This window comes from Aquibacillus kalidii (assembly GCF_014280935.1).
GTDB lineage: Bacteria > Bacillota > Bacilli > Bacillales > Amphibacillaceae > Aquibacillus_D > Aquibacillus_D kalidii.
Genome location: NZ_JACLZI010000015.1, coordinates 1 through 57,671, shown reverse-complemented (window position 1 = coordinate 57,671; position 57,671 = coordinate 1). Strand labels below are relative to the sequence as shown.

Below are 57,671 nucleotides of genomic sequence, written 5' to 3'. Positions count from 1 at the left end.
CATTAACACCTCAAGAAAGAGATATTTTTAGAGCTTCCCTAATTAGAGAACGTTTAATACTAGAAAAATAGATAGGAGGAATGCCTAATGATGTTTGGGCGATTTACAGAAAGAGCACAGAAGGTACTAGCACTTTCTCAAGAGGAGGCTGTTAGGTTAGGTCATAATAATATTGGTACAGAACACATTCTTTTAGGTTTAGTTAGCGAAGGGGAAGGAATCGCTGCTAAAGCTTTAAATACACTTGGTTTAGAAACAGAAAGAATACAAGAAGAAGTTGAGCAATTAATAGGAAAAGGACAAAAGGTTTCACAAACAATTCATTACACGCCACGTGCTAAAAAGGTAATTGAACTATCCATGGATGAAGCACGTAAATTGGGTCATTCCTATGTTGGGACCGAGCATATCCTTTTAGGGTTGATTAGAGAAGGGGAAGGTGTTGCTGCTCGCGTCCTTAACAACTTAGGTGTAAGTTTAAATAAAGCACGTCAACAGGTTCTACAGTTATTAGGAAGTAATGAATCTTCTGCTGGTCAGCATGGACGTGGAGGACAATCTGCTACTGCGAATACACCTACTTTGGATTCTTTAGCACGTGATTTAACAGCAATTGCTAAAGAGGGCAATATTGACCCAGTAATAGGTAGAGAAAAAGAAATTGAACGTGTTATCCAAGTGTTAAGTAGACGGACTAAGAATAACCCAGTATTAATTGGTGAACCTGGTGTAGGTAAAACTGCCGTTGCAGAAGGTTTGGCGCAACAGATTGTTAATAATGAAATCCCTGAGATTCTAAGAGACAAACGTGTTATGACTTTAGACATGGGAACAGTTGTTGCGGGCACTAAATATCGTGGTGAATTTGAGGATCGTTTGAAAAAAGTGATGGAAGAAATCCGCCAAGCTGGTAATATTATTTTATTCATTGATGAACTTCATACATTGATTGGTGCTGGTGGTGCTGAAGGTGCCATTGATGCATCTAATATACTTAAACCATCGTTAGCGCGTGGGGAATTACAATGTATTGGTGCTACAACGCTAGATGAGTACCGTAAATATATTGAAAAGGATGCTGCTCTAGAGCGTAGATTTCAACCTATACAGGTAGATGAGCCAACATTGGAACAATCTATTCAAATTCTAAAAGGGTTAAGAGATCGTTACGAGGCGCATCACCGCGTATCTATTACTGATGAGGCAATCGATGCGGCAGCAAAATTATCTGATCGATATATTACAGATCGCTTTCTACCAGATAAAGCAATTGATTTAATTGATGAGGCTGCTTCTAGGGTACGTTTACGTTCCTACACTGCTCCACCTAACTTAAAAGAACTGGAGCAAAACCTAGAAGAGGTTAAAAAGGAAAAGGATGCTGCTGTTCAAAGTCAAGAGTTTGAAAAAGCTGCATCATTAAGAGATAGTGAACAAAGGTTAAGAGAAGAATTAGAACAAACCAAGGAAAAGTGGAAAGAAAAGCAAGGACAAGAAAGTTCCGAGGTAGTAGTAGAAGACATTGCGAATGTAGTTTCTACGTGGACGGGTGTTCCAGTTAAATCGATAACTAAAGATGAAAGTGAACGGTTATTAAATATGGAGGGTATTCTCCATGATCGCTTAATTGGGCAAGAAGAAGCAGTAAAGGCGGTTTCTAAAGCGATAAGACGTGCTCGTGCAGGGCTAAAAGATCCGAAACGACCAATTGGTTCATTTATTTTCCTTGGCCCTACAGGTGTCGGTAAAACAGAATTAGCCAGAGCACTTGCAGAATCAATGTTTGGTGAAGAGGATGCTATGATCCGCATTGATATGTCTGAATATATGGAGAAACATTCTACTTCAAGATTAGTAGGTTCCCCTCCAGGATATGTTGGGTATGAAGAGGGTGGCCAATTAACTGAGAAGGTAAGAAGAAAACCTTATTCTGTTGTCCTATTAGATGAAGTGGAAAAAGCACATCCAGAAGTGTTTAACATTTTGCTTCAAGTACTAGAGGATGGTCGTTTAACTGATTCTAAAGGTCGTTTAGTAGATTTTAGGAATACAGTATTAATTATGACATCCAATGTTGGTGCCAGTGAATTAAAGCGTAATAAATTTGTTGGATTCAGCATGGGAGACGAAGAAGCAAATTATAAAGATATGAGATCCAAAGTAATGGATGAAATGAAAAAAGCATTCCGTCCAGAATTCTTAAACAGAATTGATGAGATCATTGTATTCCACTCATTAGAGAAGAAACATATGAAAGATATTGTTAAGCTAATGATTGAACAATTACGTAAACGATTAGTGGAGCAAGAGATAGACTTTAGTGTATCAGATAAGGCCCTTGAAAAAATTGCTACTGAAGGGTTTGATCCTGAATACGGGGCTAGACCATTAAGAAGATCGATTCAAAAAAATATAGAAGATCTATTATCTGAGGAACTATTAAAAGAAACAATTAAAAAAGGACAAAAGATAAATATCGATGTTAATAGTGATGATAAATTTGAAGTTTCGGCACAATAACGAATAGTTAAGCATATCGGAAGGCAGCTGCCTTCCGATTTTTTTACCGATCGACACTTACTTGAACTAGACTATAATTAAATAATTACATAGTTTTTACACAAATTGTTAATGAAATTGATAGAACTTTGTAACTTGTATGATACTTCATTCGTATAGAATAGTAGGTAGATTAAGGAGCGATTATTTTGGTCAAAAGAAAAACTAAGTTTGTATGTCAAGAATGTGGATATGAAACTCCTAAATGGATGGGAAAGTGTCCGTCTTGTAATAACTGGAATACATTGGTGGAGGAATTAGTGGCATCTTCACAGACATCGAGACATACAATGGTGAAAAACACCACTTCTGCTGTGAAGCCAGAAAGTATCACTGCTATCCAATCAAAAGAAGAGCCAAGAGTAAAAACCGATATGCAAGAATTTAATCGGGTGCTTGGTGGGGGCATTGTAGCAGGTTCTCTTGTTCTAATCGGAGGGGACCCGGGAATTGGGAAATCGACGCTACTTTTACAAGTCTCTGATCAGCTTGCTAAAAAGAACTTAAATGTTCTTTATATTTCTGGAGAGGAATCAACTAGGCAAACTAAATTAAGAGCAGATAGGTTAGGAGTCGATTCAAATAACTTATATGTCCTATCCGAAACAAATCTTATAGATATAGCAAATCAAATCGATCAACTGCAACCCGCTTTTGTTGTAATAGACTCTATTCAAACGATATTTAGAGAGGAAGTTACAAGTGCGCCTGGAAGTGTATCACAGGTACGAGAATGTACCAGTGAATTAATGCGAATAGCTAAAACAAATAATATTCCTATTTTTATCGTAGGTCATGTAACGAAAGAAGGTTCCATAGCAGGGCCACGCCTGTTAGAGCATATGGTAGATGCCGTACTTTATTTTGAAGGGGAAAGACATCACACTTTTAGAATTTTAAGAGGAGTAAAGAATCGTTTTGGAAGTACAAATGAGATGGGAATATTTGAAATGAAAGAAGAGGGGTTAAGAGAGGTAATGAATCCTTCTGAAATATTCCTTGAGGAACGTTCCCAAGGAGCAGCTGGATCGACTGTTGTTGCCTCTATGGAAGGAAGTAGGCCTGTCCTGGTCGAAATACAGTCCCTCATTTCTCCGACTAGCTTTGGTAATCCGAGAAGAATGGCAACCGGAATTGATCATAATCGTGTCCCTTTGTTAATGGCTGTTCTGGAAAAACGAGTTGGACTAATGTTACAAAATCAAGATGCCTATGTAAAAGTAGCCGGTGGAGTGAAATTAGATGAACCAGCAATTGATCTTGCTATAGCAATTAGTATTGCCTCAAGCTTTAGAGATCAGCCATCAAGGCCTGATGATGTACTAATAGGTGAAGTGGGCTTAACAGGGGAAATCAGACGGGTTTCCAGAATAGATCAACGTGTACAAGAGGCGGCTAAGCTAGGGTTTAAACGAGCGATTATACCTAATAAAAACTTAGATGGTTGGAATCCTCCAAAGGAAATAGAAATTGTGGGTGTAAATTCTGTCCATGAAGCATTAAAGGCAACCTTAGAAATGGATTAGTAGGATGAATAGAAGACTAGTATTACTAGTTTTAAAAAAATATCGACATACAAATATATATAATTACAAAAATTGACTTATCACTTTCGATGTGGTAAAATTTAAACTTTTGGTCAATTGACTGATATTGTCAATTATGTTACCTTTAATAAATAGATTTTAATTAACTAGATTATTTTTAAAAAATATGGAAATACTATCTGTTAGGAGGTGACCGTGGTGCTAAAACGAATTGTGCAGTTATTTATTATTATTGCAGGTGGTACCGCTGGATATTTGTATATACCAGATTTAATAGGTTTATTAAATGTGACGGATGGAAGTTGGTTGGATTCCCCATATGTTGCTCCATATGTGGGTATTGTGATTGGTGCAATTATCTTATTTTTATTGACATTTTGGTTAGTAGATTATCTGGTGAATTTCTTTTTATGGTTTGAAGAAACCTTAGTGAAGGCGCCGGTTGCTGATCTATTATTTGGAAGCTTGGGTGTCATCATAGGGTTGGTTATTGCCTATTTCCTTGCTAGTCCCATCCAAGAGTTAGGAATAAGAGTAGTGTCTCAGGTTGTACCTACATTCCTAACATTGCTATTAGCCTATTTTGGCTTTCAAGTTGGGTTTAAAAGGCGAGATGAATTCTTAAACTTACTAACATTAGCTAAAAAGGAAAAGAAAAAATCTGCTGATAGTGAAGAAGAGACAGGTTTAGAGTTACCTAAAGTGAAGATCTTAGACACAAGTGTTATCATTGATGGTAGAATTGCGGATATATGTCAAACTAGCTTTTTAGAAGGTACTGTAATTATCCCTCAATTTGTATTGGAAGAACTTCAGCATATTGCTGACTCGTCCGATGTGTTAAAGCGAAATAGAGGTCGTCGTGGTCTAGATGTTCTTAACCGAATGCAAAAAGACTTACCAGTAAATGTTGAAATCTATGAAGGTGATTTTGAGGAAATTCAAGAGGTCGATAGTAAACTGGTTAAACTTGCAAAAGTGATTAATGGAATAGTAGTGACAAACGATTTTAATTTAAATAAAGTATGTGAGTTTCAAAATGTGCAAGTACTTAATATTAATGATTTAGCTAACGCAGTTAAACCGATTGTACTACCAGGTGAAGAGTTAGCTGTACAGGTAATCAAAGATGGGAAAGAACAAAACCAAGGTGTTGCTTATTTAGATGATGGCACAATGATCGTTGTCGAAGAAGGTAAAGATTATATTGGTAAAACAATTGAAGTCCTTATAACTAGTGTCCTTCAAACATCAGCAGGGCGTATGATTTTTGCAAAACCAAAATTACTTGAAAAAGCTTTATGAAAAGGGTATAACTTATAGAGGAAAACAAAAGTGATAACATGATGTTATCGCTTTTGTTATTTACTTTGAATTTATATTGTCTAATCATAGTTGGACAAGTACTAGTTACTACATCATACTCATGAGGCGGATAAATTATGATAGAATATTTCGCAATTGTATTAGCTGCTGGTCAAGGCAAAAGAATGAAAGCCGGAGAGAATAAGCAATTTATAACACTTGAAGGGAAACCATTAATTATACATACCCTTACTAACTTTATGGCGGATGATTGGTGTAAAGAGATTATCTTAGTAACCAACCCTAATGAGTTAGAAAGAATGTCCGAATTACTACATCAATACTCTCTAGGTGATAGAGTAAAGCTTATTCAAGGTGGAAAAGAACGTCAGGAAAGTGTGTATAACGGATTATTACATATTAAAAGTCGTGACAACATTGTACTTATACATGATGGTGCTCGTCCATTTGTTAAGAAAGAGCAACTTCATGCACTTGCTGTAGCGGTTAAGGAAAGTCATGCTGCACTTCTTGCTGTCAGAGTAACAGATACGATCAAACAACAAAGAGGAGATGCACTTACTACACTAGACCGATCCTCTTTATGGGCTGCCCAAACTCCACAAGGATTTCAGTTGGGATTAATATTAGATGCCCATGTACGGGCTTTAGAAGAAAGTTTTTTAGGGACTGATGATGCTTCATTGGTAGAAAGGTCGGGAAATCCTGTCCAAATAGTGGAGGGTAGTTATCAAAATATTAAACTTACAACTCCAGAAGATATCGAACGTGCGAAAACATTTCTTAATGATTAATGATAAAGGAGTAATCACTTATGTTTCGAATTGGTCATGGTTTTGATGTACACCAGTTTGCTGAAGGAAGACCCTGTATTATTGGTGGTATTCATATCCCTTATTCTAAAGGGCTGTTAGGTCATTCAGATGCGGATGTATTATTACATACAATAGCAGATGCTTGTTTAGGAGCAATAGGAGAAGGGGATATTGGAAAACACTTTCCGGATACAGATCCTACTTTTAAAGATGCGAATTCGGGCAAGTTGCTAGAGCAGGTGTGGGACATTGTAAAATCAAAAGGATTCGCACTTGGGAACATCGACTGTACGGTGATTGCGCAAGAACCGAAAATGGCGCCATATATAACTGAAATCAGGCAAAATATAGCTCGTATATTGACTGTTGAGGTGGATAGAATTAATGTTAAGGCTACAACAACAGAAAAGCTAGGGTTTACTGGTCGTAAAGAAGGAATTGCTGCAGAAGCAGTCGTCTTGCTGATTCAAAATAATCAGTAAGTAAGTTACAACAAATAGAGCAAAAAAGTGGTAGAATAAACAAAAAGAACGGAACTAAAAAAGGAGAGACTTAATGATGACAAATGATGTACGTGTGCGTTATGCGCCAAGTCCAACAGGACATTTACATATAGGGAATGCTAGAACAGCGCTATTTAATTACTTATACGCGAAACATTTAGGTGGGAAGTTTATTGTTCGTACAGAGGATACGGACGAGAAGCGAAATGTTGAAGGTGGAGAAGAAAGTCAGTTTAATTTTCTAAAGTGGCTGGGTATTGAATGGGATGAAGGGTCTGATATTGGTGGAGATTTCGGTCCCTACCGTCAAACAGAACGTCTGGAAATCTATCAGAAGTATGTAGATGAGCTATTAGAAAGAGGATTAGCGTACAAGTGTTATATGACGGAAGATGAGTTAGAAGCGGAGCGTGAAGAGCAAAAGGCGAATGGCCGAGTACCTAAATATTCTGGGGCGCACCGCGATTTAACAGAGGATCAAATAAAAGGTTTTGAAGCAGAGGGAAGACAACCGAGTATTCGTTTTCGTGTTCCGGAAAACAAGACATACACATTTAATGATATTGTAAGAGGAGATATCACTTTTGAGTCTAGTGACTTTGGTGACTGGGTTATGGTTAAGAAAAATGGTATTCCGACTTATAACTTTGCCGTTGCAATAGATGATTATCATATGAAGATATCTCATGTACTACGTGGGGAAGAGCATATTTCTAATACACCTAAGCAGACAATGGTATTTGATGCATTCGGGTGGGAGCCACCAAAATATGGTCATATGACACTTATTTTAAATGAAAACCGTAAGAAGTTGAGTAAGCGTGATGAACATATCTTACAATTTATTGAGCAATATAAAAATTTAGGATATTTACCAGAAGCGCTGTTTAACTTTATCGCGCTATTGGGTTGGTCTCCTGTTGGGGAAGAAGAGATCTTTACAAAGGAACAGTTTATTGAGATGTTTGATCCAGAACGTCTATCTACTTCACCTGCAATCTTTGACCCTGCCAAATTAAAATGGATGAATAATCAATATATCAAGGCATTAGAATTTGATGAAGTAGTAAAACTATGTTTGCCCCATTTGGTTAAAGCGGGTAAGCTACCAGCAGAAATGGACGAATCTACACGTCAGTGGGCGTTAGAATTAATCGGGTTATATACAGAGCAGTTAAGTTATGGTTCTGAAATAGTAGAGCTTACAGAGTTGTTTTTTAAAGAAGAAATTAATTATTCAGAAGAGGCGATGGAAGTGTTAAAGGAAGAACAAGTTCCTGAAGTGCTTCAAGTATTCCAAGCAAAGCTTTCAGAGCTAGAGGAATTTAGTCCTGAATTAATAAAAGCGCAAATTAAAGCAACTCAAAAAGAAACAAAACAAAAAGGTAAAAAACTGTTTATGCCTATCCGAGTAGCTACTACTGGTCAAGTCCATGGTCCGGAACTTCCAAATGCGATTCATTTATTAGGAGCTAATGTTGTTCAAGCAAGGCTAAGTTCCATATTGGAAAAGATTAAGTAGATAGTAAATAGTTCACATTTAATTGAAAATGTAATATAGTATTACTACAAATAAGAACGAGTGTATTCAGTAGCTAAATAATTATCGTAGAAGAGGAGAAGTAAAAAGGAGGATGGCTTAGTCAGAGAAAACTACCTAGGCTGGAAGTAGTTTAAGTCATCCCTTTTGAAATGCACCTCAGAGTCCCTTGTTGAATTTCAGTAAATAAGGGCGGTTGATTTCCCGTTATAGAATCCTGAAGTTGGGGGATATTTTTCCCTAAACAGAGTGGAACCGCGCGAAAAGCGTCTCTGTGTTTGTGATGAACATAGAGACGCTTTTTCGTTTTTTATCTTTTTGTAACTAAAATAAGTGCCGCTACGCTACGGAAATAAACGTTGCACTCAAACCTATACAGCTACACTATGACGTATATGTCTCAACTGTGGCAGAAAGCAACAAGGTATGCGAGAAAGTTTAAATTTTTGACTGTAGGGTTGTCCCATTAAGACTAGCCGGTATATTTAGCTAGTAATCTAGTCTAAAAACATGTAGGGATAATTTTATTCAAAGGGAGGAAATTGGTGTGGGTATTATTAAATTATTAAAGCAGGATATTGAAGTTGTTTTTGATCAGGACCCGGCTGCTCGCACCTATGTGGAGGTATTTCTTACTTATTCTGGTCTTCACGCTATATGGGCTCACCGAATTGCGCATACTTTATACAAGAAAAAATTCTTCTTTATTGCCCGGGTAATTTCCCAAGCAAGTCGTTTCCTTACAGGAATAGAAATACATCCAGGAGCCCAGATCGGTAGACGCTTTTTCATCGATCACGGCATGGGAGTTGTTATTGGGGAGACCTGTGAAATTGGGGATAACGTAACAATCTTCCAGGGAGTAACGCTAGGTGGCACAGGTAAAGAGAAAGGTAAACGACATCCTACAATAAAAGATAATGCACTTATTGCAACTGGGGCAAAAGTTCTTGGTTCCATTACGGTAGGAGAAAGCTCCAAGATAGGAGCGGGCTCTGTTGTATTGCATGATGTGCCAGATCATTCAACGGTGGTGGGAATTCCTGGTCGAGTAGTCATTCAAAATGGTGAAAAGGTACGGAAAGATCTAGATCATCATAAAATGCCTGACCCGATGTCGGAAGCGTTAAAGATGATGGAAAAAGAAATTAGCAGTCTACGAAAAGAGCTTGAGGAACTTAAAGGAGTGAAGTCAAATTGACGGTGCGCATTTACAATACATTAACAAGAACAAAACAAGAGTTTCATCCAATCGAAGAAGGTAAGGTAAGGATGTATGTTTGCGGTCCAACCGTATATAACTATATTCACATTGGAAATGCAAGGCCGGCTATCGTTTTTGATACGGTTAGAAGATATCTAGAATATAAAGGATATGATGTAAATTATGTTCTTAATTTTACAGATGTCGATGATAAAATAATCAAAGCGGCTAATGAACTAGGAGAAGAAGTTCCAAGTCTATCTAGTAGATTTATTGATGCTTACAAGGAAGATGTTGCTGCTCTAGGAGTTAAAAAGGCAGATCACCATCCGAGAGTTACGGAGACCATGGATGACATTATTAACTTTATAGCTGTTTTAGTCGAAAAGGGTCACGCCTATGAAGCGGGAGGTGATGTTTATTTTAAAACACGTTCCTTTGATGGTTACGGTAAACTATCACACCAACCGATAGATGAATTGAGATCTGGAGCTAGAATTCAAATTGGGGAAAAGAAAGAAGACCCATTAGATTTCGTATTGTGGAAAAAAGCGAAACCAGCTGAAATTGCATGGGAATCACCATGGGGGGAAGGAAGACCAGGTTGGCATATTGAGTGCTCTGCAATGGCAAAAAAATACCTTGGTGAAACAATTGATATTCATGCGGGTGGTCAAGACTTAACCTTCCCACACCATGAAAATGAGATAGCGCAATCTGAAGCAGGAAATGGAAAATCATTTGCAAATTACTGGATGCATAATGGGTATATTAATATAGATAATGAAAAAATGTCCAAATCACTTGGGAATTTCGTATTAGCTCATGAGCTTATTCAACAGCATGATCCACAAGTGTTAAGATTTTTTATGCTTAGTGTTCACTATAGAAATCCAATTAACTTTAGCGAATCTTTGTTAGAGAGTGCTAAGAATAGTTTAGGTCGAATTAAAAATGCTTATCAAAATCTTGCTCATCGTAAACAAACTAGTATGAACCTTGTTCAAGATGATGAACAGTGGTTAGAAAAGATACAACAGTTTAACCAGCAATTTGAAAAAGAAATGGATGATGATTTTAACACTGCAAATGCAATAGCTGTACTTTTTGACGTGACAAGGGAAGCGAATCTTTATATGCAATCCAAACAAACCTCTGAACAAGTAATCGACCAGTTTCAAGAAACAATTAAGAGGTTACTTGAGATATTGGGTATTGATGTAACAAAAGATGAAAAACTAGAATTATTAGACGAAGAAATTGAAAGACTAATTCAGGATAGAATTGATGCAAGAAAGAATAAAGATTTTGCCTTGGCTGATAAAATTCGTGATGACTTGAAAGAACGAAATATTATTTTAGAAGATACTCCTCAAGGTACACGCTGGAAAAGAGGATAAGTATGATAGAAACTAACGCGAAACTTATGAAGAGTCTGGCCTTAGCATATATGGGTGATGCGGTATATGAAATATATGTCAGACGATACCTATTGGGAAAAGGGGCGCTAAAGCCCAATAGCTTACACCAATCTGCGGTTACCTTTGTGTCTGCTAAATCACAAGCAAAGGTATTACTTTATTGGTTAGAAACTGGGGATGTTCTAAACGAGGAAGAAGTTGGAGTGGTTAGAAGGGGCAGGAATGCAAAATCTGGCTCTGTCCCTAAAAATACAACTGTTCAAACTTATCGTTATAGTACGGCATTCGAAGCACTTCTGGGTTATTTATATTTAGATGGTCAAGAAGAAAGATTATCAAATTTAATTAGTATGGCAATTCAATATGTTGAGAAAGGTGTTGGTTAGATGAGTGAGGAATGGATTATTGGAAAAAATCCAGTAATAGAGGCATTACGTTCAGGGCGATCTATAAATAAACTACTAGTATCTGAACAGTTAAACCAACAATCAATGCAGAGAATACAAGGTTTAAGTAAGAAAAATGGCATTACAATCCAACGAGTGCCTAAACAAAAACTGGATCAATTAGTAGAGGGAAGCCACCAAGGGGTAGCGGCTGCAGTTGCTGCTTATGATTATAGTACACTTGAAGATTTGTTCACTGTAGCGGAGAAAAAAGGCGAAGAGCCGTTCTTTATGATTTTGGATGAAATAGAGGACCCACATAACCTTGGATCTATTCTAAGGACAGCAGATGCAACAGGAGTACATGGGGTTATTATTCCTAAGCGGCGCTCTGTTGGACTTACTGCAACAGTAGCTAAAACCTCAGCGGGAGCAATTGAGTATATACCTGTTGCGAGAGTGACGAATATTGCTCAGACAATTGACGAACTTAAGGCGAGAAATGTTTGGGTAGTTGGAACAGAAGCAGAAGCTAAAGAAGATTACCGTCAACTTGACGGTAAGATACCAGTTGCATTAGTAATTGGAAATGAAGGAAAAGGGATGAGCCGCCTGGTTAAAGAAAAATGTGATTGGACGGTTAGATTAGCTATGCGTGGAAAGGTATCCTCCTTAAATGCATCAGTAGCAGCGAGTTTACTCATGTATGAAATTCACCGTAAGCGGTACCCACTTGGTGAGTAAATCATGGTCGTACTAGTTGTAGATGGGTACAACATAATTGGTGCGTGGGAAGAGTTGCAAAAATTAAAAGACCATGACCTTGAACAAGCAAGAAATATTCTAATTGAAAAAATGGCGGAATACCAAGCTTATCGTGGATGCAGAGTTATTATAGTTTTTGATGCCTATTATGTTAGAGGGCTAGAGACTAAGGTGAAAGACTATAAAGTTGAAGTGATTTATACAAAAGAAAATGAGACTGCGGATGAATGTATAGAAAGACTCGTAAAAAAATTAAAAAATGTAAAAACTCAAGTTTATGTTGCGACCTCAGATTATACAGAGCAGCGTACAATCTTTGCACAAGGAGCACTTCGTAAATCTGCAAGGGAGCTATATATTGAAACGAATAATATACAAAAAGAGATTGCAGAGGATATAAGGATACATAAAACGCAACGAAAGCCATCCAAGATCCCTCTTAACCAAGATGTGTTAGAAGTGTTTGAGAAATGGCGGAGGGGAAATAAGTAGACAAACGGAGTTCTGTTGCGATAATGAAACGCTTCCTGTATAATTACTCTATATATTCACGGCTAAAGTCGGGGGGAGTCCAAGTGAGCACCATGCATAAGGGTATAGATAATCAAGATATCAATTTAGAGAATCTTGAAGATGACCAGCTTATTGCGTTAGTACATCAAGGGCATAGTCAAGCGTTGGACCATTTAATAAATAAATACCGTAACTTTGTTCGAGCGAAGGCAAGAACTTATTTCCTAATAGGAGCCGACCGTGAAGATATAGTGCAAGAAGGAATGATAGGGTTATATAAAGCAATCCGTGATTATAAAAATGATAAACTTTCATCGTTCAAAGCGTTCGCCGAGTTATGCGTAACAAGACAGATTATTACCGCAATCAAAACAGCTACAAGACAAAAGCATATTCCATTAAATTCCTATGTTTCTTTGGACAAACCTATCTATGATGAAGAGTCAGATAGGACGCTATTAGATGTTATTGCGGGCTCTAAAGCAATCGATCCTCAAGAATTAATCGTAAACCAGGAGAAGTTTGGTGATATGGAATTTAAAATGTCTGAGTTGCTTAGTGGCTTGGAGAGACAAGTGTTATCCCTTTATTTAGATGGAAGAAGCTATCAAGAAATTTCAATAGAATTAAAAAGGCATGTAAAATCGATTGATAATGCTTTGCAAAGAGTAAAACGTAAGTTAGAGAGATATCTAGAGTTAAGCGAGATCAGCTTATAACAAGCGTTGACAGAGATGTTGTAACCGTGCTACATTAGTAATGGTATTAATAGACCCTATAAGTTGGGGTGGAAAAATAAAATGGGTAAAAAAGTAGTACTAGCTTGTAGTACTTGTTCGAGTAGGAATTATAGTACAAATAAAAATCTCTCTTCAGCAGAGAGATTAGCAGTAAACAAGTTTTGCAAACGGTGTGGGGAGAAGACTTTGCACCGAGAAACAAAGTAAGAAGCCAGATTTTGGCATAAGTTTGGAGGTATAGGTAAATCTCGTGAACTTCTTTAAAAATGTTTCTAGAGAAATGAAAAAAGTATCGTGGCCAGGTGGACGAGAGTTGACAAGCTATACGGTAACAGTAGTAGCAACAGTAGCTTTTGTCGCTATTTTCTTTGCACTTATTGATTTAGGGATTTCAGAAATTATTAGTTTGTTTTTTGAATAATAATTGGTATTATATGCTATAATGTTTATAAATAGACTATTTTCCTACAAAACCCGTTTTACGGGTTTTTTAAATGGAGAAAAATGCACGTTCATGTACGAATGTTAAATCAAGGGAGGGAAGGGCAAGTAGTTGTCCTGCATTATGGAAAAAAGTTGGTACGTTGTTCACACCTATTCTGGGTATGAAAATAAGGTTAAGGCAAACCTTGAGAAAAGATTAGAATCAATGGGCATGGAAGATAAAATATTTCGTGTGTTAGTTCCAGAAGATGAAGAAACTGAAATAAAAAACGGCAAAAAGAAGACAGCTAAGAAGAAAGTATTTCCAGGTTATGTTTTAGCGGAAATGGTAATGACTGATGATTCTTGGTACGTGGTAAGAAATACCCCTGGTGTAACAGGGTTTGTTGGTTCAGCTGGTTCGGGCTCTAAGCCTACCCCTCTCTTGGAAGAAGAAGTAGAAGTTATCTTGAAGCGTATGGGAATGGACGAGCCTACAGTAGAGATAGACTTTGAAGTGAAGGAAAGTGTACGTGTAACAGATGGGCCTTTCAATAACTTTACAGGAACTATCGAACATATTGATCTAGATAAACATAAAGTGAAAGTTCATGTTAATATGTTTGGTAGAGAAACTCCGGTAGAGTTAGAATTCTCGCAAATAGAAAAGTTATAGTATTTCTGTTATGCTTTTTTAGTGATACAAGAGGTATCTAAATTTTTAAAACATTAACTTGCATTTTACTTTGAAAGATGCTAAAATTCTTATGTTCTTTATGCCTCGAGTAGAAGGTTTAATTTGCATATGAAAATGAGTGGGAGGGTTATAACCCTATTACCACATCACGGACTTAAGGAGGTGTGTCTCGTGGCTAAAAAAGTAATTAAAGTAGTAAAACTTCAGATTCCAGCAGGTAAAGCTAATCCAGCTCCACCAGTAGGGCCAGCACTTGGTCAAGCAGGTGTTAATATCATGGGATTCTGTAAGGAATTTAATGCTCGTACGCAAGATCAAGCTGGTATGATCATTCCGGTAGAAATCACGGTGTTTGAAGACCGTTCATTTACATTTATTACAAAAACCCCGCCTGCTGCTGTTCTTCTTAAAAAAGCAGCTGGTATTGAAAGTGGATCAGGTGAACCAAACAGCAAAAAAGTTGCGACTTTAAAGCGTGACAAAGTTAGAGAGATTGCTGAAACAAAAATGCCTGATTTAAATGCTGCTGACGTTGAAGCGGCTATGCGTATGGTTGAAGGAACAGCGCGTAGTATGGGAATTGTTATCGAAGACTAATCCCATAAGCGGTGCTTGAGAAGGGGAAGGTTGCGAGTATGGAGTAATACCATTTCGCAACCTTTATTATTGAGTAGTTAAGGCTATTCGTGATTGGATTAAAGAATCCACTCCGCTTTTAAAAGTGGGAGGTATAACCGTTAAAACCACATTCAAGGAGGAAATAATAATGGCAAAGAAAACAAAAAAGCAACAAGATGCTTTGAAACTTGTCGATCGTACAAAAGCGTATGATGTTAAAGAAGCGTTAGAATTAGTAAAACAAACAGCGAAAGCAAACTTCGATGAAACTGTTGAAGCAGCATTCCGTCTAGGCGTAGATCCTAAAAAAGCGGACCAACAAATCCGTGGTGCAATGGTTCTACCTCACGGAACTGGTAAAACACAAACAGTTCTAGTTTTTGCTAAAGGTGATAAAGCAAAAGAAGCAGAAGCAGCTGGTGCTGATTATGTTGGGGATCAAGATCTAATCAACAAAATTAACCAAGGTTGGTTTGAGTTTGATGTGATCGTTGCAACGCCAGACATGATGGCTGAAGTTGGTAAATTAGGTCGTGTTTTAGGACCAAAAGGCTTAATGCCAAACCCTAAAACAGGTACAGTTACATTTGAAGTTGAAAAAGCTATTAATGAAATCAAAGCTGGTAAAGTAGAATACCGTGTGGACAGACAATCTAATATCCACGTTCCTATCGGTAAAGTATCATTTGATTTAGATAAGTTAGTTGAAAACTTTGAAGCTCTTGCTGAAACTTTGGTTAAAGTTAAACCTCAAGCATCTAAAGGTATTTACATGAAAAATGCTGCGGTTACTTCAACAATGGGACCTGGAATCAAAGTTGATACTTCAACTTTAGTGAAATAATTAAACTGTTGACTTTATCAAGTTAGTTAGATATAATTAACGATGTTGTTTGAAAGGATTTGTCCATGTATGGATAAACCTTTTATATAAATAAATACGTTATACCGTAGACAGTAGGTGCGTTATGCTTAATATCCTGCCGAGGTGTCTGAATAAAAACAGAGAATCTGTATAGATTTTCCTGAATTGATTCGATAAACCTCCATGTCTGCATGGGGGTTTTTTTAATACACTAGTCATACCGGTATGATGATCAGTCAATAGGAGGTGGAACCATGTCAAAGATTATCGAGAACAAAAAACAAGTTGTATCTGAAATTGCTGACAAGTTCCGCGAAAGTAAATCCACTATTTTAGTGGACTACCGTGGACTTGATGTTGCAGAAGTAACTGAACTTCGTAACCAGTTACGTGAAGCGGGAATTGAATTCAAAGTATACAAAAATACAATGTCTCGTCGTGCAACAGAAGAAGTAGAACTTTCTGCTTTGAATGAAGTTCTTGTTGGACCTACAGCGATTGCGTTTAGTAAGGAAGATGTAGTTGCTCCAGCGAAGATTCTTAACAACTTTGCTAAGAGTCATGAAGCACTTGAAATTAAAGGTGGAGTAATTGAAGGTAATATTGCAACGCTTGAACAAATTAAAGAGCTTGCTGACCTACCAAATTACGAAGGTCTACTTTCTATGCTACTCAGCGTACTTCAAGCACCAGTTCGCAACTTTGCCTATGCTGCAAAAGCTATTGCAGAGCAAAAAGAAGAACAAGGCGCTTAATTGTTTAAGTATTAACTGAATAAGGGGATTCCCCGAACGAATATAAAAACATAATTATAATTAGGAGGAAATTTAAATGTCTAAAGAACAAATTATCGAAGCAATTAAAGAAATGTCAGTTCTTGAACTTAACGATCTAGTTAAAGCAATCGAAGAAGAATTTGGTGTAACTGCTGCTGCTCCTGTAGCTGTAGCTGGTGGAGGCGCTGGAGAAGCTGCTGAAGAGAAAACTGAATTTGATGTAGTTCTTGAAAGTGCTGGAGCTTCTAAAATCAAAGTTGTTAAAGCGGTTCGTGAAATCACAGGACTTGGACTTAAAGATGCTAAAGATCTTGTAGATAACGCTCCTGGAGCAATTAAAGAAGCAGTTTCTAAAGATGAAGCAGAAGAAATGAAAGCTAAACTTGAAGAAGCTGGAGCTACTGTTGAAGTAAAATAGTAGACTAAAAGGCTCGCCTGGTAAAAGGCGAGCCTTTATTTTACATATTGATTTTGTTAAATATGTATAGTTAAAAAAGATAGGGCGCTAGCAAGCTCAGGTTACTTTATAATTCTTTGCATATAAGAGTCATATAAGTGTGTATTCTTAATACAAAATATATTTAAAAAGTAGGTGCTAGAATGTCTGAGCAATACTTTTCACAATCACCTCAATCTAAAAGCGATCCTAAGATATGGACTTTTCCGTTAAGGGGTATGCAGTATACATTCACTAGTGATGCTGGTGTGTTTTCCAAAAAAGAAGTAGATTTCGGATCTAGAACTTTAATAGAGAGTTTTGAAGAACCAAAGGTAAATGGAGAAATCTTAGATCTCGGTTGTGGTTATGGGCCGATAGGAATCACTTTGGCAAAAACATTCCCTGAACGTCATATAGTTCTCTCCGATATAAACGAACGGGCAGTAAGCTTAGCCAAAAAAAACGCTCAGAAAAATAGCGTGGAAAATGTTGAGTTTATAATAAGTGATCGTTTAGAATCCTTCCGCGAAAGAACATTCGCTGCAATATTAGTAAACCCACCCATTAGAGCGGGTAAACAAATTATTTATCAGATGTTTGAGGAAAGTTTTCAAGCATTGGAGCCTAATGGAGAGCTTTGGGTTGTTATTCAAAAAAAACAAGGTGCACCATCTGCACAAAAGAAGTTAGAAGAATTATTTAGCACAGTTAATATCGAAACTAAAAATAAGGGGTACTACATAATACGTGCAAAAAAAGAGTGATTGATACGATGGAAAAATCAATTGACTCTGGTTGTTGATTGTGGTAGTATTGAAAAATGCCAATAGGCGACTCCCTTTGTCAAGTGTTAATTTAATTTATATCCATGTATATTTTGTTAAATGTTTGGTGATAATGGTAAAATCGGGAATTTTAACAATAATATAGAAGGTTTTTGGGGTTCTAATGAATTCTATTCCTTGAGAATTGGTTGATAGATTAATGCTTATTTATATAGGGGTTAGTAGTATTATTAATACCATTCGCACATGCGGATGCAAATTATAAATGCTTGTAAATATATCAATATATTTTACAAGTTTGTTCGGTATGAACACCGAACACTGCACTTACTAAATTATACCTTGTCCTATAGGAAAGTCAATAAATGATATTAGGAAATGTATAAAGGTAGTGTGAAACAGAAGCTAAAGGGTTTACTTTAGTCTTCTTCTATTCTTGATTTGAGGGGTGAATCAGTTGACAGGTCAACTAGTTCAGTATGGACGACACCGCCAACGCAGAAGTTATGCACGTATTAGTGAGGTACTAGAATTACCAAATCTTATCGAGATTCAAACTGCTTCTTATGAATGGTTTTTAGAAGAAGGTTTGAGAGAAATGTTTCAAGATATTTCTCCTATCGAAGACTTTGCAGGGAATTTATCACTAGAGTTTGTAGATTATAGTCTAGGTGAACCGAAATATCCTGTGGATGAGTCCAAGGAAAGAGACGTTACGTATAACGCTCCTCTTCGTGTGAAAGTCCGTCTTTTAAACAATGAGACTGGTGAAGTGAAAGAGCAAGAAGTATTTATGGGAGATTTCCCATTAATGACCGAAACAGGTACGTTTGTTATTAATGGTGCCGAACGTGTCATAGTATCACAACTTGTTCGTTCACCAAGTGTGTATTTCAGTGAGAAGTATGATAAAAATGGGAAAAGAGGCTATACAGCGACTGTAATTCCTAACCGTGGAGCATGGTTAGAATTTGAAACAGATGCAAAAGATGTAGTCCATGTACGTATTGACCGTACTAGGAAACTCCCGATTACTGTTCTGTTAAGAGCACTTGGATTTGGAAATGATCAAGAGATCATTGATTTAATCGGTGAAAATGAATACTTAAAAAACACACTAGAAAAAGATAACACAGAAACAAGTGAAAAAGCTTTGCTAGAAATATATGAGCGTTTACGCCCTGGTGAGCCACCAACGGTTGAAAATGCCAAAAGCTTACTTGTATCACGCTTTTTCGATCCAAAACGTTATGATTTAGCGCATGTTGGTCGCTACAAAATCAACAAAAAACTACACATAAAAAATAGATTGTTTAATCAAGTGCTAGCTGAGCCTCTAGTTGATCATGAGACTGGTGAAATGATAGCGCAAAAAGGTGATAAACTAGATCGCCGTCTATTAGACAAGATTCTACCATACTTAAGTGGAGAAGAAGGTAACTTTGGAGAAGATACCTTAGAGCCACATGAAGGTGTTTTAGAAGAGCCTATTAAAATTCAATCTGTTAAAATTGTTGACCCAACTGATCCAGAGGGAGAAAGAACTCTTAATGTTATCAGTAATGGTAATGTAGATAGTACTGTTAAAAATATAACTCCAGCAGACATTCTTTCTGCTATTAGTTATTTCTTTAACATCCTACACCAAGTGGGAGATACAGATGACATTGACCACCTTGGTAACAGAAGACTTCGTTCTGTTGGTGAATTATTGCAAAACCAATTCCGTATTGGTCTATCTAGAATGGAGCGTGTAGTACGTGAGCGTATGTCTATTCAAGACACTTCGTCTATCACTCCGCAACAATTAATTAATATTCGTCCTGTAATTGCTTCTATTAAGGAGTTTTTCGGAAGCTCTCAATTATCTCAGTTTATGGATCAAACTAATCCATTAGCAGAGTTGACACACAAACGACGTCTATCAGCGCTAGGGCCAGGTGGTTTGACTCGTGAACGTGCAGGCTTTGAAGTTCGTGACGTTCACTATTCACACTATGGTCGTATGTGTCCAATTGAAACGCCAGAAGGACCAAACATTGGGTTGATAAACTCTTTATCTTCTTATGCAAAAGTAAATAAGTTTGGTTTTATTGAAACACCTTATCGTCGTGTTGATCCTGAAACTGGTAGAGTAACAGAGCAAATGGATTATTTGACTGCAGATGAGGAAGATAACTATGTTGTTGCTCAAGCGAATGCGATATTGGCAGAGGATGGATCATTCGTAGATGATGAAGTAATTGCTCGTTTCCGTGGTGAGAATACAATTGTTCCAAGAGATCGTATTGACTATATGGACGTTTCTCCTAAACAAGTTGTGTCAGCAGCAACAGCGTGTATTCCTTTCTTGGAAAACGATGACTCTAATCGTGCGCTTATGGGAGCGAACATGCAACGTCAAGCAGTACCATTGTTGCAACCAAGAGCTCCGTTAGTAGGGACAGGTATGGAATATGTATCTGGTAAAGACTCTGGTGCAGCTGTAATTTGTAAACACCCAGGTATAGTAGAACGTGTTGAGGCGAAAGAAATACATGTTCGTCGTGTGTCCGAAGTAGACGGAAACCAAGTGAAGGGCGATTTAGATCGTTATCGTTTACAAAAGTTTATCCGTTCTAACCAAGGTACGTGCTATAACCAACGCCCAATTGTAAGTCTTGGGGATAATGTTGTAAAAGGTGAAATCCTTGCAGATGGCCCTTCTATGGAAGATGGCGAATTAGCCCTAGGTCAAAATGTGCTAGTTGGTTTTATGACATGGGAAGGTTATAACTACGAGGATGCTATCATCATGAGTGAACGTCTAGTGAAAGACGACGTGTATACTTCTATTCATATTGAGGAATATGAGTCAGAAGCTCGTGATACAAAACTAGGACCTGAAGAGATAACTAGAGATATTCCGAATGTTGGGGAAGATGCTTTGCGCAACCTTGATGAAAGAGGAATTATCCGTGTAGGTGCTGAGGTAGAAGACGGAGATCTGTTGGTTGGTAAGGTTACTCCAAAAGGGGTTACTGAATTGTCAGCTGAAGAACGTTTACTTCATGCTATCTTCGGTGAGAAAGCACGTGAAGTAAGAGATACTTCCTTACGTGTTCCTCATGGTGCTGGTGGAATTGTATTAGATGTTAAAATATTCAACCGTGAAGACGGTGATGAACTTCCGCCGGGAGTAAATCAATTAGTTAGAGCATATATAGTGCAAAAACGTAAAATTCACGAAGGCGATAAGATGGCTGGTCGTCATGGTAACAAAGGGGTAATCTCTAAGATTTTACCAGAAGAAGATATGCCATTCTTACCAGACGGTACGCCAATTGATATCATGCTTAACCCATTAGGGGTTCCTTCTCGTATGAATATCGGGCAGGTGCTTGAGCTTCACTTAGGTATGGCAGCACGCCAACTAGGTATTCATGTTGCATCACCAGTATTTGACGGTGCGCGAGAGGAAGATGTTTGGGAAACTATTCAAGAAGCAGGTATGGCTAGAGATGCTAAGACAGTGCTTTACGATGGAAGAACAGGTGAACCTTTTGATAACCGTGTTTCTGTCGGAGTAATGTACATGATTAAGCTTGCTCACATGGTTGATGATAAGCTACACGCTCGTTCAACTGGACCTTACTCACTAGTAACACAGCAGCCATTGGGTGGTAAAGCTCAATTTGGTGGGCAACGTTTTGGTGAGATGGAAGTATGGGCACTGGAAGCATATGGCGCTGCTTATACACTTCAAGAAATACTTACTGTTAAATCTGATGACGTTGTTGGTCGTGTAAAAACTTACGAAGCTATTGTCAAAGGTGATAACGTTCCAGAACCAGGTATTCCTGAATCATTTAAAGTATTGATTAAAGAGCTTCAAAGTTTAGGTATGGACGTCAAAATGCTTTCAGGTGACGAACAAGAGATCGAACTTCGTGATGTGGAAGAAGACGATGTACAATCAGCGGATAAATTTAACTTAGAAGTAGAAGAAAAGTAGAGTCCAAACGTTTAGGGTAGAACCTGGAGACTAAAAGGGAGGTAGGCCCCTTGATAGATGTAAATAATTTTGAATTTATGAAAATTGGTTTGGCTTCTCCGGATAAGATTCGTTCATGGTCTTTCGGTGAGGTAAAAAAACCAGAAACTATCAACTATCGTACATTGAAGCCAGAAAAAGATGGATTGTTTTGTGAAAGAATTTTTGGCCCACAAAAGGACTGGGAATGTCATTGTGGAAAATATAAACGAGTACGCTATAAAGGCGTGGTCTGTGACCGTTGTGGAGTAGAAGTAACAAAAGCTAAGGTTCGTCGTGAGCGTATGGGGCACATTGAGTTAGCTGCCCCTGTATCTCATATTTGGTACTTCAAAGGTATTCCTAGCCGAATGGGATTAGTATTAGATATGTCGCCTAGGGCGTTAGAAGAAGTTATTTATTTTGCTGCATACATTGTTACTGATTCTGGTGATACTGCATTGGATAAAAAGCAACTTCTTTCCGAGAAAGAATACCGTGCATATCGTGATAAATACGGACAATCGTTCCAAGCGCAAATGGGTGCAGAAGCGATTAAAAAATTGCTTCAGGATATTGATTTAGAAAAAGAGGTTGACTTATTGAGAGAAGAGTTGAAAACAGCTCAAGGTCAGCGAAGAACGAGAGCAATCAAACGTCTTGAGGTTTTAGAAGCATTCCGTAATTCTGGGAATGAGCCTTCTTGGATGGTTCTAGATGTTTTACCAATTATCCCACCAGAATTAAGACCGATGGTACAGTTAGATGGTGGCCGTTTCGCCACATCTGACTTAAATGACTTATACCGTCGTGTTATCAACAGAAATAATCGTTTAAAAAGACTATTAGATCTTGGTGCTCCAAGCATTATTGTTCAAAATGAGAAACGTATGCTTCAAGAAGCAGTGGATGCGTTAATTGATAACGGTCGTCGTGGCCGCCCTGTAACAGGTCCAGGTAATCGTCCATTAAAATCACTTTCTCATATGTTGAAAGGGAAACAAGGTCGATTCCGTCAAAACTTACTAGGTAAACGTGTTGACTACTCTGGCCGTTCTGTTATTGTTGTTGGTCCACATTTAAAAATGTATCAGTGTGGTCTTCCAAAGGAAATGGCAGTCGAGCTTTTCAAACCGTTTATCATGAAGGAATTAGTTGAAAGAGGTTTGGCGCACAATATCAAATCTGCTAAACGTAAAATTGAAAGATTGCATCCTGAAGTATGGGATGTATTAGAAGAAGTTATTAAAGAACACCCTGTTCTACTTAACCGTGCACCTACATTGCACCGTCTTGGTATTCAAGCATTTGAACCAACATTAGTAGAAGGTCGTGCTATACGTCTTCACCCATTAGTGTGTACAGCATATAACGCTGACTTTGATGGTGACCAAATGGCAGTTCACGTACCATTGTCTGCTGAAGCACAGGCTGAAGCGCGTATTTTAATGCTAGCTGCACAAAATATCTTAAACCCTAAAGATGGTAAACCGGTTGTAACACCATCACAGGATATGGTATTAGGTAACTACTATGTAACAATGGAACGTGCTGGTGCGGTTGGTGAGGGTATGGTCTTTAAAGATATTAGTGAGGCTATTATTGCTTATCAAAGTGGTTATGCCCACTTGCATACACGAATTGCGGTGCAAGCATCTTCATTAGGTAAAGAAAACTTTAAGGAAGAACAAAAAAATCAATTACTTTTAACTACTGTTGGTAAACTAATCTTTAATGATATGCTACCTACATCATTCCCTTATATGAATGAACCGACTCAACAAAATTTAGAGGTGGCAACACCAGACAAGTACTTTGTTGAAAAGGGTGCTAATATTAAAGAAATTATTGCAGAGCGAGAAGTAATTAAACCATTTAAAAAAGGTATTCTTGGAGATATCATCGCTGAAGTATTTAAGAAGTTTAAGATTAGCGAAACATCTAAAATGCTTGACCGTATGAAAGATCTTGGATTTACGTATTCTACAAAAGCAGGTATTACTGTTGGTGTGGCAGATATCGTAGTATTGGCTGAAAAAGAAAAGATTTTACATGAAGCCCAAGAAAAAGTTGATAAGGTATTGAAGCAGTTCCGCCGTGGTTTAATTACGGATGAGGAACGCTATGATCGAGTTATTTCTATCTGGTCACAAGCCAAAGATGTCATTCAAGAAAAGCTAATGAAAACTTTAGATCCTAGAAACCCAATCTTTATGATGAGTGACTCAGGAGCTCGTGGTAATGCTTCTAACTTTACACAGTTAGCTGGTATGCGTGGTCTAATGGCCAACCCGGCTGGTAGAATTATTGAGTTACCGATTAAGTCTAGTTTCCGTGAAGGGTTAACAGTACTAGAGTACTTTATCTCGACTCACGGTGCGCGTAAAGGTCTTGCAGATACTGCACTTAAGACTGCGGATTCAGGTTACTTAACTCGTCGTCTTGTTGATGTGGCACAAGATGTAATCATTCGTGAAGAAGATTGTGGAACTGATCGTGGATTAACAGTTGCCTCTATTACGGAAGGTACTGAAATGATCGAGCCACTAATCGACCGTTTAATTGGAAGAACAGCGTTCCAAAATGTTCGTCATCCAGAAACGAAGGATATTATTATACCGAAAAATGAAGTGATTACAGAAGATATCGCAAAAGATATTTTGGAAGCTGGTATTGAAGAAGTAACTATTCGCTCTGTATTTACATGTAACACTAAACACGGAGCATGTAAAAAATGTTATGGACGTAATCTAGCTACTGGTGAAGAGGTAGAGGTTGGAGAAGCTGTAGGAATTATCGCTGCACAATCTATCGGTGAACCAGGAACACAGCTTACTATGCGTACATTCCACACTGGTGGTGTTGCGGGTAGTGACATCACACAGGGTCTTCCACGTATCCAGGAGATATTCGAGGCTAGAAACCCTAAAGGGCAAGCTGTTATCTCTGAAATGATTGGTACAGTTCAAGATATAAACGAAGTGAAAGATAAGCAAGAAATAGTAATCCAAGGTGAAGTAGAAAGTAGAACATACACTGCGCCTTATGGTGCTAGACTGAAAGTGGCTATCGGCGATCAAGTAGGTGCAGGTCAACCACTAACAGAAGGTTCTATTGATCCTAAAGAATTACTGAAAATTAAAGGTATTGACGGGGTACAGACGTACTTACTTAAAGAAGTACAGAAAGTTTACCGTATGCAAGGGGTAGAAATTGGTGATAAACACGTTGAAGTAATGGTTCGTCAGATGTTACGTAAAATACGTGTTGCTGATGCAGGAGATACAGAAGTCCTTCCGGGATCCTTGTTAGAAATTCACCAGTTTAGAGATGCAAACACTCGCGTTTTACGTGAAGGTGCGCAGCCAGCAGTTGGTAGACCAGTACTTCTAGGTATTACCAAAGCTTCATTAGAAACAGATTCATTCTTATCTGCAGCTTCATTCCAAGAAACGACACGTGTTTTAACCGATGCAGCTATAAAAGGTAAACGTGATGAATTACTAGGATTGAAGGAAAATGTAATAATTGGTAAATTGGTACCTGCTGGAACAGGTATGCAAAAATACCGTAAGATTACAGCAGAAACGGAAGAAGTAATAGATGAAACACCAGAAGATCATTTAACAGAAGAAGTTAGACAATAGATTGTTAATGAACAAGAACAAGGTGTAATGGTGGAAGCACTTATTGAATTTATGACATTCTAGCTATAATACTTGAAAATTAAAGTTGACATAGAAAATATAGAATGATAATATATTCAAGGTGCTTCCGTTATCCTTGTTGCTTTGGAGGATATAGTAAAATGTCTTATGAAAAAGTAGCAGAGGTTAAGAATAATCTTATTATCGGAACCAAACAAACGATAAAAGCCATGAAAAATGGTGAAGTTCACGAGGTTATTGTTGCTGAGGATGCTGACCAGCATATAACTAGTAAAGTGTCGCGTCTTGCAAAAGAAATGAATATCCCATGTTTTACAGTCGATTCTATGAAGAGATTAGGTAAAGCTTGTGGAATAGATGTAGGTACCGCGACGGTGGCGATAAAGCAATAGGAGTTTTGGTGAATAAATAGATTCACGAAAGCTTTGTTTTTTGCCTTAAGATGAACCACCTGGATGTGTGGTATTACAAAAGACAACCGAAAGGAGGAAACATAATGCCTACTATTAACCAATTGGTACGCAAAGGCCGTGTGAGTAAAGGTAAAAAATCTGACTCACCTGCATTGAATAAAGGATATAACAGCTTCAAAAAATCTTTAACTAACCAGTCTTCACCACAAAAACGTGGTGTATGTACACGTGTTGGTACATTAACTCCAAAGAAACCAAACTCTGCACTACGTAAATATGCGCGTGTGCGTTTGACTAATGGAATTGAGGTAACAGCATACATTCCTGGAATTGGACACAACCTTCAAGAACACAGTGTAGTATTAATTCGTGGAGGACGTGTAAAAGATTTACCAGGGGTACGTTATCACATCGTACGTGGTGCGCTAGATACAGCTGGTGTTGAAGGGCGTTCACAAGGACGTTCTAAATACGGTACTAAGCGACCTAAGAAATAATAAATGACACATTAAACTAGAAGGAAGGAGGGGAGACATATGCCACGTAAAGGACCAGTACCAAAACGTGATGTCTTACCGGATCCGTTATACAACTCAAAGCTAGTAACTCGTTTAATCAACCAAATTATGGTGGATGGACAAAGAGGGAAAGCTCAAAAAATTCTTTATAAATCTTTTGAACTTGTTCAAGAACGTAGTGGTCAAAACGCTATGGAGGTTTTCGAACAAGCAATGAAGAATGTAATGCCAGTACTTGAAGTACGCGCTCGTCGTGTTGGTGGTTCAAACTACCAAGTACCAGTAGAGGTGCGCCCTGAGCGCCGTCAAGCTCTAGGTTTACGCTACATTGTAAACTATTCTCGTTTACGCGGGGAAAAAACAATGGAAGAACGTCTTGCGAATGAAATTCTTGATGCATCAAATAATACAGGTGCAGCAGTTAAGAAACGCGAAGATATGCACAAAATGGCAGAAGCAAACAAAGCATTTGCTCACTATCGTTGGTAATCTATTTGTAAAAGGTATAACAGCTATCCCTGACTATATAAACCTCAAAGTGGCATTTGCCACTAGAGGGTATAGGGAAGCAAGGTTCGATGGAATGCTGATTTAGATCTATTAGATTGAAATCGGTATGTCGAACTAACCTACATAAGTAGGACCAGGTTGTTAGTTTCTTAATTAAAGCAGACAACTAAAATAAATTTCATACTAGGAAGGAGAAATATTCATGCCAAGAGAGTTCTCCTTGGAGAAGACGCGTAATATCGGTATTATGGCACACATTGATGCTGGTAAAACAACTGCAACTGAACGTATTCTTTTCTATACAGGACGTATCCATAAAATTGGTGAAACTCACGAAGGGGCTTCACAAATGGACTGGATGGAGCAGGAGCAAGAACGTGGTATTACAATCACTTCTGCTGCTACAACTGCTCAATGGAAAGGACACCGTATCAACATTATTGATACTCCAGGACACGTAGACTTCACTGTAGAGGTTGAACGTTCATTGCGTGTACTTGATGGATCGGTTGCTGTACTAGATGCACAGTCTGGTGTTGAGCCACAAACTGAAACAGTTTGGCGTCAAGCAACAACTTATGGTGTTCCGCGTATTGTATTCGTTAATAAAATGGATAAGATTGGTGCAGATTTCTTATATTCAGTAGGTACTCTTGGAGATCGTTTAGGTGCTAATGCACACCCAGTACAACTTCCTATTGGTGCTGAAGACGATTTTGAAGGTATTATTGATCTAATCTCAATGGAAGCTTTCTATTACTTGGATGATTTAGGAACTCGTGCTGAAGCACGTCCTATTCCAGATGATATGAAAGAGCTTGCTGAAGAATATCGTACTAAATTAATAGAAGCTGTCGCTGAACTAGATGAAGAATTAATGATGAGATACCTTGAAGGGGAAGAAATCTCTAACGATGAACTTAAAGTAGCGGTTCGTAATGCTACATTAAGCGTTGAATTCTACCCTGTATTCTGTGGATCTGCATTTAAAAACAAAGGTGTACAATTGTTGATTGATGGGGTAATTGATTACCTTCCAGCACCAACTGACGTACCACCAATTGAAGGTATCATCCCACAAACAGAAGAGAAAGTAGTTCGTAAATCTAGCGATGAGGAACCGTTCTCTGCTTTAGCATTTAAAGTGGCAACAGATCCATTCGTTGGTAAATTAACTTTCTTCCGTGTGTACTCAGGTACATTAGAAGCTGGGTCATATGTTAAAAACTCTACGAAGGACAAACGTGAACGTGTAGGTCGTATTCTACAAATGCACGCTAACTCTCGTGAGGAAATCTCTACTGTTTATTCTGGTGATATTGCTGGTGCAGTAGGTTTAAAAGATACTAGTACAGGGGACACTCTATGTGACGAAAAGAATTTAGTTATTCTAGAATCTATGGAATTCCCAGAACCAGTTATCTCAGTTGCAATTGAACCTAAGTCAAAAGCAGACCAAGATAAAATGTCTGTTGCATTAGGTAAACTTGCTGAAGAGGATCCAACATTCAGAACTGAAACAAACCCTGAAACGGGTCAGACAATTATCTCAGGTATGGGTGAACTACACTTAGATATCATTGTTGACCGTATGAGACGTGAATTTAAAGTGGAAGCGAATGTAGGTGCTCCTCAAGTATCTTACCGTGAAACTTTCCGTTCTGCTGCTGAAGTAGAAGGTAAATTCGTACGTCAATCAGGTGGACGTGGACAATATGGTCACGTTTGGATCAAATTCGAACCTAATGAAGAGGGTGCAGGATTTGAATTCGAAAACAAAACTGTTGGTGGATCTGTACCACGTGAATACATTTCATCAGTTGAAGCTGGTGTTAAAGAAGCAATGGAAAATGGTGTAGTAGCTGGATTCCCATTAATCGATCTAAAAGCTACATTGTTTGACGGAAGCTACCACGATGTTGACTCAAACGAGACTGCATTTAAGGTTGCTGCTTCTATGGCACTAAAAGCAGCTAAAAACAAATGTAACCCAGCTCTACTTGAACCAATGATGAAGGTAGAAGTTGTTATCCCAGAAGAATATATGGGTGACATTATGGGTGATATCACTTCACGTCGTGGACGTGTAGAAGGTATGGAAGCACGTGGAAACAGCCAAGTTGTAAAAGCATTTGTACCACTTTCAGAAATGTTTGGTTATGCAACTGCACTACGTTCTAACACACAAGGACGTGGAACTTACACAATGCACTTCGATCATTACGAAGAAACACCGAAGAGCATTACTGAAGAAATTATTAAGAAACATGCTGGTGAATAATTGTTGATTTTTTCGTTATTCTCAAGTATAACTTGTATTGTAAGCTTAGAGACAACAGTAGGTTGTTTCTAAGCCCAACATACATTTATTATAAAATAAACACTTTTACTTACTTAAAGGAGGAACTATAAATGGGTAAAGAAAAATTTGATCGTTCCAAAGACCACGTTAATATTGGTACAATTGGACACGTTGACCATGGTAAAACAACTTTAACAGCTGCAATCACTAACGTACTATTCAACAAATACGGCAGAGGGGAAGCACGCGCTTACGACCAAATCGATGGTGCTCCTGAAGAAAGAGAACGTGGTATCACAATCTCTACTGCACACGTTGAGTATGAAACTGACGCACGTCACTATGCACACGTTGACTGCCCAGGACACGCTGACTATGTAAAAAACATGATCACTGGTGCTGCACAAATGGACGGAGCTATCCTAGTAGTATCTGCTGCTGATGGTCCAATGCCACAAACTCGTGAGCACATCCTATTATCACGTCAAGTAGGTGTACCTGCAATCGTAGTATTCCTAAACAAATGTGATATGGTTGATGACGAAGAACTTCTTGAGTTAGTAGAAATGGAAGTTCGTGACCTTCTTTCTGAGTATGACTTCCCTGGTGATGACGTACCAGTAATCAAAGGTTCTGCTCTTAAAGCATTAGAAGGAGAAGAGCAGTATGTAAATGCTATCTTCGAACTTATGAATGCTGTTGATGAGTATATCCCAAGACCAGATCGTGACACTGAAAAACCATTCATGATGCCAGTTGAGGATGTATTCTCAATCACTGGTCGTGGAACTGTTGCTACTGGACGTGTTGAGCGTGGAGTAGTTAAAGTTGGAGACGAAGTTGATATCATTGGTTTAACTGAAGAGCCAAAGAAAACAACTGTAACTGGTGTTGAAATGTTCCGTAAACTTCTTGACTATGCTGAAGCTGGAGATAACATTGGTGCACTTCTTCGTGGTGTTGCACGTGATGATATCAATCGTGGACAAGTTCTTGCTAAGCCAGGAACAATTACTCCACACACAAAGTTCAAAGCTGAAGTTTATGTACTATCTAAAGAAGAAGGTGGACGTCATACTCCATTCTTCGGTAACTACCGCCCTCAGTTCTACTTCCGTACAACTGATGTAACTGGTGTAGTAAACCTTCCTGAAGGCGTAGAAATGGTTATGCCTGGAGATAACGTTGAAATGACTGTTGAACTTATCTCTCCAATCGCAATTGAAGATGGAACTAAGTTTTCAATTCGTGAAGGTGGACGTACAGTAGGCGCTGGCGTTGTTGCATCAATCCAAGAATAAATAGTTATTAAAAAAAAACAGGTAGCAAATTGCTGCCTGTTTTTTTGTTTTAAATTTAAAAATCAGCTGATGTGGACAACATGCAAATTCAGCCTCGTCAAATTCCGAGCGTCAGAGACTAGCGAAACTCCCCTCGCCTCCGTACGATAACAATTCTAAGCTGAGTCTAAATTCCGAAATCACTTCGTTCACCGTGTTGCTATTTTCTCCTGCGGCTCAGTCAAAACGGTTTCGGTGGGACGAGTAACTGCGCTAAGGAGAACTACTTGGAGTAATCACCACAGAAACAAGTGTTATTCTTGTTTCGACTTACAGTCTGTACATCACTAACCGGTGCTCTGCGCTTTTGGGTCTGGATAAGTTTTTCAGGTTATATACAAGACATTTCCTTAGAGCATCCAAGCCATATAGTGGTATTAGGAATAAACGCAAACTTCATTATAAGTACTTTTATTTACAACATGGGAATACTTGAATAGGAATTTTCCAAATAAGAGAGAGACAATTTGATGAAGATAATAGGTTAGTTTAAAACAGGACCATGGTAATATTAGTAAACTTAAGACTAAAACTTGAAAGTAGTATTAGTCTAATGTATAATACAAAAAGTGCTAAATAAATTATTTTTTATTCAATGTAATTTATGGTTGCAATCACTAGACATTATCTATATAATATATAATGTTGGTCATTTAAAAGGCGATGATGCGGAAGGTTGTCGACACACCCGGCCCCTTTGCCATGGCGGGTATGTGGAGGAATTTTCGCGGAGAATGTCTATTATAAAATGGGCGTAAAGGAGGGAAAATAATGGCAAAAGAGAAGATTAGAATTCGTTTAAAAGCATACGATCACCGTATTCTTGATCAATCTGCAGAAAAGATTGTAGAAACAGCAAAACGTTCAGGTGCTAGTGTTTCTGGACCGATTCCATTGCCGACTGAAAGAGCAGTCTATACAATACTTCGTGCGGTACACAAGTACAAAGATTCTCGAGAGCAATTCGAGATGCGTACACACAAACGTCTTATCGATATAGTTAGTCCAACACCACAAACAGTTGACTCGCTAATGCGTTTAGACTTACCATCTGGTGTGGATATTGAAATTAAACTTTAATAGAAAATTTTATTTTTATAGGAGGTGTAACGGATGACGAAAGGAATCTTAGGTCGCAAAGTCGGTATGACTCAACTTTTCTCAGAAGATGGTGTGTTAACTCCGGTAACTGTAATTCAAGCTGAACCAAACGTGGTTCTTCAACTAAGAACATTAGAAAACGATGGTTATGAAGCTGTACAATTAGGATTTGCAGACAAAAAAGAGTCGCGCTCTAACAAGCCTGCAAAAGGGCATGCTGAGAAAGCAAACACAACCCCTAAGCGCTTCATTCGTGAATTCCGTAACGCTAATCTTGATAATTATCAATTGGGTCAAGAAATTAGTGTAGAGGTTTTTCAAGCTGGAGACAAAATTGATGTAACTGGTACATCAAAGGGTAAAGGATTTCAAGGTGCAATTAAACGTCACAACCAATCTCGTGGACCAATGAGTCACGGTTCTCGTTATCATAGAAGACCAGGTTCTATGGGTGTTATTGATCCAATGCGTGTTTTTAAAGGTAAAAACTTACCTGGACAAATGGGTGGCGAACAAGTAACAATCCAGAACCTTGAAGTAGTAAAGGTTGATGCTGAGCGTAATCTATTACTAGTAAAAGGAAACGTACCTGGAGCTAAACAATCATTCGTTAAAATTACGAGTGCAATAAAGGCTAACTAATTACAAACTGAAGGGAGGATATGTCATGCCTAAAGTAGCACTATTTAACCAAAGCGGATCGCAAGTAGGCGATGTTGAATTAAATGATTCAGTATTTGGTATTGAACCAAATGAGCATGTATTACATGATGCGGTAGTAATGCAACGTGCATCACTTCGTCAAGGTACACATGCAGTTAAAAACCGTTCAGAAGTACGTGGCGGTGGACGTAAGCCGTGGCGCCAAAAAGGTACAGGACGCGCACGTCAAGGTTCTATTCGTTCTCCACAATGGGTAGGCGGTGGAACTGTATTCGGTCCTACACCACGTAGTTATAGCTATAAACTTCCTAAGAAAGTACGTAGACTTGCACTTAAATCTGCACTTTCTTCTAAAGTGAAAGAAGATAGCTTAGTAGTACTAGAAGGCCTTTCTTTTGAAGCGCCAAAAACAAAACAAGTTGTAACACTTCTTTCTTCTTTAAACGTTGAAGAAAAAGCGTTGATCGTAACTGCTGACAAAGATGAAGTAGTTGTTCGTTCAGCTAGCAACTTACCAAACATTAAAGTATTAACAGTAAGCGAAGTAAATGTATTAGACTTGCTTACGCATGACAAGCTGATCATTACTAAAGATGCAGCGGAAAAAGCAGGGGAGGTGCTTGCATAATGAAAGATCCTCGTGATATTATTAAGCGCCCTGTCATTACTGAACATTCTGCAGATTTGATGGCAGATAAAAAATACACATTTGAAGTAAGTACCAAAGCTAACAAAACTGAAATTAAAGACGCTATTGAACTAATTTTTGGTGTAAAAGTGGAGCAAGTAAACACTATGAACTTAAAAGGTAAATTCAAGCGTATGGGTCGTTATGGTGGATTCCGTGCAGACCGTAAAAAAGCAATTGTTAAGCTTTCTGAAGACAGCAAAGAACTAGAGTTCTTTGAAGGAGTATAATAAATCTATTTGATAAAGGAGGGAAAATAGATGGCGATTAAGAAGTATAAACCAACTTCTAATGGTAGACGTGGTATGTCAGGATCTGATTTCGCAGAAATCACAACTGATCAACCAGAAAAATCCCTACTTGCCCCGTTGAGCAAACGTGGTGGACGTAATAATCAGGGTAAATTGACTGTTCGTCATCAAGGCGGTGGACATAAGCGTAAATACCGTATCATCGATTTCAAACGTAACAAAGATGGAATACCAGGACGCGTTGCTACAATCGAGTATGATCCAAACCGTACAGCTAATATTGCGCTAATTAACTATGTAGATGGTGAAAAACGCTATATTCTAGCACCAAAAGGATTAGTAGTAGGACAGGAAATAGTTTCTGGTGAAGGTGCAGACATTAAAGTAGGTAATGCATTACCACTTGAAAACATTCCAGTTGGTACTATTATTCATAACGTGGAATTAAAGCCAGGACGCGGTGGACAATTAGCACGTTCTGCAGGTTCTCAAGCACAAATCCTTGGCCGTGAAGGTAAATATATCCTAGTACGTTTAACTTCTGGTGAAGTGAGATTAGTATTAGGAACTTGCCGTGCTACAGTAGGCCAGGTTGGTAACTTAGAACACGAATTAATCAACGTTGGTAAAGCTGGTCGTTCTCGTTGGAAAGGTATCCGTCCAACAGTACGTGGTTCTGTAATGAACCCTAACGATCACCCACACGGTGGTGGTGAAGGACGCGCTCCAATCGGACGTAAATCACCAATGTCACCATGGGGTAAACCGACACTTGGTTACAAAACTCGTAAACGTAATAAATCAACAGATAAATTTATTGTACGTAAACGTAAAAAATAACGGGGTTGAACGACGGGAACAAAAACCCGTCCGTCAATCGCGAAGGGAGGCTTATATATGGGTCGTAGTCTAAAAAAAGGACCTTTCGCAGATGATCATTTGATGAAAAAAGTTGAGAAATTGAACGAAGACGATAAGAAACAAGTAGTAAAAACTTGGTCTCGTCGTTCTACAATTTTCCCAAATTTCGTCGGTCATACAATTGCAGTATATGACGGTCGCAAACACGTACCTGTTTATGTTACTGAAGATATGGTTGGACATAAATTAGGTGAATTCGCACCATCCCGCACGTTCAAAGGGCATGCTGGCGATGACAAGAAAACAAAACGCTAAATGAGAGGAGGCACTCCTAATGCAAGCAAAAGCTGTTGCTAAAACTGTTCGTATTGCTCCTCGCAAAGTTCGTTTGGTTATCGATTTAATTCGAGGGAAAAGTGTTGGAGAAGCAATTGCGATTTTGAAACATACACAACGTGGTGCATCACCAGTTGTTGAAAAAGTATTGAACTCTGCTATCGCAAACGCAGAGCATAACTATGAAATGAACCCAGATAACTTATATATATCTGAAGCATTTGTTGACGAAGGTGTTACATTGAAACGTTTCCGTCCACGTGCTATGGGTCGTGCAAGTCAAATCAATAAAAGAACTAGCCACATTACAGTGGTTGTATCAGAAAAGAAGGAGGGATAATCTGTGGGTCAAAAAGTTAATCCGATAGGACTTCGTGTCGGCGTTATCAAAGATTGGGAATCCAAATGGTACGCTGGTAAAGATTATGCAGACTTATTACATGAAGATATTAAAATTCGTGAATATATTGAGCAACGCCTAAAAGATGCAGCCGTTTCAAGTATTGAAATTGAACGTGCAGCTAACCGCGTGAATATCTCTATCTCAACTGCAAAACCAGGTATGGTAATTGGTAAAGGCGGTTCTGAAGTTGAAGCACTTCGTAAATCACTTAATGCTTTAACTGGAAAAAGAGTTCACATTAATATTGTAGAAGTTAAAAAAGCTGATTTAGACGCAAAATTAGTTGCTGAAAATATCGCTCGTCAATTAGAAAATCGTATTTCATTCCGACGTGCGCAAAAACAAACTATTCAACGTGCAATGCGCGCTGGTGCAAAAGGTATTCGTACACAAGTATCAGGTCGTCTTGGTGGCGCTGATATCGCTCGTGCTGAATCTTATAGTGAAGGAACTGTACCACTACACACATTACGTGCTGATATTGCTTATGGTACTGCAGAAGCAGATACTACTTATGGTAAGCTTGGTGTTAAAGTGTGGATCTATCGTGGTGAGGTCCTTCCAACTAAAAACAAAAAGTAAGGAAGGGGGCAAGCATTATGTTAATGCCTAAACGTGTTAAACATCGTAAGCAACACCGTGGAAAAATGAAAGGCCAAGCAAAAGGCGGTACGTCTATTGCTTTTGGTGAATATGGTTTACAAGCTCTTGAAGCTTCATGGATTACTAGCCGTCAGATCGAAGCAGCTCGTATTGCTATGACTCGTTATATGAAACGTGGCGGTAAAGTTTGGATTAAAATCTTCCCAGATAAGCCTTATACTGCTAAGCCTCTAGAAGTTCGTATGGGTTCCGGTAAAGGTGCTCCAGAAGGATGGGTAGCAGTAGTTAAACCAGGTAAAATAATGTTTGAAATAGCAGGGGTTTCTGAAGAAGTAGCACGTGAAGCTTTACGTCTAGCATCTCACAAACTTCCAGTTAAAACTAAGTTTATAAAACGTGAAGAAATTGGTGGTGAAATCAATGAAGGCTAATGAAATCAGAGAACTAACCACTGCCGAAATTGAACAAAAAGTTAAATCTTTAAAAGAAGAACTATTCAACTTGCGTTTCCAATTAGCTACTGGTCAATTGGAAAACACTGCGCGTCTTCGTGAAGTTCGCAAATCAATCGCACGTATGAAAACAGTTGTTCGCGAGAGAGAACTAAGCGTAAATAACTGATAACGAAGGAGGTAAGCCTCAGAATGAGTGAACGTAACAATCGTAAAGTCTATACTGGTCGTGTAGTATCAGACAAAATGGATAAAACCATCACAGTTCTAGTTGAAACGTATAAATTCCATAAACTTTATGGTAAACGTGTTAAGTATTCAAAGAAATTTAAAGCTCATGATGAAAACAACCAGGCAAAAACTGGTGATATCGTTCGTATCATGGAAACTCGTCCGCTATCAGCTACTAAGCGTTTTCGCCTAGTTGAAGTAGTAGAGGAAGCAGTAATTATTTAATAAAGTTCGCTCGGATTTATTCCGAAGGGAGGGTACAGTGGTATGATACAACAAGAGACTCGTTTGAAAGTTGCAGATAACTCTGGAGCACGTGAAGTACTAACAATTAAAGTACTAGGTGGTTCTGGGCGTAAAACTGCAAATATTGGTGATGTAATCGTGTGTACGGTTAAACAAGCAACACCAGGTGGCGTTGTCAAAAAAGGTGAAGTTGTTAAGGCTGTAGTTGTTCGTACAAAAAGTGGAGTGCGACGCAAAGATGGATCTTACATCAAATTTGATGAAAATGCAGCAGTAATTATTCGTGATGATAAAAGTCCAAGAGGTACTCGTATCTTTGGGCCGGTAGCACGTGAATTACGTGATGCGAAGTTTATGAAAATCGTATCTCTAGCTCCAGAAGTACTATAAAGGCACGTTAAGAAGTGTAAGGAGGTGCGTCTAGCATGCATGTGAAAAAAGGTGACAAAGTTCAGGTGATCTCTGGTAAGGATAAAGGTAAACAAGGGACAGTTCTTGTAGCTTATCCAAAGAAAGAACGAATTCTAGTAGAAGGTGTTAATGTTGTTAAAAAACACGCTAAACCTTCTCAAGATAACCCACAAGGTGGAATTCTTAACCAAGAAGCACCTATTCATGTTTCTAATGTTTTGCCAATTGATCCGAAATCTGGCGAACCAACAAGAGTTGGATATGAAGTACGTGACGGAAAGAAAGTTCGTATCGCTAAAAAATCCGGTCAAGCGTTAGATAAATAAATTAGCGACGAAAGGAGGGCTACTCGATGAACGCATTGAAACAAAAATATCAAAGCGAAATCGTTTCATCATTAGTTGAAAAATTCAACTATGATTCTGTTATGGAAGTACCAAAGGTAGAAAAAATCGTTATTAATATGGGTGTTGGTGATGCAGTGCAAAACTCTAAAGCATTAGATACTGCTGTAGAAGAATTAGCACTAATCTCTGGTCAGCAACCTTTAATTACAAAAGCAAAAAAATCAATTGCTGGATTCCGTTTACGTGAAGGAATGCCTATCGGCGCTAAAGTAACCCTTCGTGGTGAACGTATGTATGAGTTCCTACAAAAGCTTGTAGATGTATCACTACCACGTGTACGTGACTTCCGTGGTGTATCTAAAAAAGCATTTGATGGTCGTGGTAACTATACATTGGGTGTAAAAGAACAATTGATTTTCCCAGAAATAAATTATGACCAAGTAAACAAAGTTCGTGGTATGGACATCGTAATTGTTACAACAGCAAATACTGATGAAGAAGCTAGTGAACTGTTAACACAACTTGGCATGCCTTTCCAAAAATAAGCGTTAAAGCTAACAAGGAGGGAAAATTGTGGCTAAGAAATCAATGATTGCGAAACAAAAACGTCCGCAAAAATTTAAAGTACAAGAATACACACGTTGTGAAAGATGTGGTCGTCCTCATTCTGTATTACGTAAATTTAAACTTTGCCGTATTTGTTTCCGTGAACTTGCCTATAAAGGTCAAATTCCTGGTGTCAAAAAAGCAAGCTGGTAAACCCCGTTTAGGGAAGGAGGTAATGATTAATGGTTATGACAGATCCAATCGCAGATATGCTTACACGAATTCGTAATGCAAACATGGTACGCCATGAGAAGTTAGAACTACCTGCTTCAAAAGTTAAAAAAGAAATTGCGGATATTTTAAAACGTGAAGGTTTTGTTCGTGATTATGAATTTATAGAAGATAGTAAGCAAGGTGTACTACGTATTTTCTTAAAATACGGTACAAACGAAGAGAGAGTAATTACAGGTTTAAAACGTATTAGTAAACCAGGATTACGCGTTTATGCTAAAGCTGATGAGCTTCCAAAAGTACTAAACGGACTTGGTATTGCAATCGTTTCTACATCAAAAGGTGTATTGTCTGACAAAGAAGCACGTGAGCAAGCTATCGGCGGCGAAGTGCTTGCATACATTTGGTAATCAACATTTACAGATAGGAGGTGCTCTTAAATGTCTCGTATAGGAAAAAGTATTCTTGAAATCCCTCAAGGTGTAGAAATCAAACTTGATCAAAACACTGTAACGGTTAAGGGACCTAAAGGTGAACTTACTCGTAAGTTCCACGAAGATATGACTATTAAAATCGAAGATAACGTTCTAACTGTTGAACGTCCAAGTGATAATAAACTTCACCGTGCTTTACACGGAACTACTCGTAGCATTATCGGTAATATGGTAGAGGGTGTACACAAAGGATTCGAAAAAGCACTTGAGATCCAAGGTGTAGGTTACCGTGCAACTAAGCAAGGTAACAAAGTTATTATCAGCGCTGGTTATTCTCACCCAGTTGAAGTAGAACACCGTGACGGAATCGAAATCGAAGTACCATCTAACACTAGATTAGTTGTTAAAGGTATCGATAAAGAGGCAGTGGGTGCTGTTGCAGCAAACATTAGAGCTATTCGTCCACCAGAGCCGTATAAAGGTAAAGGTATCCGTTATGAAGGCGAACATGTTCGTCGTAAAGAAGGTAAAACAGCTAAGTAAGGTTAGTTAGGAATAGAAAGGAGTGACTTAGATGATCACAAAGCCTGACAAAAATCTTGTACGTAAGAAAAGACATATGCGTGTTCGTAAAAACCTATTTGGTACTGCGGAACGTCCTCGTCTAAACGTATTTCGTTCAAATAAACATATCTATGCACAACTAATAGATGATATAAATAAAAAGACTTTGGCAAGTGCTTCTACTATGGATAAAGAATTCAATCTTGATTCTACTGGAAATATCGAAGCAGCTCAAAAAGTTGGTGCACTTCTTGCAACTCGTGCGCAAGAAAATGGACACAAAATCGTGGTATTTGACCGTGGTGGATATTTATACCATGGACGTGTGAAAGCTTTAGCAGATGCTGCCCGCGAGGCAGGTCTAGAATTTTAATCGTTAAAGGAGGGACATATATTGCGTACAAACATTGACCCGAATAAATTGGATCTAGAAGAACGCGTTGTAACTATTAACCGTGTTGCAAAGGTTGTTAAAGGTGGACGTCGTTTCCGCTTTGCTGCTCTTGTAGTAGTTGGTGATAAAAATGGTCACGTTGGATTTGGTACTGGTAAAGCACAAGAAGTTCCAGATGCAATTAAAAAAGCAATAGATGATGCTAAGAAAAATCTAATTAATGTACCTATCGTAGGTACGACTATCCCACACGAAATCACTGGTGGATTCGGTGCTGGAAGCATTTTGTTAAAACCTGCTTCTGAAGGTACTGGAGTTATTGCAGGTGGACCAGTTCGTGCTGTACTTGAACTTGCAGGTGTAGGTGACATTTTATCTAAATCTTTAGGTTCAAATACACCAATTAACATGGTTCGTGCAACTATTAATGGACTTGGTGATCTTAAACGTGCTGAAGAAGTTGCAAAACTTCGTGGAAAGTCAGTAGAAGAATTGTTAGGATAGGAGGGAAATCATATGGCTAAACAGTTAGAAATTACCCTCACGCGCAGTGTTATTGGTAGATCTGAAGTTCAGAAAGCTACTGTTAAAACACTTGGTCTAAATAAAATTCGTCAATCAGTAGTCCGTGAAGATACTCCTGTCGTGCGAGGCATGATTAACAAAGTATCACATTTAGTAGAGGTTAAAGAAGTATAAATCATAAAGCGCAAAGAGGAGGTGCTCACACATGAAACTTCATGAATTGAAGCCATCACAAGCTCGTAAACAGCGTAATCGTGTAGGTCGTGGAACGTCTTCAGGTAATGGTAAGACATCTGGTCGCGGTCATAAAGGTCAAAACTCTCGTTCTGGTGGAGGAGTTCGTCCTGGTTTTGAAGGTGGTCAAATGCCTTTATTCCAACGTTTACCAAAACGTGGTTTTACGAATATTAATCGTAAAGAATTTGCGATTGTAAATTTAGAAGTATTAAACAACTTTGAAGAAGGCACAGAAGTTACACCTGAGCTTTTACTTGAAACTGGTATTGTTAGCAAGTTAAAAGCAGGAGTTAAAGTTCTTGGAAATGGAAATGTTGAAAAGAAACTTACCGTAAAAGCTCACAAATTCTCTGCTTCTGCAAAAGAAGCAATTGAGGCAGCGGGCGGTCAAACTGAGGTGATTTAATGTTCCGTGCAATCTCCAATTTTGTGCGTGTGGCTGATATTAGAAATAAGATCGTCTTTACATTATTAATGTTAATCGTGTTTAGGCTAGGTACTTTTATTCCAGTACCTTTTGCTAATCGTCAAGCGCTTGACATTATAAATCAACAAAGTGTTTTTGGCTTTTTAAATACATTCGGAGGCGGGGCATTAAAGAACTTTTCTATTTTTGCGATGGGGATTATGCCGTATATCACTGCCTCCATCATCATGCAATTATTGCAGATGGATGTTGTACAAAAGTTTTCTGAATGGAAAAAACAAGGCGAGGTTGGACGTCGTAAACTTGCACAGTTCACACGTTATGCCACGATTGTCCTTGCACTTATACAAGCGAGTGCAATGTCAGTAGGTTTTAACGCGATGACAGGTGGCCAGTTAATTGAGAACCCAGGTGTTGGTAAATTTATTGTAATTGCACTAGTTTTAACTAGTGGGACTGCATTCTTAATGTGGTTAGGTGAACAAATTACTGCGCATGGTGTTGGAAATGGTATTTCAATTCTGATTTTTGCGGGTATCGTATCAGCGATCCCTAATGGAGTAAACCAAATATTTGTACAGTATTTTGGCGATGGTGTTGGTGATGACTTATTTATTAACATTGTTATTGTTGCGTTAATTGCATTGTTAGTATTAGCTGTTATTGTTGGAGTTATTTTTATCCAGCAAGCACTACGTAAAATACCAGTACAATATGCTAAAAAGGTAGTTAACCGTTCTCCAGTAGGTGGTCATTCAACCCATTTACCTTTAAAAGTAAATGCAGCAGGGGTTATTCCAGTAATCTTTGCAGTATCGTTTATTATAGCTCCTAGAACTGTTGCTGGTTTTTTTGATACAAATGAATTTGCCCAAACTATTGGGAACATCTTTGACTATACAAAACCAATCGGCATGGTAATCTATGTAGCGTTAATCGTAGCATTTACTTACTTCTATACATTTGTTCAAGTAAATCCTGAACAAATGGCAGAGAACTTAAAGAAGCAAGGTGGATATATTCCAGGGATAAGACCAGGAAAAAATACAGAAACGTATCTTACTCGTGTAATGTACCGTTTAACATTTGTTGGATCGATTTTTCTAGCAGCAGTGGCTGTCTTACCGTTAATATTGGGTAGCCTTGCAAATCTGCCTCAAGCAATCCAAATTGGTGGAACTAGTTTATTAATTGTTGTAGGTGTTGCTCTACAAACAATGAAACAACTAGAAAGTCAATTGGTTAAGCGTCACTACAAAGGTTTTATTAAATAGACAGTTTGTTTGATGAGAAAGAGAGCGAGGGGAAATTCGGTGAATTTAATCTTAATGGGTCTTCCTGGTGCTGGAAAAGGTACGCAGGCTGAAAAGATAGTAGAAAAATATCAGATCCCTCATATCTCAACAGGAGATATGTTCCGTTTAGCTATTAAAGAAGGAACGGAACTCGGTAACAAAGCTAAAAGTTTTATGGATAAAGGTGAACTAGTTCCGGATGAGGTCACAATTGGTATTGTTAGAGAAAGATTAAGTAAAGATGATTGTAAAAAAGGTTTCCTGTTAGATGGCTTTCCAAGAACAGTAGCACAGGCACAAGCTCTTGAAGACCTTCTAACAGATATGGAACAATCACTTGATTATGTTCTTCATGTAGATGTTCCTAAGGATGATCTGGTTAAACGTTTAACAGGAAGACGAATCTGTCCTGACTGTGGTGCAACATACCATGTAATCTATAATCCTCCTAAACAAGAGGGGATCTGCGATAAAGATGGTGCAACGTTGATCCAAAGGAAAGATGATCAGCCTGAAACAGTTTCCAAGCGTCTTGAGGTTAACCTTGAACAAACACAACCGATGTTAGACTTCTACCGTGACAAAGGATATCTTGTCTCCATAAATGGTTCACAGGAAATTTCAAAGGTATTTCAGGATATCGATGACAAACTTGGAGAATTAGCTTAATGATTATTTGCAAAACGCCACGCGAAATTGAAGTTATGCAGAATGCAGGGAAGATTGTTGCTTTAACCCATCAGGAATTAAAGAAACATATCGAACCGGGTATTACAACAAAGGAATTGGATAACATTGCTGAGAATTTCATTCGTAGTATGGATGCAATTCCTTCGTTTAAAGGTTATAATGGATTTCGTGGTAGTATTTGCGCTTCCGTTAATGAAGAGCTTGTCCATGGTATTCCTGGAAACCGTCGTTTAAATGACGGTGATATTATCAGTATTGATATTGGTGCTAAGTACAAGGGATATCATGGTGATTCTGCATGGACTTATCCTGTTGGTATCATTGACAACAGTACTGAACATTTGCTACAAGTTACTGAAGAATCTTTATATAAGGGTCTTGATGAAGCGAAACCAGGTGTACGCCTTTCAAATATATCTCATGCTATTCAGCAGTATGTAGAAAAGCAAGGGTTTAGTATTGTTAGGGAATATGCTGGTCATGGTGTTGGTAAAGAACTCCATGAGGATCCAACAATTCCTCATTACGGTCCTCCTAATAAAGGACCACTGTTGAAGCCTGGCATGGTTTTAGCCATCGAACCGATGGTAAATGCAGGGAAACGTTATGTAAAAACACTTGCAGATAATTGGACGGTAGTCACCCAAGATGGTAAAATGTGTGCTCACTTTGAACATACTATTGCTATCACAGAAGAAGGTTATCAGATCTTAACAATAGCCTAAGTGAAGGTGATCGTGGTTGAATGATACGGAGTCGAGTCCGCGAATAGGTCAAGTTGTTCGAATCTTACAAGGACGTGAAGCAGGTCAATTTGCAATTGTCATTGATCTCATTGATGATCGATTTGTCTTGCTTGCCGATGGAGAAAAACGAAAATATGATCGACCAAAGAAAAAGAATTTACATCATATTGAGCCAATGGAGTACATTTCTCCGGAAGTCCAAAACAGCCTTCTAGAAACTGGTCGCGTAACAAATGGAAAGTTGCGTTTTGCTATATCTAAATTTGTCAATGAAGTAGTGACTGATTTGAAGAAGGGAGATCAACTCGATGGCGAAAGACGATGCAATTGAAGTAGAAGGTACTGTCACTGACACGTTACCTAATGCAATGTTTAAAGTTGAATTAGAGAATGGTCACACCGTTTTAGCGCATGTCTCTGGAAAAATTCGAATGCACTTTATTAGAATTTTACCTGGTGACAAAGTTACGGTTGAACTTTCTCCATATGATTTAACAAGAGGGCGTATTACGTACCGATACAAATAAATGAATGCTCCGATACAAGAGGAGGTATGGATGAGATGAAGGTAAGACCATCTGTAAAACCAATATGCGAAAAGTGTAAGGTTATTCGCCGTAAAGGAAAAGTTATGGTGATTTGCGAAAACCCTAAGCATAAACAAAAACAAGGTTAATATATAAGGAGGTGCACGACTTAAATGGCACGTATTTCTGGTGTAGATATTCCTCGTGATAAACGTGTTGTAATTTCCTTAACATATGTATATGGAATTGGGAGAACTACAGCACAAGAGATCTTAAAAGAAGCTGGTGTTTCTGAAGATACTCGCGTTCGCGATTTAACAGAAGATGAATTAGCTAAAATCCGTCAACAAGTAGAGAAATTCACTGTAGAAGGTGACCTTCGCCGTGAAGTTTCTTTAAACATTAAACGTCTAATCGAAATTGGCTCATATCGTGGAGTTCGTCATCGTAGAGGTCTTCCTGTAAGAGGACAAAAGACAAAGAACAACTCTCGTACTCGTAAAGGTCCACGTAAGACTATGGCTAACAAGAAAAAATAAGCTAAAGGAGGTTAGTTAAACAATGGCTCGTAGAACAAACACGCGTAAGCGTAAGGTGAAAAAGAATATCGATACTGGTATTGCTCACATTCGCTCAACTTTTAATAACACAATTGTTACGATCACTGATGTTCAAGGGAATGCTGTAAGTTGGAGCAGTGCTGGTTCACTTGGTTTCAAAGGTTCTCGTAAATCTACTCCATTTGCTGCACAGATGGCTGCAGAAGCTGCTGCAAAATCTGCACAGGAACATGGGTTAAAAACATTAGAAGTAACTGTTAAAGGTCCTGGTGCTGGACGTGAAGCTGCAATCCGTTCACTTCAAGCTGCAGGTTTAGAAGTTACTGCCATTCGTGACGTAACACCAGTTCCTCACAATGGTTGTCGCCCACCAAAACGTCGTAGAGTATAAATTGTCCGTATATAATTTGTCAGCCTGTCTATAATGGGTTATGATAGCTAAAAGTATGGTTTAGGCCTAACGTTTTGAAACTCTAAAGACAGCATCGCATATGACAGAAGAATACGATATTGCATAGTGCAGAAACGGGAACTGCCTACCTGAGGGATTTCGGTTAGACATGAGTCTAACCGGGGTTTCGACGTTTTGAAGGAGGGTTTTATTGATGATCGAAATTGAAAAACCAAAGATTGAAACGGTAGAGGTAAGTGATGATGCTACATTTGGTAAGTTTGTTGTAGAACCACTAGAACGTGGTTATGGAACGACACTAGGAAACTCCCTACGTCGTATACTACTATCCTCACTTCCTGGCGCTGCTGTGACATCGGTACAAATTGATGGGGCATTACATGAGTTCTCTACTATCGAAGGTGTGGTAGAGGATGTAACAACTATCATTTTAAATCTTAAGAAACTAGCTCTTAAAATTTACTCAGAAGAAGAGAAAACTTTAGAGATAGATGTGCAAGGAGAAGGCAAAGTGACTGCTGCGGACATTACTTTCGATAGTGACGTAGAAGTCTTAAACCCTAGCCTCCACATTGCTACATTAGGAGCAAATGCACAGCTTAGGATGAAAATTACCGCTGAACGTGGTCGAGGATATCGACCAGCAGATGCTAACAACCACGATGATCAGCCGATCGGTGTTATTCCTGTTGATTCTATCTTCACTCCAGTTTCTAAGGTTACTTATCAAGTAGAAAATACCCGTGTAGGACAAATTACTAACTTTGATAAACTAACACTAGATGTTTGGACAGATGGCAGCATAAGACCAGAAGAAGCTGTTTCATTAGGTGCGAAAATCTACACGGAGCATTTGAATATATTCGTGAGTTTAACTGACGAAGCTCAAAATGCGGAAATCATGATTGAAAAAGAAGAAGATCAGAAAGAAAAAGTTCTTGAGATGACTATCGAAGAACTAGATTTATCAGTACGTTCTTATAACTGTTTGAAACGTGCAGGAATTAACACAGTTCAAGAACTTGCTCATAAGTCAGAAGAAGATATGATGAAGGTACGTAACTTGGGACGTAAATCTCTTGAAGAAGTAAAACATAAACTTGAAGATTTAGGACTAGGATTGCGTAAAGACGATTGATACATCAGACACCTTTAGATATTCCGAAAAAGGGAGGGATAATCCATGGCTAGAAAATTAGGTCGTACAACTGATAAACGTATGGCGCTACTAAGAGGCCTTGCCACAGACTTAATTATTCATGAAAGACTAGAAACTACTGAAGCTAAAGCAAAAGAGCTTCGTTCTGTAGTCGATAAAATGATTACTCTTGGTAAACGTGGTGATCTTCATGCTCGTCGTCAAGCTGCAGCATTTCTATATAATGCAGAAGCTAACGAGAATGAAGATGCAGTTCAAAAACTTTTTAGTGACATCGCAGCTCGATATGATGAGCGTCAAGGCGGTTATACACGTGTTCTTAAATTAGGACCACGTCGTGGTGATGGAGCAGAAATGGCGATTATTGAACTTGTATAAAATTTAGTGGCTTGAAGGGCAGGACTGAATCTCTTCCATGAGGTGAATCCAAGCCCTTTTTTATTTGCCCAAAATTAAATGCTAGCAATTCCAACTTACACGAGATTATTTGTATGTATTACTTCCTATGATAAAATAGGATAATGAATTAATATGAATTGAAATACATATGTAAAGCAATTTGAGGCCATTCCTGAATTAAACGGGAGTAATTGTAGATTTATGTTGATGAAGAGTTAGATTCTTAGTCTTAAAAATGTGCTATTACCTGGGAAATAGCAAAATTGTTGTCATACTGGAGGATGGATCATTTGAGCAATAGCTTTGTAGAATTCCGTAATGTGTCATTCCGGTACGGTGATGACCAACCATGGGTGCTGAAAAATGTTAGTTTTCAAATTCAATCAGATAAATGGGTAGCAATCATTGGTCATAATGGATCGGGTAAGTCTACTATTGCTAAACTTATGAATGGATTACTTTTCCCGCAAGAAGGAGAAATTATTGTTAATGGTTTAATAATAAATGAAGAAACCATCTGGGATGTACGAAAAAGTGTAGGGATGGTGTTTCAGAATCCTGATAATCAGTTTGTAGGAACTACTGTTAAAGATGATGTAGCCTTTGGCTTAGAAAACCGTGGGATTCCAAGGGAAATTATGATAAGACGTATTGATGAGAGCCTAAAGGCTGTCGGTATGTCCGAATATATTAATCATGAACCACATCGTCTATCTGGTGGTCAAAAACAGCGTGTTGCTATTGCAAGTGTATTAGCGATATCTCCCAATTTAATAATCCTTGATGAAGCTACAGCTATGCTTGATCCAAAAGGTCGGTTTGACATTTTACAGGTAATTAATAGCGTTAGAAATCAGGAAAGGTTAATGCTTGTGACGATCACCCATGACCTTAATGAAATTGGTTACGCTGATAAAGTCATTGTGATGAACAATGGAAGCGTATGGGCAGAGACCACCCCGAGAGCCCTTTTTGCAAAGGAAAAAGATTTGAAACAGATTGGGTTAGATATACCATTTGTTGCAAAGCTCGCCAAGGAATTTATTGAATTAGGGATTCCAATCAATAAAACCCCATTAAATCATGATGAATTACTGGAGGAACTATGGATATATCATTCAAAAATGTAAGCTATGTCTATCAATATAACACCCCCTTTGAGCATAGGGCTATTGAAGACTTATCTTTCTCAGTGAAATCTGGATCCTTTGTTGCTATTATAGGACATACTGGTTCAGGGAAATCTACTATAATTCAACATCTTAACGGATTAATTCGCCCAACTAGTGGAAGCATCTCTATAGGGAATTTTAATTTGTCTGCCTCTGATAAACCAAAGAATTTAAAAGAGCTAAGGAGTAAAGTAGGGATTGTTTTTCAATATCCAGAACATCAGTTATTTGAAGAAACAGTTGCAAAAGATATTGGGTTTGGTCCAAAAAATTTCGGGATAGGCGATAATGAAATTATGGAACGTATTCAGCAGGCATGTACGGCAGTCCAATTACCAAACGATCTATTGGAAAGATCCCCCTTCGACTTAAGTGGTGGACAGATGCGACGTGTTGCTATTGCAGGGGTGTTAGCTGTTAACCCTGAGTTACTTGTGTTAGATGAACCAACAGCAGGACTAGATCCACGAGGGCAGCAGGACATGATGGATATGTTCTACCAATTACATAAGCAAAAGAAATTAACGACAATACTCGTTACTCATAGTATGGAGGATGCTCTAAAATATGCAGACCATGTAATTATCTTAAATAAAGGTAAAAAATATATGGAGGGTACACCTACTGAAGTTTTTGCAAATAAAGATGCTTTAAGTAAAGTACAATTGGATGTCCCCGAAGTGATTCAATTTCTTCATGAATTTAAAGAGAGGTTTGAGGGAGAAATAACGTACTCGAACCAAAGTATAAAACAGTTAGCGTCTGAATTAACCAACCAATTAAAGGGGCTTACTAATAATGAATAATATGTTAATAATAGGCCAGTATGTCCCTGGTAGTTCTTTCATCCATCGACTCGACCCGAGAACTAAAATTACCATTATCTTTTTCTTCGTTTTTTTTATATTTTTTGCTAATTCTTTACTAAGCTATGGCATTTTGACTCTTTTTTCTGTTGGCAGTGCCCTTGCAACTAGAATTAAAGTCTCCTATATTATCAAGGGATTAACACCAGTCTGGTTCCTTATCCTTTTTACCTTTTTACTACACTTATTGGTAACAAAGGATGGAGAAGTGTTATTTCGGGTTTTTACTTATCCAATATATACAGGTGCCATTATACAGGGTACAGCCATTTCTTTACGTTTTTTTCTGTTAATTTTAGTCACATCATTACTCACCTTAACAACTAGTCCTATAGAAATAACAGATGCGATTGAAAACTTGTTGCACCCACTTAAAAAGATTAAGTTTCCGGTGCATGAACTAGCTTTAATGATGTCTATCTCATTACGATTTATACCAACATTACTACAAGAAACAGAAAAAATATCTAAAGCACAAGCTTCCAGGGGAGTAGACTTTAAAACTGGTCCTATAAAGGAAAGAATACAAGCTGTTGTTCCATTACTTGTACCTTTGTTTATTAGTGCCTTTAAACGTGCTGAGGAATTAGCAATGGCTATGGAAGCAAGAGGTTATCAAGGTGGAGAGGGCCGTACTAAATTACGTGAATTAAAAGTAGGACCTCTAGATTGGGTTGCTCTCCTTTGTTTCATACTTATTATCGTGGCTTTATTTGTTACTAGAAAGTAAGGTGAAAAACAAATGAATCGAATCAGAGCTGTCATTAGCTATGACGGTACCAATTTTTCGGGATATCAAATACAACCTAATGGGCGCACGGTACAGGAAGAAATAGAAAAGGCCCTGGTAAAAATACATAAAGGACTAGTTGTAAGAGTTGTAGCATCAGGAAGGACGGATGCTAAAGTCCACGCTAAGGGGCAAGTGGTACACTTTGATAGTCACTTAAATATACCTAATGAGAACTGGAAGAGGGCTTTAAATGCTTTAATGCCAGAAGATATATATGTAAAAGAAGCGTTCTTAGTTGATCAACAGTTTCATGCACGCTTTGATGTAGTTGAAAAAGAGTACCGCTATATCATTCATACGGCAGAAAAGGATATTTTTTTAAGAAACTATGTCTATGCTATTCATGAATCTCTTAATATACAAGCAATGAGTGATGCTTGTCAGTATGTTGTGGGAGAGCATGATTTTACTTCGTTCTGCGCTGCTAATACGAATGTAAAAGGAGATAAGATACGTACGATTTATCATGCAACTTGCACAGAGGTTGGGGACAAGGTTACCTTTACATTTAAGGGTAGTGGTTTTTTGTATAATATGGTTCGTATATTAGTAGGTACGATGATAGAGGTTGGAAGAGAAAAGCTATCTCCACAAGATATGGTGAACATTATCGAAGCAAAGGATAGAAAAAAGGCAGGTAAAACTGCACCACCACAAGGTTTGTATTTATGGAATGTTGTCTATCCTAATGATAAAGATAGTATTTAGAAGAACTTACCACCATTAATTTGTAAAAAACAACGCATCCAGGTGTTACATTCTATTGACATTAGGTTCCAGGTGTTATATGATGATTTATGGCATTTTATTTCTATACCACGATTAGCCCCGGAAAGTTAATTCGTGTTAGAATATAGGTCGTCTCGCTATATCAAGGGTATAGCACAATTAAAGAACATTAAATTTTATGGATAATTGATATACAGGAGGGTAACTGATCATGCGCACAACTTTCATGGCAAATGAAAATAATATTGAACGCAAGTGGCTTGTTGTGGATGCTGAAGGTCAAACGTTAGGTCGTTTAGCGAGCGAAGTAGCTTCAATTCTTCGTGGAAAGCATAAACCAACATACACACCGCATGTAGACACTGGTGATCACGTAATAATCATCAATGCTGAAAAAATTGAATTAACTGGTAACAAATTAAATGACAAGAAATATTACCGTCATTCAAACCACCCAGGTGGATTAAAAGAACGTACTGCTTTAGAAATGCGTACAAAATACCCTGAGCAAATGCTTGAACTTACAGTTAAAGGTATGCTTCCAAAAGGAAGTCTTGGCCGTAAAATGGGTAAAAAATTACACGTATTTAGAGGCTCTGAACATAATCATCAAGCACAAAAACCAGAAGTTATCGAACTTCGCGGATAATTAAAAGGAGGTTAACATAGTGGCACAAGTACAATACTACGGTACCGGACGCCGTAAAAGTTCAACTGCACGTGTACGTTTAGTTCCAGGTACTGGACGTATCGTTGTAAATAAACGTGATGCGGAAGATTACTTCCCATATGAAACACTTCGTACAATCATTAAACAACCCTTAGCTATTACTGAAACAGAGGGTAGCTACGATGTACTAGTTAACGTATCAGGTGGTGGATTCACTGGTCAAGCTGGTGCAATTCGTCATGGTGTTGCTCGTGCATTGTTAGAAGCAGATCCAGAATACCGCGCAGCATTAAAGCGTGAAGGATACCTAACTCGTGACGCTCGTATGAAAGAACGTAAAAAATACGGTCTTAAAGGCGCACGTCGTGCACCACAGTTCTCAAAACGTTAAATCTTTGTTTTACAAAAGCTCTCAACCATATGGTTGGGGGCTTTTTTTGTAGTATAGGAAATGACAAAATCAGCCTCGTCAGCTTCAAGTGCCAGCAACTAGCAAGAATTCCCTCTTCTCACTTCGATTATTGTTTTGCCTTTATCTCCTATGGCGCAATCCAGTCTATTTGTAGCTAACTGGCGTTCAGAGCTTTTGTTCATATTGAGTGTTACCACCTTTAGACCCCCCATTACATAATGAGTTAATCGGACGCTAAACCAAAACTCAAAGAATGAACTGCTTTTCAAAAGTCCTCATATATGTGGTTCTAACCCAGTGAATCTATCATGAAAGTAATGCGTTATCCAAATATCAATTTATGGAGTAAGTGAATTCGCTATATCTTAAATAGAAAATTTTTATTAAGTAAATAAAATTTATAAATCTGTTATATTTAGGTTTAGCTCTATAGGTAATAGGGTATATATAAATCGGATAAGTATAGATAATTCTTGCCCCATGCTATTGATATTCATTTGTAACTTTTTAATAATTGAACCTATGCATTTTTTGTAGAAAGATGTCGATTTTTATTTAGAGGTAATATATAATAAAATTTATGAGAGTTACCTGTTAGGTTTAATAATAAATGGAAAGTACAGTCAAATATACTAGTTTCGAGATATTAGAAAAGAGGAAAAAAATTGATTACTAAACTTAGAAATACAATTCCAACAAGTACTCAAGTATTAAATGAGAATGCAGTATTAGCAGCAATCGAAACTTCACTAGCTATTATTGAATTTGACCCACAAGGAAATGTGTTATGGGCAAACAAAAATTTTGCAGATACAGTGGAATATACAGTGGCAGAAATGCCAGGACTTAAACATAGACAGTTTTGTACAAATGAATTTGCTTCAAGTAGAGAATATGAGGAACTTTGGGCAAATTTACGTAACGGGAAAAGTTTTCAGGAGAAAATTCAACGTGTTACTAAAACTGGTCGGTTAATATGGCTCGAGGCTACTTATACTCCTATCTATAACGAACTTGGAAAAGTGGAAGCTGTAATTAAAGTGGCAACAGATATAACTGAACGGGAAAATGCTATGATTTCTGGAACGAATGAATTACAACAAATGTCTGAAGAACTTCGTAGTCGTGCTGATGAGGGTATAACAAGAAGTGAAGAGGTTTCTTCATCGATAGAGCAGTTAGTGGCTCAATCAGAGGAAAACTTACAAATACTAAAATCTTTAGAAAAACAAGCGGTATCGATAGAGGACATAGTTAGAACAATTAAAGAAATAGCTGCTCAGACAAACCTATTGGCTCTTAATGCTGGCATAGAGGCTGCTAGAGCTGGTGAACATGGTAGGGGGTTTAATGTGGTTGCCAATGAAGTTAGAAAGCTTGCCACAAGAGTTCAGGATTCTATAAAAGAGGTTAATTCCCATGTAGAGGGAATTACAAGTGAGGTTAAGAAGATCAGTGATGTGACGCAGCGCTCACAAGAAGGTATTACAACAAGTAGTGAACTTATTAATAAAGCGCTGGAGGATTTCATTGGAATCGGAGGTGCGTCACAGCAATTAGAGGCACAGGCTAAAGCGTTTAAAGGAATTATATAAAAAGAGTAGCTTATAGTGTGTTCCATAACACATTAAGCTACTCTTTTAACGTGTTGGAAGGAATAAAACCCCTACTTGTCCCATATAGTGTTGATAGGAATATATATGGGGGGAGAGCACATATGAATCGCTCTGTAAAAATTGCATCATGGATAATCGGTGCTATTTTATTAGTAGTTCTTATTCAATATCCTATTCAGAAATCAACAGATTCATGGGAGTCGTGGTCACTTCCGCTTGCTGGGAAAGTAATTGTTCTAGATCCTGGTCATGGAGGCCCAGATGGAGGAGCAGTTGGCGCTGACAATACGTTGGAAAAAGATATTGCGCTAGATGTTTCTAAATTATTAAGAGACTATTTGCAACAGTCTGGCGCTTTGGTTTTTTTAACTCGGGAAGAGGATCGTGATCTAGCAAGTGGGGATACGAAAGGCTTGGCTAGGAGAAAAGCAGAAGATTTACGAAAAAGATTAGATTTTATTAAAGAGAAAGAAGCTGACTTTTTCTTAAGTGTTCATCTTAATGCACTACCTGCCAAAGAATGGAGCGGTGCGCAAACATTTTATTACCCATCTCTTGAAAAGAGTGAAAAACTTGCAAAAATGATCCAGTCAGAAATCAAAAGGAACCTAGAAAATACAAACCGTGAAGCACTCGCCATTAATGGGATGTATTTATTAAAAAATGCGGAAATACCTGGTGCTTTAGTTGAAATTGGCTTTTTATCTAATGAACATGAACGTGAATTGTTAAAAACAAACGAGTATCAACGAAAAATGGCTGGAAGTATGTATGAAGGTATTATGCGCTATGTAACAGAGGGGCTTGAGGAAGAGCAGGCAGAAAAGTAATCGACGTGTGTGCTCCATCACATGGGAAATGTGAAGATATGTTATACTATCATTAAGACTTGTACAAAAACTAAGGATGGTGAACATATCTTGCTAACTAAACAAGAGGCAATTGATCTATTAAAACAGATGAAGGATCCATTTCTACATAGAACATTTCATGAAACGAATGGTATTGAAGAAGTAACGGTTAAAGAAGAAAAGAACCATATCAGTGTCAAACTAGCAATAGGAAAAACGAATACAGCAGAACAAATGCAATTACAGCAAGAATTAGTAAATGTATTAAAAAGTCATGGTGCTGTTACAGTTGGACTTCGGTTTACGCAATTACCTGATGAAACAATTGCAAAGTTTCAGCCTACAAGTGAAAAGGATACATCTTTACTTGAAGATGGAGGTAAAACAAACTTTGTCGCTGTTGCGAGTGGTAAGGGCGGAGTTGGTAAATCAACTGTTACAGTGAACCTTGCCGTAGCCTTAGCTAGGTTAGGAAAAAAAGTCGGTATTATTGATGCTGATATTTATGGATTTAGTGTACCTGATATGATGGGAGTAGAGGAAAGACCAGCATTAAAGGGAAATCGGATTATTCCAGTTGAGAGGTTTGGCGTGAAAATTATGTCAATGGGTTTCTTTGTTGAAGATAACTCACCTGTAATTTGGCGGGGACCTAGATTGGGTAAAATGTTGACGAGCTTTTTTAAGGAAGTAGAATGGGGCGAACTAGATTACCTTTTACTTGATTTGCCACCAGGTACAGGGGATGTTGCGTTAGATGTCCATAATATGATTCCTTCCTCAAAAGAGGTAATTGTTACAACTCCTCATCCAACTGCAGCTTTTGTTGCGGCTCGTGCAGGCCAAATGGCTTTGACAACAGACCATGAGATCCTGGGCGTTGTAGAAAATATGTCTTATTTTGAAAGTAAATTAACTGGTGATAGAGAATATGTATTCGGAAAAGGTGGCGGAGATAAACTGGCAGAAGCCCTTCAAACGAAGGTGATTGGTCAACTTTCTCTACAGCAACCCTATGAAGAAGAGGGTGTTTTTGCACCGTCTGTCTACCAGGAAGATCATCCAAATGGACAAGAGTATAAGAGGATAGCGGCTAAAGTCATTGCAAATTTTGAGGAATAGAAAAAGAGAGCTTGCCAAATGGTAAGCTCTCTTTTTGTTAAGTAACAGAAATATTTATGACTTGCCACTTTTTTTATCGCCACCAGATTCTCCGCCTCCGCCAGATTCAGCTTCGCCACCGGAGCCTTCTGTCGATTGCATTTCTTTTGCGGCATTTAATATTATCTCAGTCATTTGAGCCTTAAACATTGGAGAATCCAATGTTTCTTGAATTGTTTTTTCTAGATGTTCCCGAAACTTTTGCCCTTTAAGTACACTAAGCATTTGATCTTCCATTTCTGGATTTTCAAGTAGTTCAAGCATCTTTTTCTGATACTCTGAGTCGCTCATTAACCCTTTTATAACATCTTCCTGTTGTTTTTGTAGAGTCTTACCGAAAGATTCAACAAACTTAGGATCATCAAACATCTTTTTCCAATACTCTTTCCCTTTATCACCAGTAAGTGCCTCCGCGACAGAATCCTTCACTAATTTAGACTCTAAAACAAATGTCTTTTGCATTTCATCATCAGTAAGTACATCTGTAATTGCTTTTTTTCCTTCGTCTGTTTTTAATATATCAGTAACCATTTTTTTTACGGAATCATAATTCACTTCTTCTCCACTTGTTGTACCGCCTCCACCACAAGAGGTCAGTAATAGAAAGGAGAAACATATAAGAATCACTGGGAATAACCTTGACATTGTACCTACTCCTTTCCTTTCTTCTTATTTTTAATATGAGAAGCAAGAGAAAAATTATGTATGACAATAATGGGGAAAAAAACTTATATTCATGATAAAATACCAAAAGGATAAGAATCATAATGGAGAATCACGTAGGAGGATTTTTTTTGTGAAAAGTCGTAATGTTGTTCGTCTGTTCTTGAGTACGCTATTAATTGGTGCAGTTTCTACCTTAATAACCAGTTTTTTTGTTAAGGCAGGGACCTATAAAGAGTATCTTCAACCGTTCGATCTAGGTGAGATTTTAGGTATTGTCTTATTTTTTATAACATATGGATTTGTATTTAGTTTAATAAGCCAGATGGGTTTTTTTGCTTACTTAACCATAAACCAATTTGGGCTTGGTATGTTTAAGGGTTTTTGGGGACCGATACAAATCGTATTAATTGGGTTTGCACTATTTGATCTCATTTATTTTCGGTATAAACAAGCTGGCTCATCCTTAATAATATTTATCATTGTTGCTGTAGCGTTGTTTGCATATAGCTGGGTGATAGCAACTATAAAATCCAGAGAGACCAATAAAGGAGCGTTTATTCCAGCACTTTTTTTTATGATGGTTGTAACGTCCATTGAATGGGTTCCAGGTTTACGTGTCAGTGGTGGAGACTATGTCTGGTTAATGATCGTACCATTGTTAATATGTAATACTTATCAATTATTAATACTACATAGACTAATAAATACTAATAGTACAAGCAAGTAAAAAAAGACAGCTTACTCCTAAAAAGAGAGGCTGTCTTTTCGTTATTGTACTTCTTTTGACTTTGAATCAGCACTTGAGATTAGTTCAGATACACCGACCATATTAAATCCTTTGTTTTTAAGTGCTGGTAAAATGGTATCGAGGGCATCTGGTGTTTGTTTAACAGAATCTGATGCATGCAGAAGAATAATATCACCATTTGAAGTGTTTTTCATAACTCTATCTATGATTACTTGTTCTCCTGGATTTTTCCAATCCTCTGGATTTACATTCCAATTAATAACATCAAAACCTCTGTTTTCGGCTATAGCAAGTATATCTTTATTAATGTGACCGCTTGGTGTTCTTAGTAGCTTTATATCCTCATATCCCGATTTGCCAAATATGTCTCTCGCCATAGCTAGATCCTTTTTGATTTGTTCCGGTTCTTGCTTTAAATAGCTTTTATAGCGGTAACCCATCATCCCAATTTCATGTCCATTTTCTTCAATATTCTTTAGTTCTTCCGGGTGCCGCTCTACCCATTCCCCTGCTATGAAAAAGGTAGCTTGTACATCATGCTTTTTTAGCTTTTCTAAAATGGGTGTTACCATTTCATTTCCCCAAGAAATATTAAAGGTTAAAGCTATGTTTGGTTCTTTTTCATTTCCCTTACTTAGTGCTGCAGGGTTTTCCTTACTGGAAAATACAGATAGTGAACTTTGTGTTTCAACTAATAAAAACACAGCTGTAAAAAGTGCAACTGTAAGGACCATTCCCCAACTTTTCCATTTTTTTAATTTCACCACAAAAAAGTGCTGCATTACTCCTCCTCCTTTTGGACTTGCTATATTTTATGATTAGAAATCACCATTATGATTAATGATTTAGTTTTAAGACTAATAAAAATGAGGAATATGGTTAGGATAAGAGAGTACTTTTAAATAGGAGTGATATCGTGATTGGGATGCTAGTAAACGATATAGAGCAGAAAGAAATACAATATCTAATAAAACGTGAGTTAGAGGAATTACTTTTAGATTTAGAAGACAATAGAATTGACCAAATGGTTAAGAGGGCGATGAAAGAACGGTATAAGTTATTATTCCAGTTATTCCGACGTGTTGCTAGTGAAAAGGAATGTATGAAATACATACCGAGAAAAATAGAAAACCAATCTTAATACATGTAAACAAAATATATACTATGTCTTCTTTATATGATTGAGATATAGTATATATTTATTTTTTTCTATATTTCCTCTTGTCATAGAGAAAGGGATATGCTATATTATTTTTTGTTGTCAGTAATTATTAAAAATAATTATTAACTTTTTATTGACTCTGAATATTTTTATATGTTACATTAGTAAAGTCGTTTTTGTGAGAAAAATTAACGCAAACAAAAAAAGTCGTTGACTTAATAATTTATGCTTGTTATAATGTTAAAGCTGTCGATTAACAACGACGATATTGATCTTTGAAAACTGAACAAAACAATCATTATGTCAAAGTAAGAAACAAGCTAGTCAAGTTTTAGAGCAAGCAAACACTTTATGGAGAGTTTGATCTTGGCTCAGGACGAACGCTGGCGGCGTGCCTAATA

72 protein-coding genes and 2 other annotated features (1 of these 74 running past the window's edge) are annotated in these 57,671 nt (G+C 37.9%); of the genes, 70 read left to right on the top strand and 2 right to left on the bottom strand.

Annotation, left to right across the window (positions count from 1 at the left end; translation table 11 throughout):
* The 68 genes from H7K77_RS02805 to H7K77_RS02470 form a co-directional block, all read left to right on the top strand.
* A protein-coding gene (locus H7K77_RS02805) for a protein arginine kinase (protein ID WP_186576191.1) crosses the window boundary here: on the top strand, positions 1–71 show its 3' portion. The gene continues 994 nt to the left of window position 1, outside the view; the window shows 71 of its 1,065 coding nt (coding positions 995–1,065); its start codon lies beyond the left edge, outside the window; it ends in the stop codon at positions 69–71.
* Positions 72–87: 16 nt separating this feature from the next.
* Positions 88–2,520 (top strand): ATP-dependent protease ATP-binding subunit ClpC, encoded by a 2,433-nt coding sequence (clpC, locus tag H7K77_RS02800; protein ID WP_222599183.1) that lies wholly within the window; start codon positions 88–90, stop codon positions 2,518–2,520.
* Positions 2,521–2,708: 188 nt separating this feature from the next.
* Positions 2,709–4,085, top strand: a complete 1,377-nt coding sequence (radA, locus tag H7K77_RS02795) for a DNA repair protein RadA (RefSeq protein WP_186576190.1) — start codon at positions 2,709–2,711, stop codon at positions 4,083–4,085.
* A gap of 219 nt (positions 4,086–4,304) precedes the next feature.
* Positions 4,305–5,411, top strand: coding sequence for a PIN/TRAM domain-containing protein (locus tag H7K77_RS02790; protein ID WP_186576189.1), 1,107 nt, complete (start codon positions 4,305–4,307; stop codon positions 5,409–5,411).
* A 140-nt stretch (positions 5,412–5,551) separates the two neighbouring features.
* Positions 5,552–6,226 carry a 2-C-methyl-D-erythritol 4-phosphate cytidylyltransferase gene (gene ispD / locus H7K77_RS02785; protein WP_186576201.1) on the top strand — a complete coding sequence of 225 codons (675 nt, stop codon included), beginning with the start codon at positions 5,552–5,554 and terminating at the stop codon, positions 6,224–6,226.
* Between the two features lie 20 nt (positions 6,227–6,246).
* Positions 6,247–6,729, top strand: coding sequence for a 2-C-methyl-D-erythritol 2,4-cyclodiphosphate synthase (gene ispF / locus H7K77_RS02780; RefSeq protein ID WP_186576188.1), 483 nt, complete (start codon positions 6,247–6,249; stop codon positions 6,727–6,729).
* Positions 6,730–6,805: 76 nt separating this feature from the next.
* A complete protein-coding gene (gene gltX, locus H7K77_RS02775; RefSeq protein WP_186576200.1) occupies positions 6,806–8,272 on the top strand; it encodes a glutamate--tRNA ligase in 1,467 nt (488 codons plus the stop codon).
* 78 nt (positions 8,273–8,350) lie between these two features.
* Positions 8,351–8,567 (top strand) — a binding site (T-box leader).
* A gap of 276 nt (positions 8,568–8,843) precedes the next feature.
* Positions 8,844–9,491 (top strand): serine O-acetyltransferase, encoded by a 648-nt coding sequence (gene cysE, locus H7K77_RS02770; protein ID WP_186576199.1) that lies wholly within the window; start codon positions 8,844–8,846, stop codon positions 9,489–9,491.
* Complete coding sequence (cysS, locus tag H7K77_RS02765; RefSeq protein WP_186576187.1) at positions 9,488–10,894, top strand: cysteine--tRNA ligase; 1,407 nt, start codon at positions 9,488–9,490, stop codon at positions 10,892–10,894. The genes cysE and cysS overlap by 4 nt, the downstream gene beginning before the upstream one ends.
* 2 nt (positions 10,895–10,896) lie before the next feature.
* The gene (locus H7K77_RS02760) at positions 10,897–11,301 is read left to right on the top strand and encodes a Mini-ribonuclease 3 (RefSeq protein ID WP_186576186.1); all 405 of its coding nucleotides are present in this window, start codon (positions 10,897–10,899) and stop codon (positions 11,299–11,301) included.
* Positions 11,302–12,045 (top strand): 23S rRNA (guanosine(2251)-2'-O)-methyltransferase RlmB, encoded by a 744-nt coding sequence (gene rlmB / locus H7K77_RS02755; protein ID WP_186576185.1) that lies wholly within the window; start codon positions 11,302–11,304, stop codon positions 12,043–12,045. It begins immediately after the preceding gene.
* A gap of 3 nt (positions 12,046–12,048) precedes the next feature.
* Positions 12,049–12,558 (top strand): NYN domain-containing protein, encoded by a 510-nt coding sequence (locus tag H7K77_RS02750; RefSeq protein ID WP_186576184.1) that lies wholly within the window; start codon positions 12,049–12,051, stop codon positions 12,556–12,558.
* Between the two features lie 92 nt (positions 12,559–12,650).
* Positions 12,651–13,298 (top strand): RNA polymerase sporulation sigma factor SigH, encoded by a 648-nt coding sequence (gene sigH / locus H7K77_RS02745; protein WP_407926412.1) that lies wholly within the window; start codon positions 12,651–12,653, stop codon positions 13,296–13,298.
* An 81-nt stretch (positions 13,299–13,379) separates the two neighbouring features.
* Positions 13,380–13,526 (top strand): 50S ribosomal protein L33, encoded by a 147-nt coding sequence (gene rpmG / locus H7K77_RS02740; RefSeq protein WP_186576182.1) that lies wholly within the window; start codon positions 13,380–13,382, stop codon positions 13,524–13,526.
* A gap of 43 nt (positions 13,527–13,569) precedes the next feature.
* Positions 13,570–13,740: a preprotein translocase subunit SecE gene (gene secE, locus H7K77_RS02735; RefSeq protein WP_328701011.1), complete on the top strand. Its 171-nt coding sequence runs from the start codon at positions 13,570–13,572 to the stop codon at positions 13,738–13,740.
* A gap of 144 nt (positions 13,741–13,884) precedes the next feature.
* Positions 13,885–14,418, top strand: coding sequence for a transcription termination/antitermination protein NusG (nusG, locus tag H7K77_RS02730; protein WP_186576197.1), 534 nt, complete (start codon positions 13,885–13,887; stop codon positions 14,416–14,418).
* 192 nt (positions 14,419–14,610) lie between these two features.
* Positions 14,611–15,036: a 50S ribosomal protein L11 gene (gene rplK / locus H7K77_RS02725; RefSeq protein ID WP_186576181.1), complete on the top strand. Its 426-nt coding sequence runs from the start codon at positions 14,611–14,613 to the stop codon at positions 15,034–15,036.
* A gap of 169 nt (positions 15,037–15,205) precedes the next feature.
* Positions 15,206–15,901, top strand: a complete 696-nt coding sequence (gene rplA / locus H7K77_RS02720) for a 50S ribosomal protein L1 (RefSeq protein ID WP_186576180.1) — start codon at positions 15,206–15,208, stop codon at positions 15,899–15,901.
* An 86-nt stretch (positions 15,902–15,987) separates the two neighbouring features.
* Positions 15,988–16,136, top strand: a sequence feature (ribosomal protein L10 leader region).
* A gap of 40 nt (positions 16,137–16,176) precedes the next feature.
* A complete protein-coding gene (rplJ, locus tag H7K77_RS02715; protein ID WP_186576179.1) occupies positions 16,177–16,677 on the top strand; it encodes a 50S ribosomal protein L10 in 501 nt (166 codons plus the stop codon).
* Positions 16,678–16,753: 76 nt separating this feature from the next.
* Positions 16,754–17,116 (top strand): 50S ribosomal protein L7/L12, encoded by a 363-nt coding sequence (gene rplL, locus H7K77_RS02710; protein ID WP_186576178.1) that lies wholly within the window; start codon positions 16,754–16,756, stop codon positions 17,114–17,116.
* Between the two features lie 182 nt (positions 17,117–17,298).
* A complete protein-coding gene (locus tag H7K77_RS02705; RefSeq protein ID WP_186576177.1) occupies positions 17,299–17,901 on the top strand; it encodes a class I SAM-dependent methyltransferase in 603 nt (200 codons plus the stop codon).
* Between the two features lie 469 nt (positions 17,902–18,370).
* Positions 18,371–21,916, top strand: coding sequence for a DNA-directed RNA polymerase subunit beta (gene rpoB / locus H7K77_RS02700; RefSeq protein WP_186576176.1), 3,546 nt, complete (start codon positions 18,371–18,373; stop codon positions 21,914–21,916).
* A gap of 50 nt (positions 21,917–21,966) precedes the next feature.
* Positions 21,967–25,581, top strand: coding sequence for a DNA-directed RNA polymerase subunit beta' (gene rpoC, locus H7K77_RS02695; RefSeq protein ID WP_186576175.1), 3,615 nt, complete (start codon positions 21,967–21,969; stop codon positions 25,579–25,581).
* Between the two features lie 161 nt (positions 25,582–25,742).
* Positions 25,743–25,994, top strand: a complete 252-nt coding sequence (locus H7K77_RS02690; protein ID WP_186576174.1) for a 50S ribosomal protein L7ae-like protein — start codon at positions 25,743–25,745, stop codon at positions 25,992–25,994.
* 104 nt (positions 25,995–26,098) lie between these two features.
* On the top strand, positions 26,099–26,512 hold the full coding sequence (rpsL, locus tag H7K77_RS02685) for a 30S ribosomal protein S12 (protein WP_186576173.1): 414 nt from the start codon (positions 26,099–26,101) through the stop codon (positions 26,510–26,512).
* 39 nt (positions 26,513–26,551) lie between these two features.
* On the top strand, positions 26,552–27,022 hold the full coding sequence (gene rpsG, locus H7K77_RS02680; protein ID WP_186576172.1) for a 30S ribosomal protein S7: 471 nt from the start codon (positions 26,552–26,554) through the stop codon (positions 27,020–27,022).
* 223 nt (positions 27,023–27,245) lie between these two features.
* The gene (gene fusA, locus H7K77_RS02675; RefSeq protein WP_186576171.1) at positions 27,246–29,324 is read left to right on the top strand and encodes an elongation factor G; all 2,079 of its coding nucleotides are present in this window, start codon (positions 27,246–27,248) and stop codon (positions 29,322–29,324) included.
* A 131-nt stretch (positions 29,325–29,455) separates the two neighbouring features.
* Positions 29,456–30,646: an elongation factor Tu gene (gene tuf, locus H7K77_RS02670; protein WP_186576170.1), complete on the top strand. Its 1,191-nt coding sequence runs from the start codon at positions 29,456–29,458 to the stop codon at positions 30,644–30,646.
* Between the two features lie 810 nt (positions 30,647–31,456).
* On the top strand, positions 31,457–31,765 hold the full coding sequence (gene rpsJ / locus H7K77_RS02665) for a 30S ribosomal protein S10 (RefSeq protein WP_186576169.1): 309 nt from the start codon (positions 31,457–31,459) through the stop codon (positions 31,763–31,765).
* A gap of 33 nt (positions 31,766–31,798) precedes the next feature.
* Positions 31,799–32,428, top strand: coding sequence for a 50S ribosomal protein L3 (gene rplC / locus H7K77_RS02660; protein ID WP_186576168.1), 630 nt, complete (start codon positions 31,799–31,801; stop codon positions 32,426–32,428).
* Between the two features lie 25 nt (positions 32,429–32,453).
* Positions 32,454–33,077: a 50S ribosomal protein L4 gene (gene rplD / locus H7K77_RS02655; RefSeq protein ID WP_186576167.1), complete on the top strand. Its 624-nt coding sequence runs from the start codon at positions 32,454–32,456 to the stop codon at positions 33,075–33,077.
* A complete protein-coding gene (gene rplW, locus H7K77_RS02650) occupies positions 33,077–33,367 on the top strand; it encodes a 50S ribosomal protein L23 (RefSeq protein ID WP_186576166.1) in 291 nt (96 codons plus the stop codon). The genes rplD and rplW overlap by 1 nt, the downstream gene beginning before the upstream one ends.
* A 30-nt stretch (positions 33,368–33,397) precedes the next feature.
* Positions 33,398–34,228, top strand: coding sequence for a 50S ribosomal protein L2 (gene rplB / locus H7K77_RS02645; protein ID WP_186576165.1), 831 nt, complete (start codon positions 33,398–33,400; stop codon positions 34,226–34,228).
* Between the two features lie 57 nt (positions 34,229–34,285).
* Entirely contained in the window at positions 34,286–34,564 is a 279-nt protein-coding gene (rpsS, locus tag H7K77_RS02640; RefSeq protein WP_186576164.1) for a 30S ribosomal protein S19, read from the top strand.
* A 19-nt stretch (positions 34,565–34,583) separates the two neighbouring features.
* Complete coding sequence (gene rplV / locus H7K77_RS02635; protein WP_186576163.1) at positions 34,584–34,925, top strand: 50S ribosomal protein L22; 342 nt, start codon at positions 34,584–34,586, stop codon at positions 34,923–34,925.
* A gap of 3 nt (positions 34,926–34,928) precedes the next feature.
* Positions 34,929–35,570: a 30S ribosomal protein S3 gene (rpsC, locus tag H7K77_RS02630; RefSeq protein ID WP_186576162.1), complete on the top strand. Its 642-nt coding sequence runs from the start codon at positions 34,929–34,931 to the stop codon at positions 35,568–35,570.
* A gap of 17 nt (positions 35,571–35,587) precedes the next feature.
* Positions 35,588–36,022, top strand: coding sequence for a 50S ribosomal protein L16 (gene rplP / locus H7K77_RS02625; RefSeq protein ID WP_186576161.1), 435 nt, complete (start codon positions 35,588–35,590; stop codon positions 36,020–36,022).
* A complete protein-coding gene (rpmC, locus tag H7K77_RS02620) occupies positions 36,012–36,212 on the top strand; it encodes a 50S ribosomal protein L29 (protein ID WP_017473656.1) in 201 nt (66 codons plus the stop codon). Before rplP ends, rpmC begins: the two co-directional genes overlap by 11 nt.
* A gap of 23 nt (positions 36,213–36,235) precedes the next feature.
* A complete protein-coding gene (rpsQ, locus tag H7K77_RS02615; protein ID WP_186576160.1) occupies positions 36,236–36,499 on the top strand; it encodes a 30S ribosomal protein S17 in 264 nt (87 codons plus the stop codon).
* A 42-nt stretch (positions 36,500–36,541) separates the two neighbouring features.
* Positions 36,542–36,910 carry a 50S ribosomal protein L14 gene (gene rplN, locus H7K77_RS02610; protein ID WP_186576159.1) on the top strand — a complete coding sequence of 123 codons (369 nt, stop codon included), beginning with the start codon at positions 36,542–36,544 and terminating at the stop codon, positions 36,908–36,910.
* Between the two features lie 35 nt (positions 36,911–36,945).
* Positions 36,946–37,257, top strand: coding sequence for a 50S ribosomal protein L24 (gene rplX / locus H7K77_RS02605; RefSeq protein ID WP_186576158.1), 312 nt, complete (start codon positions 36,946–36,948; stop codon positions 37,255–37,257).
* Between the two features lie 26 nt (positions 37,258–37,283).
* Complete coding sequence (rplE, locus tag H7K77_RS02600; RefSeq protein WP_186576157.1) at positions 37,284–37,823, top strand: 50S ribosomal protein L5; 540 nt, start codon at positions 37,284–37,286, stop codon at positions 37,821–37,823.
* A 28-nt stretch (positions 37,824–37,851) separates the two neighbouring features.
* Positions 37,852–38,037, top strand: a complete 186-nt coding sequence (locus H7K77_RS02595; RefSeq protein ID WP_143891650.1) for a type Z 30S ribosomal protein S14 — start codon at positions 37,852–37,854, stop codon at positions 38,035–38,037.
* Between the two features lie 29 nt (positions 38,038–38,066).
* Complete coding sequence (gene rpsH, locus H7K77_RS02590) at positions 38,067–38,465, top strand: 30S ribosomal protein S8 (protein WP_186576156.1); 399 nt, start codon at positions 38,067–38,069, stop codon at positions 38,463–38,465.
* Between the two features lie 30 nt (positions 38,466–38,495).
* Positions 38,496–39,032 carry a 50S ribosomal protein L6 gene (gene rplF / locus H7K77_RS02585; protein WP_186576155.1) on the top strand — a complete coding sequence of 179 codons (537 nt, stop codon included), beginning with the start codon at positions 38,496–38,498 and terminating at the stop codon, positions 39,030–39,032.
* A gap of 31 nt (positions 39,033–39,063) precedes the next feature.
* On the top strand, positions 39,064–39,426 hold the full coding sequence (rplR, locus tag H7K77_RS02580; protein WP_186576154.1) for a 50S ribosomal protein L18: 363 nt from the start codon (positions 39,064–39,066) through the stop codon (positions 39,424–39,426).
* A gap of 21 nt (positions 39,427–39,447) precedes the next feature.
* Positions 39,448–39,951: a 30S ribosomal protein S5 gene (rpsE, locus tag H7K77_RS02575; protein WP_186576153.1), complete on the top strand. Its 504-nt coding sequence runs from the start codon at positions 39,448–39,450 to the stop codon at positions 39,949–39,951.
* 12 nt (positions 39,952–39,963) lie between these two features.
* Positions 39,964–40,146 carry a 50S ribosomal protein L30 gene (gene rpmD, locus H7K77_RS02570; RefSeq protein WP_186576152.1) on the top strand — a complete coding sequence of 61 codons (183 nt, stop codon included), beginning with the start codon at positions 39,964–39,966 and terminating at the stop codon, positions 40,144–40,146.
* 31 nt (positions 40,147–40,177) lie between these two features.
* Positions 40,178–40,615: a 50S ribosomal protein L15 gene (gene rplO / locus H7K77_RS02565; RefSeq protein ID WP_186576151.1), complete on the top strand. Its 438-nt coding sequence runs from the start codon at positions 40,178–40,180 to the stop codon at positions 40,613–40,615.
* Positions 40,615–41,910, top strand: a complete 1,296-nt coding sequence (gene secY, locus H7K77_RS02560; RefSeq protein ID WP_186576150.1) for a preprotein translocase subunit SecY — start codon at positions 40,615–40,617, stop codon at positions 41,908–41,910. Before rplO ends, secY begins: the two co-directional genes overlap by 1 nt.
* 39 nt (positions 41,911–41,949) lie before the next feature.
* Entirely contained in the window at positions 41,950–42,600 is a 651-nt protein-coding gene (locus H7K77_RS02555; RefSeq protein WP_186576149.1) for an adenylate kinase, read from the top strand.
* Positions 42,600–43,346, top strand: coding sequence for a type I methionyl aminopeptidase (gene map / locus H7K77_RS02550; RefSeq protein ID WP_186576148.1), 747 nt, complete (start codon positions 42,600–42,602; stop codon positions 43,344–43,346). Before H7K77_RS02555 ends, map begins: the two co-directional genes overlap by 1 nt.
* A 16-nt stretch (positions 43,347–43,362) precedes the next feature.
* Entirely contained in the window at positions 43,363–43,698 is a 336-nt protein-coding gene (locus tag H7K77_RS02545; protein WP_186576147.1) for a KOW domain-containing RNA-binding protein, read from the top strand.
* Positions 43,676–43,894 carry a translation initiation factor IF-1 gene (gene infA, locus H7K77_RS02540; protein ID WP_003464670.1) on the top strand — a complete coding sequence of 73 codons (219 nt, stop codon included), beginning with the start codon at positions 43,676–43,678 and terminating at the stop codon, positions 43,892–43,894. Before H7K77_RS02545 ends, infA begins: the two co-directional genes overlap by 23 nt.
* A gap of 35 nt (positions 43,895–43,929) precedes the next feature.
* Complete coding sequence (gene rpmJ / locus H7K77_RS02535; RefSeq protein WP_003156543.1) at positions 43,930–44,043, top strand: 50S ribosomal protein L36; 114 nt, start codon at positions 43,930–43,932, stop codon at positions 44,041–44,043.
* 24 nt (positions 44,044–44,067) lie between these two features.
* Entirely contained in the window at positions 44,068–44,433 is a 366-nt protein-coding gene (gene rpsM / locus H7K77_RS02530) for a 30S ribosomal protein S13 (RefSeq protein ID WP_186576146.1), read from the top strand.
* Positions 44,434–44,455: 22 nt separating this feature from the next.
* Positions 44,456–44,845 (top strand): 30S ribosomal protein S11, encoded by a 390-nt coding sequence (rpsK, locus tag H7K77_RS02525; protein WP_186576145.1) that lies wholly within the window; start codon positions 44,456–44,458, stop codon positions 44,843–44,845.
* Positions 44,846–45,059: 214 nt separating this feature from the next.
* Entirely contained in the window at positions 45,060–46,004 is a 945-nt protein-coding gene (locus tag H7K77_RS02520; RefSeq protein WP_186576196.1) for a DNA-directed RNA polymerase subunit alpha, read from the top strand.
* 45 nt (positions 46,005–46,049) lie between these two features.
* A complete protein-coding gene (gene rplQ / locus H7K77_RS02515; RefSeq protein ID WP_186576144.1) occupies positions 46,050–46,403 on the top strand; it encodes a 50S ribosomal protein L17 in 354 nt (117 codons plus the stop codon).
* A gap of 311 nt (positions 46,404–46,714) precedes the next feature.
* Complete coding sequence (locus H7K77_RS02510; RefSeq protein ID WP_186576143.1) at positions 46,715–47,554, top strand: energy-coupling factor ABC transporter ATP-binding protein; 840 nt, start codon at positions 46,715–46,717, stop codon at positions 47,552–47,554.
* A complete protein-coding gene (locus tag H7K77_RS02505) occupies positions 47,530–48,402 on the top strand; it encodes an energy-coupling factor ABC transporter ATP-binding protein (RefSeq protein WP_186576142.1) in 873 nt (290 codons plus the stop codon). The genes H7K77_RS02510 and H7K77_RS02505 overlap by 25 nt, the downstream gene beginning before the upstream one ends.
* The gene (locus H7K77_RS02500) at positions 48,395–49,192 is read left to right on the top strand and encodes an energy-coupling factor transporter transmembrane component T family protein (RefSeq protein WP_186576141.1); all 798 of its coding nucleotides are present in this window, start codon (positions 48,395–48,397) and stop codon (positions 49,190–49,192) included. The genes H7K77_RS02505 and H7K77_RS02500 overlap by 8 nt, the downstream gene beginning before the upstream one ends.
* 12 nt (positions 49,193–49,204) lie before the next feature.
* Entirely contained in the window at positions 49,205–49,963 is a 759-nt protein-coding gene (gene truA, locus H7K77_RS02495; protein WP_186576140.1) for a tRNA pseudouridine(38-40) synthase TruA, read from the top strand.
* 232 nt (positions 49,964–50,195) lie between these two features.
* Positions 50,196–50,633, top strand: a complete 438-nt coding sequence (rplM, locus tag H7K77_RS02490; RefSeq protein ID WP_186576139.1) for a 50S ribosomal protein L13 — start codon at positions 50,196–50,198, stop codon at positions 50,631–50,633.
* Positions 50,634–50,652: 19 nt separating this feature from the next.
* On the top strand, positions 50,653–51,045 hold the full coding sequence (gene rpsI / locus H7K77_RS02485; protein ID WP_186576138.1) for a 30S ribosomal protein S9: 393 nt from the start codon (positions 50,653–50,655) through the stop codon (positions 51,043–51,045).
* A gap of 686 nt (positions 51,046–51,731) precedes the next feature.
* A complete protein-coding gene (locus H7K77_RS02480) occupies positions 51,732–52,661 on the top strand; it encodes a methyl-accepting chemotaxis protein (RefSeq protein WP_222599179.1) in 930 nt (309 codons plus the stop codon).
* Positions 52,662–52,783: 122 nt separating this feature from the next.
* Positions 52,784–53,512, top strand: a complete 729-nt coding sequence (gene cwlD / locus H7K77_RS02475) for an N-acetylmuramoyl-L-alanine amidase CwlD (RefSeq protein ID WP_186576137.1) — start codon at positions 52,784–52,786, stop codon at positions 53,510–53,512.
* Positions 53,513–53,641: 129 nt separating this feature from the next.
* Positions 53,642–54,655 carry an Mrp/NBP35 family ATP-binding protein gene (locus tag H7K77_RS02470; protein ID WP_235988815.1) on the top strand — a complete coding sequence of 338 codons (1,014 nt, stop codon included), beginning with the start codon at positions 53,642–53,644 and terminating at the stop codon, positions 54,653–54,655.
* A 54-nt stretch (positions 54,656–54,709) separates the two neighbouring features.
* Here the strand turns inward: H7K77_RS02470 and gerD are convergent, their stop codons facing one another.
* Complete coding sequence (gerD, locus tag H7K77_RS02465) at positions 54,710–55,339, bottom strand: spore germination lipoprotein GerD (RefSeq protein ID WP_186576135.1); 630 nt, start codon at positions 55,337–55,339, stop codon at positions 54,710–54,712.
* A gap of 151 nt (positions 55,340–55,490) precedes the next feature.
* Here gerD and H7K77_RS02460 point away from each other — a divergent pair, with 151 nt between their 5' ends.
* A complete protein-coding gene (locus H7K77_RS02460; RefSeq protein WP_186576134.1) occupies positions 55,491–56,087 on the top strand; it encodes a KinB-signaling pathway activation protein in 597 nt (198 codons plus the stop codon).
* A 41-nt stretch (positions 56,088–56,128) separates the two neighbouring features.
* On the opposite strand, the gene pdaB is transcribed toward H7K77_RS02460, so the two are convergent.
* Entirely contained in the window at positions 56,129–56,890 is a 762-nt protein-coding gene (gene pdaB / locus H7K77_RS02455; RefSeq protein ID WP_186576133.1) for a polysaccharide deacetylase family sporulation protein PdaB, read from the bottom strand.
* A gap of 134 nt (positions 56,891–57,024) precedes the next feature.
* On the opposite strand from pdaB, the gene H7K77_RS02450 reads away from it, so the two are divergent.
* Positions 57,025–57,249, top strand: coding sequence for a hypothetical protein (locus H7K77_RS02450; RefSeq protein WP_186576132.1), 225 nt, complete (start codon positions 57,025–57,027; stop codon positions 57,247–57,249).
* The last annotated feature ends 422 nt before the right edge of the window (positions 57,250–57,671 follow it).

Coding starts and splice junctions, on each gene's coding strand:
- clpC (WP_222599183.1), top strand. CDS start 88: ATGATGTTTGGGCGATTTACAGAAAGAGCACAGAAGGTACTAGCACTT.
- ispF (WP_186576188.1), top strand. CDS start 6,247: ATGTTTCGAATTGGTCATGGTTTTGATGTACACCAGTTTGCTGAAGGA.
- gltX (WP_186576200.1), top strand. CDS start 6,806: ATGACAAATGATGTACGTGTGCGTTATGCGCCAAGTCCAACAGGACAT.
- H7K77_RS02760 (WP_186576186.1), top strand. CDS start 10,897: ATGATAGAAACTAACGCGAAACTTATGAAGAGTCTGGCCTTAGCATAT.
- rlmB (WP_186576185.1), top strand. CDS start 11,302: ATGAGTGAGGAATGGATTATTGGAAAAAATCCAGTAATAGAGGCATTA.
- H7K77_RS02750 (WP_186576184.1), top strand. CDS start 12,049: ATGGTCGTACTAGTTGTAGATGGGTACAACATAATTGGTGCGTGGGAA.
- sigH (WP_407926412.1), top strand. CDS start 12,651: ATGCATAAGGGTATAGATAATCAAGATATCAATTTAGAGAATCTTGAA.
- rpmG (WP_186576182.1), top strand. CDS start 13,380: ATGGGTAAAAAAGTAGTACTAGCTTGTAGTACTTGTTCGAGTAGGAAT.
- nusG (WP_186576197.1), top strand. CDS start 13,885: ATGGAAAAAAGTTGGTACGTTGTTCACACCTATTCTGGGTATGAAAAT.
- rplA (WP_186576180.1), top strand. CDS start 15,206: ATGGCAAAGAAAACAAAAAAGCAACAAGATGCTTTGAAACTTGTCGAT.
- rplJ (WP_186576179.1), top strand. CDS start 16,177: ATGTCAAAGATTATCGAGAACAAAAAACAAGTTGTATCTGAAATTGCT.
- rplL (WP_186576178.1), top strand. CDS start 16,754: ATGTCTAAAGAACAAATTATCGAAGCAATTAAAGAAATGTCAGTTCTT.
- H7K77_RS02705 (WP_186576177.1), top strand. CDS start 17,299: ATGTCTGAGCAATACTTTTCACAATCACCTCAATCTAAAAGCGATCCT.
- H7K77_RS02690 (WP_186576174.1), top strand. CDS start 25,743: ATGTCTTATGAAAAAGTAGCAGAGGTTAAGAATAATCTTATTATCGGA.
- rpsL (WP_186576173.1), top strand. CDS start 26,099: ATGCCTACTATTAACCAATTGGTACGCAAAGGCCGTGTGAGTAAAGGT.
- rpsG (WP_186576172.1), top strand. CDS start 26,552: ATGCCACGTAAAGGACCAGTACCAAAACGTGATGTCTTACCGGATCCG.
- fusA (WP_186576171.1), top strand. CDS start 27,246: ATGCCAAGAGAGTTCTCCTTGGAGAAGACGCGTAATATCGGTATTATG.
- tuf (WP_186576170.1), top strand. CDS start 29,456: ATGGGTAAAGAAAAATTTGATCGTTCCAAAGACCACGTTAATATTGGT.
- rpsJ (WP_186576169.1), top strand. CDS start 31,457: ATGGCAAAAGAGAAGATTAGAATTCGTTTAAAAGCATACGATCACCGT.
- rplC (WP_186576168.1), top strand. CDS start 31,799: ATGACGAAAGGAATCTTAGGTCGCAAAGTCGGTATGACTCAACTTTTC.
- rplD (WP_186576167.1), top strand. CDS start 32,454: ATGCCTAAAGTAGCACTATTTAACCAAAGCGGATCGCAAGTAGGCGAT.
- rplW (WP_186576166.1), top strand. CDS start 33,077: ATGAAAGATCCTCGTGATATTATTAAGCGCCCTGTCATTACTGAACAT.
- rplB (WP_186576165.1), top strand. CDS start 33,398: ATGGCGATTAAGAAGTATAAACCAACTTCTAATGGTAGACGTGGTATG.
- rpsS (WP_186576164.1), top strand. CDS start 34,286: ATGGGTCGTAGTCTAAAAAAAGGACCTTTCGCAGATGATCATTTGATG.
- rplV (WP_186576163.1), top strand. CDS start 34,584: ATGCAAGCAAAAGCTGTTGCTAAAACTGTTCGTATTGCTCCTCGCAAA.
- rplP (WP_186576161.1), top strand. CDS start 35,588: ATGTTAATGCCTAAACGTGTTAAACATCGTAAGCAACACCGTGGAAAA.
- rpmC (WP_017473656.1), top strand. CDS start 36,012: ATGAAGGCTAATGAAATCAGAGAACTAACCACTGCCGAAATTGAACAA.
- rpsQ (WP_186576160.1), top strand. CDS start 36,236: ATGAGTGAACGTAACAATCGTAAAGTCTATACTGGTCGTGTAGTATCA.
- rplN (WP_186576159.1), top strand. CDS start 36,542: ATGATACAACAAGAGACTCGTTTGAAAGTTGCAGATAACTCTGGAGCA.
- rplX (WP_186576158.1), top strand. CDS start 36,946: ATGCATGTGAAAAAAGGTGACAAAGTTCAGGTGATCTCTGGTAAGGAT.
- rplE (WP_186576157.1), top strand. CDS start 37,284: ATGAACGCATTGAAACAAAAATATCAAAGCGAAATCGTTTCATCATTA.
- rpsH (WP_186576156.1), top strand. CDS start 38,067: ATGGTTATGACAGATCCAATCGCAGATATGCTTACACGAATTCGTAAT.
- rplF (WP_186576155.1), top strand. CDS start 38,496: ATGTCTCGTATAGGAAAAAGTATTCTTGAAATCCCTCAAGGTGTAGAA.
- rplR (WP_186576154.1), top strand. CDS start 39,064: ATGATCACAAAGCCTGACAAAAATCTTGTACGTAAGAAAAGACATATG.
- rpmD (WP_186576152.1), top strand. CDS start 39,964: ATGGCTAAACAGTTAGAAATTACCCTCACGCGCAGTGTTATTGGTAGA.
- rplO (WP_186576151.1), top strand. CDS start 40,178: ATGAAACTTCATGAATTGAAGCCATCACAAGCTCGTAAACAGCGTAAT.
- secY (WP_186576150.1), top strand. CDS start 40,615: ATGTTCCGTGCAATCTCCAATTTTGTGCGTGTGGCTGATATTAGAAAT.
- map (WP_186576148.1), top strand. CDS start 42,600: ATGATTATTTGCAAAACGCCACGCGAAATTGAAGTTATGCAGAATGCA.
- infA (WP_003464670.1), top strand. CDS start 43,676: ATGGCGAAAGACGATGCAATTGAAGTAGAAGGTACTGTCACTGACACG.
- rpmJ (WP_003156543.1), top strand. CDS start 43,930: ATGAAGGTAAGACCATCTGTAAAACCAATATGCGAAAAGTGTAAGGTT.
- rpsM (WP_186576146.1), top strand. CDS start 44,068: ATGGCACGTATTTCTGGTGTAGATATTCCTCGTGATAAACGTGTTGTA.
- rpsK (WP_186576145.1), top strand. CDS start 44,456: ATGGCTCGTAGAACAAACACGCGTAAGCGTAAGGTGAAAAAGAATATC.
- H7K77_RS02520 (WP_186576196.1), top strand. CDS start 45,060: ATGATCGAAATTGAAAAACCAAAGATTGAAACGGTAGAGGTAAGTGAT.
- rplQ (WP_186576144.1), top strand. CDS start 46,050: ATGGCTAGAAAATTAGGTCGTACAACTGATAAACGTATGGCGCTACTA.
- H7K77_RS02505 (WP_186576142.1), top strand. CDS start 47,530: ATGGATATATCATTCAAAAATGTAAGCTATGTCTATCAATATAACACC.
- H7K77_RS02500 (WP_186576141.1), top strand. CDS start 48,395: ATGAATAATATGTTAATAATAGGCCAGTATGTCCCTGGTAGTTCTTTC.
- truA (WP_186576140.1), top strand. CDS start 49,205: ATGAATCGAATCAGAGCTGTCATTAGCTATGACGGTACCAATTTTTCG.
- rplM (WP_186576139.1), top strand. CDS start 50,196: ATGCGCACAACTTTCATGGCAAATGAAAATAATATTGAACGCAAGTGG.
- cwlD (WP_186576137.1), top strand. CDS start 52,784: ATGAATCGCTCTGTAAAAATTGCATCATGGATAATCGGTGCTATTTTA.
- H7K77_RS02470 (WP_235988815.1), top strand. CDS start 53,642: ATGAAGGATCCATTTCTACATAGAACATTTCATGAAACGAATGGTATT.
- gerD (WP_186576135.1), bottom strand. CDS start 55,339: ATGTCAAGGTTATTCCCAGTGATTCTTATATGTTTCTCCTTTCTATTA.
- pdaB (WP_186576133.1), bottom strand. CDS start 56,890: ATGCAGCACTTTTTTGTGGTGAAATTAAAAAAATGGAAAAGTTGGGGA.